Source organism: Mycobacterium sp., assembly GCF_046091765.1.
In the GTDB taxonomy this organism is placed as follows: domain Bacteria; phylum Actinomycetota; class Actinomycetes; order Mycobacteriales; family Mycobacteriaceae; genus Mycobacterium.
The window spans coordinates 1-54465 of sequence record NZ_JBJTCF010000052.1; the positions used below are offsets into that span (position 1 = coordinate 1).

At 68.8% G+C, this 54465-nt stretch carries 60 protein-coding genes and 4 pseudogenes (1 of these 64 only partly in view); 30 read left to right on the forward strand and 34 right to left on the reverse strand.

Features of this window, described 5'->3' with window-relative positions; translation table 11 throughout:
* On the forward strand, positions 1 to 396 hold a 396-nt coding region (locus tag ACKOB8_RS04740), incomplete at its 5' end, for a hypothetical protein (RefSeq protein ID WP_526376067.1).
* Positions 396 to 2408, forward strand: a complete 2013-nt coding sequence (locus tag ACKOB8_RS04745) for an ATP-binding protein (RefSeq protein WP_526376068.1) — start codon at positions 396 to 398, stop codon at positions 2406 to 2408. The genes ACKOB8_RS04740 and ACKOB8_RS04745, both read left to right, overlap by 1 nt.
* Here the strand turns inward: ACKOB8_RS04745 and ACKOB8_RS04750 are convergent.
* Positions 2401 to 3003, reverse strand: coding sequence for an ABC transporter permease (locus ACKOB8_RS04750; RefSeq protein ID WP_526376069.1), 603 nt, complete (start codon positions 3001 to 3003; stop codon positions 2401 to 2403). The two genes, ACKOB8_RS04745 and ACKOB8_RS04750, sit on opposite strands and share 8 nt — an antisense overlap.
* 248 nt (positions 3004 to 3251) lie before the next feature.
* Positions 3252 to 4439 (reverse strand): Fic family protein, encoded by a 1188-nt coding sequence (locus ACKOB8_RS04755; protein WP_526376070.1) that lies wholly within the window; start codon positions 4437 to 4439, stop codon positions 3252 to 3254.
* A gap of 224 nt (positions 4440 to 4663) precedes the next feature.
* Between ACKOB8_RS04755 and ACKOB8_RS04760 the strand changes: the two genes are divergently transcribed.
* Positions 4664 to 5233: a VOC family protein gene (locus tag ACKOB8_RS04760; protein ID WP_526376071.1), complete on the forward strand. Its 570-nt coding sequence runs from the start codon at positions 4664 to 4666 to the stop codon at positions 5231 to 5233.
* A gap of 99 nt (positions 5234 to 5332) precedes the next feature.
* Here the strand turns inward: ACKOB8_RS04760 and ACKOB8_RS04765 are convergent, their stop codons facing one another.
* The 4 genes from ACKOB8_RS04765 to ACKOB8_RS04780 form a co-directional block, all read right to left on the reverse strand.
* Positions 5333 to 6835: a tripartite tricarboxylate transporter permease gene (locus ACKOB8_RS04765; RefSeq protein ID WP_526376072.1), complete on the reverse strand. Its 1503-nt coding sequence runs from the start codon at positions 6833 to 6835 to the stop codon at positions 5333 to 5335.
* 2 nt (positions 6836 to 6837) lie between these two features.
* Positions 6838 to 7347 (reverse strand): tripartite tricarboxylate transporter TctB family protein, encoded by a 510-nt coding sequence (locus ACKOB8_RS04770; protein ID WP_526376073.1) that lies wholly within the window; start codon positions 7345 to 7347, stop codon positions 6838 to 6840.
* Positions 7344 to 8378: a tripartite tricarboxylate transporter substrate-binding protein gene (locus tag ACKOB8_RS04775; protein ID WP_526376074.1), complete on the reverse strand. Its 1035-nt coding sequence runs from the start codon at positions 8376 to 8378 to the stop codon at positions 7344 to 7346. The genes ACKOB8_RS04770 and ACKOB8_RS04775 overlap by 4 nt, the downstream gene beginning before the upstream one ends.
* 449 nt (positions 8379 to 8827) lie before the next feature.
* A complete protein-coding gene (locus ACKOB8_RS04780) occupies positions 8828 to 9544 on the reverse strand; it encodes a DJ-1/PfpI family protein (RefSeq protein ID WP_526376075.1) in 717 nt (238 codons plus the stop codon).
* A gap of 233 nt (positions 9545 to 9777) precedes the next feature.
* On the opposite strand from ACKOB8_RS04780, the pseudogene ACKOB8_RS04785 reads away from it, so the two are divergent.
* Positions 9778 to 9962 (forward strand): annotated as a pseudogene (locus ACKOB8_RS04785) (type II toxin-antitoxin system RelE/ParE family toxin); the annotation flags it as partial.
* A gap of 34 nt (positions 9963 to 9996) precedes the next feature.
* On the opposite strand, the gene ACKOB8_RS04790 reads toward ACKOB8_RS04785, so the two are convergent.
* Together ACKOB8_RS04790 and ACKOB8_RS04795 are read right to left on the reverse strand one after the other, a co-directional pair.
* On the reverse strand, positions 9997 to 10365 hold the full coding sequence (locus ACKOB8_RS04790) for a hypothetical protein (protein ID WP_526376076.1): 369 nt from the start codon (positions 10363 to 10365) through the stop codon (positions 9997 to 9999).
* Between the two features lie 140 nt (positions 10366 to 10505).
* Positions 10506 to 11009 carry a nitroreductase/quinone reductase family protein gene (locus ACKOB8_RS04795; RefSeq protein WP_526376077.1) on the reverse strand — a complete coding sequence of 168 codons (504 nt, stop codon included), beginning with the start codon at positions 11007 to 11009 and terminating at the stop codon, positions 10506 to 10508.
* Between the two features lie 77 nt (positions 11010 to 11086).
* Here ACKOB8_RS04795 and ACKOB8_RS04800 point away from each other — a divergent pair, with 77 nt between their 5' ends.
* The 8 genes and pseudogenes from ACKOB8_RS04800 (at position 11087) to ACKOB8_RS04835 (ending at position 15732) form a co-directional block, all read left to right on the forward strand.
* Positions 11087 to 11407, forward strand: a complete 321-nt coding sequence (locus tag ACKOB8_RS04800) for a hypothetical protein (RefSeq protein WP_526376078.1) — start codon at positions 11087 to 11089, stop codon at positions 11405 to 11407.
* 209 nt (positions 11408 to 11616) lie between these two features.
* On the forward strand, positions 11617 to 11760 hold the full coding sequence (locus ACKOB8_RS04805) for a hypothetical protein (protein WP_526376079.1): 144 nt from the start codon (positions 11617 to 11619) through the stop codon (positions 11758 to 11760).
* A gap of 29 nt (positions 11761 to 11789) precedes the next feature.
* A complete protein-coding gene (locus tag ACKOB8_RS04810) occupies positions 11790 to 12953 on the forward strand; it encodes an amino acid permease (RefSeq protein WP_526376080.1) in 1164 nt (387 codons plus the stop codon).
* Between the two features lie 30 nt (positions 12954 to 12983).
* Positions 12984 to 13604, forward strand: coding sequence for a CIA30 family protein (locus tag ACKOB8_RS04815; protein ID WP_526376081.1), 621 nt, complete (start codon positions 12984 to 12986; stop codon positions 13602 to 13604).
* 9 nt (positions 13605 to 13613) lie between these two features.
* Complete coding sequence (locus tag ACKOB8_RS04820; RefSeq protein ID WP_526376082.1) at positions 13614 to 14054, forward strand: pyridoxamine 5'-phosphate oxidase family protein; 441 nt, start codon at positions 13614 to 13616, stop codon at positions 14052 to 14054.
* 14 nt (positions 14055 to 14068) lie between these two features.
* Positions 14069 to 14236 (forward strand): annotated as a pseudogene (gene vapB, locus ACKOB8_RS04825) (type II toxin-antitoxin system VapB family antitoxin); the annotation flags it as partial.
* A 54-nt stretch (positions 14237 to 14290) separates the two neighbouring features.
* Positions 14291 to 14443 (forward strand): annotated as a pseudogene (locus ACKOB8_RS04830) (VapC toxin family PIN domain ribonuclease); the annotation flags it as partial.
* A 26-nt stretch (positions 14444 to 14469) separates the two neighbouring features.
* The gene (locus tag ACKOB8_RS04835; RefSeq protein ID WP_526376083.1) at positions 14470 to 15732 is read left to right on the forward strand and encodes an MFS transporter; all 1263 of its coding nucleotides are present in this window, start codon (positions 14470 to 14472) and stop codon (positions 15730 to 15732) included.
* A gap of 134 nt (positions 15733 to 15866) precedes the next feature.
* Here the strand turns inward: ACKOB8_RS04835 and ACKOB8_RS04840 are convergent, their stop codons facing one another.
* Genes ACKOB8_RS04840 through ACKOB8_RS04850 form a run of 3 tightly spaced genes read right to left on the reverse strand, consistent with a single transcriptional unit; the run spans position 15867 to position 18537 of the window.
* Positions 15867 to 16430 (reverse strand): carboxymuconolactone decarboxylase family protein, encoded by a 564-nt coding sequence (locus ACKOB8_RS04840; protein ID WP_526376084.1) that lies wholly within the window; start codon positions 16428 to 16430, stop codon positions 15867 to 15869.
* A 20-nt stretch (positions 16431 to 16450) separates the two neighbouring features.
* Complete coding sequence (locus ACKOB8_RS04845) at positions 16451 to 17050, reverse strand: TetR/AcrR family transcriptional regulator (protein WP_526376085.1); 600 nt, start codon at positions 17048 to 17050, stop codon at positions 16451 to 16453.
* Complete coding sequence (locus ACKOB8_RS04850) at positions 17047 to 18537, reverse strand: flavin-containing monooxygenase (protein WP_526376086.1); 1491 nt, start codon at positions 18535 to 18537, stop codon at positions 17047 to 17049. Before ACKOB8_RS04850 ends, ACKOB8_RS04845 begins: the two co-directional genes overlap by 4 nt.
* Positions 18538 to 18615: 78 nt before the next feature.
* Between ACKOB8_RS04850 and ACKOB8_RS04855 the strand changes: the two genes are divergently transcribed.
* Positions 18616 to 19467, forward strand: a complete 852-nt coding sequence (locus tag ACKOB8_RS04855) for an SDR family oxidoreductase (protein WP_526376087.1) — start codon at positions 18616 to 18618, stop codon at positions 19465 to 19467.
* A gap of 9 nt (positions 19468 to 19476) precedes the next feature.
* Here ACKOB8_RS04855 and ACKOB8_RS04860 read toward each other — a convergent pair whose 3' ends face one another.
* Positions 19477 to 20016: a TetR family transcriptional regulator gene (locus tag ACKOB8_RS04860; RefSeq protein ID WP_526376088.1), complete on the reverse strand. Its 540-nt coding sequence runs from the start codon at positions 20014 to 20016 to the stop codon at positions 19477 to 19479.
* Positions 20017 to 20084: 68 nt separating this feature from the next.
* Between ACKOB8_RS04860 and ACKOB8_RS04865 the strand changes: the two genes are divergently transcribed.
* The 8 genes and pseudogenes from ACKOB8_RS04865 to ACKOB8_RS04900 form a co-directional block, all read left to right on the forward strand.
* Positions 20085 to 20495, forward strand: coding sequence for a hypothetical protein (locus tag ACKOB8_RS04865; protein ID WP_526376089.1), 411 nt, complete (start codon positions 20085 to 20087; stop codon positions 20493 to 20495).
* Positions 20492 to 20908, forward strand: a complete 417-nt coding sequence (locus tag ACKOB8_RS04870; protein ID WP_526376090.1) for a hypothetical protein — start codon at positions 20492 to 20494, stop codon at positions 20906 to 20908. Before ACKOB8_RS04865 ends, ACKOB8_RS04870 begins: the two co-directional genes overlap by 4 nt.
* Positions 20905 to 21243, forward strand: coding sequence for a DUF4345 family protein (locus ACKOB8_RS04875; protein ID WP_526376091.1), 339 nt, complete (start codon positions 20905 to 20907; stop codon positions 21241 to 21243). Before ACKOB8_RS04870 ends, ACKOB8_RS04875 begins: the two co-directional genes overlap by 4 nt.
* A 139-nt stretch (positions 21244 to 21382) precedes the next feature.
* Complete coding sequence (locus tag ACKOB8_RS04880) at positions 21383 to 21607, forward strand: antitoxin MazE-like protein (protein ID WP_526376092.1); 225 nt, start codon at positions 21383 to 21385, stop codon at positions 21605 to 21607.
* Positions 21607 to 21936, forward strand: a complete 330-nt coding sequence (locus ACKOB8_RS04885; RefSeq protein WP_526376093.1) for a type II toxin-antitoxin system PemK/MazF family toxin — start codon at positions 21607 to 21609, stop codon at positions 21934 to 21936. The genes ACKOB8_RS04880 and ACKOB8_RS04885 overlap by 1 nt, the downstream gene beginning before the upstream one ends.
* A gap of 49 nt (positions 21937 to 21985) precedes the next feature.
* Entirely contained in the window at positions 21986 to 23017 is a 1032-nt protein-coding gene (locus ACKOB8_RS04890; protein WP_526376094.1) for a zinc-dependent alcohol dehydrogenase, read from the forward strand.
* A gap of 26 nt (positions 23018 to 23043) precedes the next feature.
* Complete coding sequence (locus ACKOB8_RS04895; protein WP_526376095.1) at positions 23044 to 23286, forward strand: type II toxin-antitoxin system Phd/YefM family antitoxin; 243 nt, start codon at positions 23044 to 23046, stop codon at positions 23284 to 23286.
* Positions 23283 to 23594 (forward strand): annotated as a pseudogene (locus ACKOB8_RS04900) (PIN domain-containing protein); the annotation flags it as partial. The gene ACKOB8_RS04895 and the pseudogene ACKOB8_RS04900, both read left to right, overlap by 4 nt.
* Positions 23595 to 23690: 96 nt before the next feature.
* Here ACKOB8_RS04900 and ACKOB8_RS04905 read toward each other — a convergent pair.
* From ACKOB8_RS04905 to ACKOB8_RS04935, 7 genes are all read right to left on the reverse strand, one after another.
* Positions 23691 to 24392 (reverse strand): nitroreductase family protein, encoded by a 702-nt coding sequence (locus ACKOB8_RS04905; RefSeq protein WP_526376096.1) that lies wholly within the window; start codon positions 24390 to 24392, stop codon positions 23691 to 23693.
* Positions 24393 to 24447: 55 nt separating this feature from the next.
* Entirely contained in the window at positions 24448 to 25233 is a 786-nt protein-coding gene (locus ACKOB8_RS04910) for an SDR family NAD(P)-dependent oxidoreductase (RefSeq protein ID WP_526376097.1), read from the reverse strand.
* Positions 25233 to 25943: a nitroreductase family protein gene (locus ACKOB8_RS04915; protein ID WP_526376098.1), complete on the reverse strand. Its 711-nt coding sequence runs from the start codon at positions 25941 to 25943 to the stop codon at positions 25233 to 25235. Before ACKOB8_RS04915 ends, ACKOB8_RS04910 begins: the two co-directional genes overlap by 1 nt.
* Before the next feature lie 18 nt (positions 25944 to 25961).
* Positions 25962 to 26696, reverse strand: a complete 735-nt coding sequence (locus ACKOB8_RS04920) for an alpha/beta fold hydrolase (protein WP_526376099.1) — start codon at positions 26694 to 26696, stop codon at positions 25962 to 25964.
* Positions 26697 to 26782: 86 nt separating this feature from the next.
* Positions 26783 to 28135: a carotenoid oxygenase family protein gene (locus ACKOB8_RS04925; protein ID WP_526376100.1), complete on the reverse strand. Its 1353-nt coding sequence runs from the start codon at positions 28133 to 28135 to the stop codon at positions 26783 to 26785.
* An 86-nt stretch (positions 28136 to 28221) separates the two neighbouring features.
* The gene (locus tag ACKOB8_RS04930; protein WP_526376101.1) at positions 28222 to 28671 is read right to left on the reverse strand and encodes a MarR family winged helix-turn-helix transcriptional regulator; all 450 of its coding nucleotides are present in this window, start codon (positions 28669 to 28671) and stop codon (positions 28222 to 28224) included.
* Complete coding sequence (locus tag ACKOB8_RS04935; RefSeq protein WP_526376102.1) at positions 28668 to 29417, reverse strand: alpha/beta fold hydrolase; 750 nt, start codon at positions 29415 to 29417, stop codon at positions 28668 to 28670. The genes ACKOB8_RS04930 and ACKOB8_RS04935 overlap by 4 nt, the downstream gene beginning before the upstream one ends.
* Positions 29418 to 29562: 145 nt before the next feature.
* Between ACKOB8_RS04935 and ACKOB8_RS04940 the strand changes: the two genes are divergently transcribed.
* A complete protein-coding gene (locus ACKOB8_RS04940) occupies positions 29563 to 30204 on the forward strand; it encodes a TetR/AcrR family transcriptional regulator (protein WP_526376103.1) in 642 nt (213 codons plus the stop codon).
* Here the strand turns inward: ACKOB8_RS04940 and ACKOB8_RS04945 are convergent.
* Together ACKOB8_RS04945 and ACKOB8_RS04950 are read right to left on the reverse strand one after the other, a co-directional pair.
* Positions 30201 to 31610 (reverse strand): SCP2 sterol-binding domain-containing protein, encoded by a 1410-nt coding sequence (locus tag ACKOB8_RS04945; RefSeq protein ID WP_526376104.1) that lies wholly within the window; start codon positions 31608 to 31610, stop codon positions 30201 to 30203. The two genes, ACKOB8_RS04940 and ACKOB8_RS04945, sit on opposite strands and share 4 nt — an antisense overlap.
* Positions 31600 to 32970, reverse strand: a complete 1371-nt coding sequence (locus ACKOB8_RS04950; RefSeq protein ID WP_526376154.1) for a cytochrome P450 — start codon at positions 32968 to 32970, stop codon at positions 31600 to 31602. Before ACKOB8_RS04950 ends, ACKOB8_RS04945 begins: the two co-directional genes overlap by 11 nt.
* 78 nt (positions 32971 to 33048) lie before the next feature.
* On the opposite strand from ACKOB8_RS04950, the gene ACKOB8_RS04955 reads away from it, so the two are divergent.
* The gene (locus ACKOB8_RS04955; protein WP_526376105.1) at positions 33049 to 33729 is read left to right on the forward strand and encodes a TetR/AcrR family transcriptional regulator; all 681 of its coding nucleotides are present in this window, start codon (positions 33049 to 33051) and stop codon (positions 33727 to 33729) included.
* Here ACKOB8_RS04955 and ACKOB8_RS04960 read toward each other — a convergent pair.
* Positions 33628 to 34404, reverse strand: a complete 777-nt coding sequence (locus tag ACKOB8_RS04960) for a maleate cis-trans isomerase family protein (protein ID WP_526376106.1) — start codon at positions 34402 to 34404, stop codon at positions 33628 to 33630. The genes ACKOB8_RS04955 and ACKOB8_RS04960 overlap by 102 nt on opposite strands.
* A 79-nt stretch (positions 34405 to 34483) precedes the next feature.
* Between ACKOB8_RS04960 and ACKOB8_RS04965 the strand changes: the two genes are divergently transcribed.
* Genes ACKOB8_RS04965 through ACKOB8_RS04985 form a run of 5 tightly spaced genes read left to right on the forward strand, consistent with a single transcriptional unit; the run spans position 34484 to position 38947 of the window.
* The gene (locus ACKOB8_RS04965) at positions 34484 to 35686 is read left to right on the forward strand and encodes an FAD-dependent oxidoreductase (protein ID WP_526376107.1); all 1203 of its coding nucleotides are present in this window, start codon (positions 34484 to 34486) and stop codon (positions 35684 to 35686) included.
* The gene (locus ACKOB8_RS04970) at positions 35683 to 36495 is read left to right on the forward strand and encodes an aspartate/glutamate racemase family protein (protein ID WP_526376108.1); all 813 of its coding nucleotides are present in this window, start codon (positions 35683 to 35685) and stop codon (positions 36493 to 36495) included. Before ACKOB8_RS04965 ends, ACKOB8_RS04970 begins: the two co-directional genes overlap by 4 nt.
* A complete protein-coding gene (hemB, locus tag ACKOB8_RS04975) occupies positions 36492 to 37481 on the forward strand; it encodes a porphobilinogen synthase (protein ID WP_526376109.1) in 990 nt (329 codons plus the stop codon). The genes ACKOB8_RS04970 and hemB overlap by 4 nt, the downstream gene beginning before the upstream one ends.
* Positions 37482 to 37532: 51 nt before the next feature.
* The gene (locus ACKOB8_RS04980; protein ID WP_526376110.1) at positions 37533 to 38321 is read left to right on the forward strand and encodes an alpha/beta fold hydrolase; all 789 of its coding nucleotides are present in this window, start codon (positions 37533 to 37535) and stop codon (positions 38319 to 38321) included.
* Positions 38318 to 38947: a TetR/AcrR family transcriptional regulator gene (locus ACKOB8_RS04985; RefSeq protein ID WP_526376111.1), complete on the forward strand. Its 630-nt coding sequence runs from the start codon at positions 38318 to 38320 to the stop codon at positions 38945 to 38947. The genes ACKOB8_RS04980 and ACKOB8_RS04985 overlap by 4 nt, the downstream gene beginning before the upstream one ends.
* Here the strand turns inward: ACKOB8_RS04985 and ACKOB8_RS04990 are convergent.
* Positions 38909 to 39316: a PIN domain-containing protein gene (locus tag ACKOB8_RS04990; RefSeq protein ID WP_526376112.1), complete on the reverse strand. Its 408-nt coding sequence runs from the start codon at positions 39314 to 39316 to the stop codon at positions 38909 to 38911. The genes ACKOB8_RS04985 and ACKOB8_RS04990 overlap by 39 nt on opposite strands.
* Positions 39313 to 39552 (reverse strand): type II toxin-antitoxin system Phd/YefM family antitoxin, encoded by a 240-nt coding sequence (locus ACKOB8_RS04995; protein WP_526376113.1) that lies wholly within the window; start codon positions 39550 to 39552, stop codon positions 39313 to 39315. Before ACKOB8_RS04995 ends, ACKOB8_RS04990 begins: the two co-directional genes overlap by 4 nt.
* Before the next feature lie 229 nt (positions 39553 to 39781).
* Here ACKOB8_RS04995 and ACKOB8_RS05000 point away from each other — a divergent pair, with 229 nt between their 5' ends.
* Positions 39782 to 40690 carry a VldE C-terminal domain-containing protein gene (locus tag ACKOB8_RS05000; RefSeq protein ID WP_526376114.1) on the forward strand — a complete coding sequence of 303 codons (909 nt, stop codon included), beginning with the start codon at positions 39782 to 39784 and terminating at the stop codon, positions 40688 to 40690.
* On the opposite strand, the gene ACKOB8_RS05005 is transcribed toward ACKOB8_RS05000, so the two are convergent.
* The 9 genes from ACKOB8_RS05005 to ACKOB8_RS05045 form a co-directional block, all read right to left on the reverse strand.
* Positions 40677 to 41240, reverse strand: a complete 564-nt coding sequence (locus ACKOB8_RS05005; protein WP_526376115.1) for an ATP/GTP-binding protein — start codon at positions 41238 to 41240, stop codon at positions 40677 to 40679. The two genes, ACKOB8_RS05000 and ACKOB8_RS05005, sit on opposite strands and share 14 nt — an antisense overlap.
* Complete coding sequence (gene pnuC / locus ACKOB8_RS05010; protein ID WP_526376116.1) at positions 41233 to 41838, reverse strand: nicotinamide riboside transporter PnuC; 606 nt, start codon at positions 41836 to 41838, stop codon at positions 41233 to 41235. The genes ACKOB8_RS05005 and pnuC overlap by 8 nt, the downstream gene beginning before the upstream one ends.
* Before the next feature lie 140 nt (positions 41839 to 41978).
* Positions 41979 to 42719 (reverse strand): carbonic anhydrase, encoded by a 741-nt coding sequence (locus ACKOB8_RS05015; RefSeq protein WP_526376117.1) that lies wholly within the window; start codon positions 42717 to 42719, stop codon positions 41979 to 41981.
* 23 nt (positions 42720 to 42742) lie between these two features.
* On the reverse strand, positions 42743 to 44920 hold the full coding sequence (locus tag ACKOB8_RS05020) for a glycoside hydrolase family 3 protein (RefSeq protein WP_526376118.1): 2178 nt from the start codon (positions 44918 to 44920) through the stop codon (positions 42743 to 42745).
* Complete coding sequence (locus ACKOB8_RS05025; RefSeq protein ID WP_526376119.1) at positions 44920 to 46827, reverse strand: zinc ribbon domain-containing protein; 1908 nt, start codon at positions 46825 to 46827, stop codon at positions 44920 to 44922. The genes ACKOB8_RS05020 and ACKOB8_RS05025 overlap by 1 nt, the downstream gene beginning before the upstream one ends.
* Entirely contained in the window at positions 46824 to 48419 is a 1596-nt protein-coding gene (locus tag ACKOB8_RS05030; RefSeq protein WP_526376120.1) for a S53 family peptidase, read from the reverse strand. The genes ACKOB8_RS05025 and ACKOB8_RS05030 overlap by 4 nt, the downstream gene beginning before the upstream one ends.
* A 50-nt stretch (positions 48420 to 48469) precedes the next feature.
* A complete protein-coding gene (locus tag ACKOB8_RS05035) occupies positions 48470 to 49714 on the reverse strand; it encodes an FAD-binding domain-containing protein (RefSeq protein WP_526376121.1) in 1245 nt (414 codons plus the stop codon).
* A gap of 4 nt (positions 49715 to 49718) precedes the next feature.
* Positions 49719 to 50420 carry a TVP38/TMEM64 family protein gene (locus ACKOB8_RS05040; protein WP_526376122.1) on the reverse strand — a complete coding sequence of 234 codons (702 nt, stop codon included), beginning with the start codon at positions 50418 to 50420 and terminating at the stop codon, positions 49719 to 49721.
* On the reverse strand, positions 50417 to 51445 hold the full coding sequence (locus tag ACKOB8_RS05045; RefSeq protein WP_526376123.1) for a fused (3R)-hydroxyacyl-ACP dehydratase subunits HadA/HadB: 1029 nt from the start codon (positions 51443 to 51445) through the stop codon (positions 50417 to 50419). Before ACKOB8_RS05045 ends, ACKOB8_RS05040 begins: the two co-directional genes overlap by 4 nt.
* A 211-nt stretch (positions 51446 to 51656) precedes the next feature.
* On the opposite strand from ACKOB8_RS05045, the gene ACKOB8_RS05050 reads away from it, so the two are divergent.
* Positions 51657 to 53396 (forward strand): hypothetical protein, encoded by a 1740-nt coding sequence (locus ACKOB8_RS05050; protein WP_526376124.1) that lies wholly within the window; start codon positions 51657 to 51659, stop codon positions 53394 to 53396.
* A gap of 22 nt (positions 53397 to 53418) precedes the next feature.
* On the opposite strand, the gene ACKOB8_RS05055 is transcribed toward ACKOB8_RS05050, so the two are convergent.
* Positions 53419 to 54465, reverse strand: partial view of an MFS transporter gene (locus ACKOB8_RS05055; RefSeq protein WP_526376125.1) — the 3' portion only. It continues 183 nt past the right edge of the window; the window shows 1047 of its 1230 coding nt (coding positions 184–1230); its start codon lies beyond the right edge, outside the window — the gene reads right to left on this strand; its stop codon occupies positions 53419 to 53421.

Sequence of the window (54465 nt, forward strand, 5' to 3'; positions counted from 1 at the left end):
GAGACCGAGATCGGTCTCGACCAGCGGGGACGTCTGACCATCGACCGCGGATCGACGCGGGTCTTCCTCGAGTTCTTCCCTATACCAGAGAGGAAGCTCGTCTACGTCACGCTCACGGCGCCCATCGCCTTCTACGCGCCCATCACCCCGGAGCTGCTGGAGCACCTGGCACGCAATGCCGACAAGTGGTACTTCGGCCACCTGTCGATGAATCCATACGCTGACGACTCCGAACACAAGGGCAAGGCTTACATCTACATCAGTGACACGCTGATCGCCGAATACATCGATCCAGAGGAACTGCGCATCCGCACATTCGCAGTGGTCGACACCGCCAATGCCCTCGACGAGGAATTCACCCAGCAGTTCGGTGGGACCCGCTACGAGGACTCGTAGTGGCTGACGAGTCGCTGCTGCTCGACGACGCCACGGCAGAGGCCAAGAGGCGCGGCCATCGCATCGTGGTGCCGGCGCACCTAGCCATCGTCTTCGCCACCCGGCACGCCGAAGCCGTGACTACCTGGACCGACGTACTCACCGAGGCTGACCGCACGCTGTCGCTGCTGCCGGTGACCTATGACACCCCCACGGTGGACATGCCGACCAGCGCCCTGGCGCCGGTCCTGAAGGCGGGCGACCTTGCCGTTGCTGCGTCCGCGATCGCCGATGCCGTGCGGGCCAATGCGCCGGTCGAACTACCCGACGTGCCCGGCGACTTCACGCCATCCATGGCCATACCCGACGCTCATGCCCAATGGGCTGCCGCGGTGACGCCACGCAGCGACGTGCTCGGTCGCGCCGACGTGCTCGACCAGATGCTCGACGCCCTCGAGCGCAAGGAGCCCGTGCCGGTCCTGCTTGTCGGCGACGAGGGAGCGGGCCGGACGGCGATGGCTGGCGCACTCGCCGCATCGCTCGAGAAGCGCGGCATGTCGGTCGTTCGCATCGACAACGCCGCAGCCGCATCCGACAAGCAGCTCGCTGCGCTCACCGAGATGCTGCGGCTGGCCAGCGACACATCGGTCCTGTTCATCGACGACATCGAGATCCCACTCGGCCTGGGCTATCCCTCGGGAGTCAACGGTCCCTACCTGGCGGCACTGCGGCCGGCCATGGAACGCGGAGCCCTGCGGCTCGTCGCCGTGGTCGCCACCCCCTATCTCGCCAGGTTGCAGGGCACCGACCGCGAACTCGTCGAGGAGTTCGCTGTCGTCCAGCTCCCCGCACTCGATGCGACCACCCTGCGCGAGGTCGTCGCCCAGCAGAGCACGGGCATCGCCGACTACCACCGCGTGGTCATCCCACCCGAGGTCATCGACGCAGCCCTCGCGCCGGCGCAGGATGGCGAGGTGGGCGCGCATCCCGCCCTTGCCCTGCGACGACTCGACATCGCGGCGACACGCGCAGCACGCCGGAGCCGAGAGGTGGAGGCGTCCGAGCCGGCGGCCGTGTCGATCGACGACCTGCCTCTCACCAAGCCGGTCGAGCGGCGCGTCGACCCCGTCGCCTTGGCGGCGGCGCTGAATGAGCAGATCATCGGCCAGGAAGCGGCCGTCCAGGCCGTGTCGGCACGCCTGGCCATCACGGTCGCCCAACTCGATCTCAATCCCCACCGCCCCGACGGCGTCTTCCTCTTCGCGGGACCCACCGGTGTCGGCAAGACGGCGCTGGCGATCGCCATGGCGGAGGGCCTCTTCGGATCCCGCGACGCGCTGGTGCGCATTGACATGAGCGAACTGCACAGCGAGCACACCGCCGCCAAGCTCGTCGGATCGCCCCCCGGATATGTCGGCCATGACAATCCCGAGGGATGGCTCACCACGCGCATACGCCAGAACCCGCGCTGCGTGCTCCTGCTCGATGAGATCGAGAAGGCCGATCCACAGGTGTGGAACACGTTCCTCCAGGTCTTCGACGCCGGTCGCCTCACTGACATGCGTGGGGCCACCGCGGACTTCCGCGAGGTTGTGATCGTCATGACCACCAACCTCGGCGCCGAGGTCTTCAGCTCCACCGGCTCGGTGGGCTTCGTCGACAACCCCACGTCGGCCGTCGCCGACATCTCCTCCGTGCGCGAGGTGCTCCGGCGCACGATGCGCCCCGAGCTCCTCAACCGCATCGACGAGATCCTCGTCTTCTCGCCCCTCACTCCCGCGGCTGCCGCATCCATTGCTCGCATGCGCGCAGACGCCGCGCTCGAGCTCCTGGGATCGCGCGGCTACGCGATCGAGGCGACGCCGGAGCTGTACGCCGTGATCGAGCGCGTCGGCTTCAGCAGGGAGTACGGCGCACGCGAGGTGCTGCGCACTGTCGAGCGGCTGATCCTGCAGCCCCTGGCCGCTCTGCCGGCGGGTGCCTACCGGCCCATCGTCGAGGGCGACTCGGTGCGCTGGGAGGCCGCTACATAAGCCCGCCGCCGCGCTCGTCAGCGCTGGAGAATCGCTGCACGATGTAGATCGGCAGGATCGACACGATGACGAGGAACGCGGCGACGACATTGACGATCGGCGCCTGGTTGGGGCGGAAGAGGTTTTGGTAGATCCAGATCGGCAGGGTCGTGATGCCGGGGCCTGCGGTGAACGTCGTGACGATGATCTCGTCGAAGGAAAGGCCGAAGGCCAGCACGCCACCGGCGATGAGCGCTGAACGCATAAGCGGGAAGGTCACGTGGCGGAAGGTCTGCCAGCCGTGGGCGCCCAGATCCGCCGAGCCCTCCTCGACATTGCCGCCCAAGCGGCGGATTCGCGCGAGGGCGTTGTTGTAGACCACGACGATGCAGAAGGTGGCGTGGCCGATGACGAGGGTGAGGAACGTCAGGCCGCCGAGGAAGGTCGTGAATACGTTGTTGAGCGCGATGCCAGTGACGATGCCCGGCAGGGCGATCGGCAGGATGATGAGCAGGCTGACCGTGTCGCGGCCGAAGAAGTTGTAGCGGCCCAGGGCCAGGGCGGCGAGCGTGCCGAGCACGAGGGCTATCGCCGTCGCGCACAGGCCCAGGATCACGCTCGTCACGAGGGCCCCGAGTTGGAGCCCACGCCGGCACAAGGGAGCGCCGCCGAATGCGCGGTGGCAGCAATCGAGACCGTGATCAGGGCATACACCCACACCGCGCTCGATGATCAGGACCGCCGAGCGATCGAAACGATCACGGACGCTGCGGCCCAACAAATCACCCCGTGACTCAAGGAGTCGCCTAGGGAGTGTGCAGGTCCAGGCGGCGACCGACCGGAAAATGGTGTCCCGCTCTCTGCCTACAACTTTCGACTACCGGGCTCTTGAGTGGAATCTGAGGCATTGACGGCAAACGGGTCCGACTCGTCGCGGGGATCGCGGTCCTTGATCACACGTTCGCGGATGGCGGCGAGTTCGGGGCCTGCCGTGTAATAGCGTCCGCGGCGTTCGCCGTGTGCGACCAGGAGGCCGTGGCTGGTGAGATTCTGCAGATCGCGGGTCGCTGTCTGTTCACTGACCGCATTGTCGCCTTGGTTTTCGAGAATGGCGCGGTAGACGGCCCGCCGGACTCTGAGCCCGGAAGAAGCGTCGAAAAGCGCTTCGAGAGTGCGTTCGGGCAGCCGGTAGCGGGCGACGAGGCGTTCGAGTTCCAAGTACACCGTTTCGCTCTCTTTGGTCCGTCGCAGAACGGTTTTCGCTTGACGTAGGTGTGCCGTGAGGACGAAGCGGATCCAGGGTCTGGTGTCGTTTCCGGGCTGCCAGGACCCGGCTCCGACCGTTGCGAGGACGTCATAGTAAGACTGAGTGTTACGGCCTAGGTACTCCTCGATGCTGGAGAACACCGGGGAAACGATTCCTTCCCGAGCGAGCACCAGCGTTTGGAGGCACCGCGCCATGCGACCGTTTCCGTCCCGGAAGGGATGGATGAGCACGAGGTTGAGGTGGGCCATCGCGGCCTTGACGACGATCGGGATGTCCCCATCGGATTCCAGGTATGTGGCGAGTTCGCGCACGAGCGAATCGATGGAGTCGACGTCCACGCCCTCGTAGACGATGTCGCCGGTCTCTACCTTCTGCACGTAGGTCGGCCCGGCCCTCCACCGGCCGGGGCGGCTCTTCAAGTCGTAATTCGTCATCATGAAGTGAAGGCTCTTGATGAGCTGTTCTTCGAATCGGAACCGGGGCTCCTCTGCAAGCTGGAGCACGTAGGTCATCGCATCGCGGTAGCCCTTGATAGCCAGGGCGGTTTCATCGCTCGCGTCGAGGGCTTCTTCGCCCATCTCGATGGCGAGCGCATCGTCGAGTTTGGCTTCATAGCCCTCGATGCTGTTGGAGCCCTGCACTGCGCGCGCGAATTGCACTCGGCGCAGGGAGCCGGTCCAACGGCGCGGTTCGTACAGGCGTGAACGCAGGCGTCGGCGGAGTTCGTCGATTTCGGCGATCACTTCGAGTTCGCGAGCGTCCAGGGCCGGAGGCTCGAACAGCATGACGCAAACCTCCTTGCAAACAGTCATTGTAACTGATAATAAGTATCATAGCTGATGTTTGTAATCATCAAAACGCACCGACGCCCCCGGGCAGGCTGGGGAACAGCGTTGGCTTCCTGACCTTCGAGCTGCGCCGAGTGGATGCGGCCCCGCGCATCGTTTCGGAACTCTGAGGTTGTGAACGGCGGCGGCGCTGACCCGACGCCCCTGCCACGATGGTGCCCATGTCCACTCTCACGTGGTTAGGCGTGCCCGGCGACGAGCGGGCATGGACGGCGATCGGGTTCCTCGTCGACGGGGGCGGGTTCACCGTAGGCCGGGTCCGTTGCAGCATCGGCGGCAGCGGTTGGGGATTCGACGAAATCCATGCGGATCCCTCCGTTCTCGGCGTGCGGACCGTCACGTGTCCCGCGGCCACCCCGGCCACGCACCCCTGTGGGGTGACCTCAGCCGACCACATCGTCTACACCGTGCCGAACCTGGACTCGGCGGTCGAGGCACTCAACGCGGTGCTGGGCTCAGCGCCGCGCAGGCGCTTTCACCCGCGAGGGCCCGAGGGTCCGGAGATGGCCTTCTACCGTGTCGGGGAAGCTTTCATCGAGGTCGTCGCGACCGGTCGAGAACCCGCGCTCATCGGCTTGGCACTGAAAACCCCGGACCTGGACGCCACCGTGGCACAGATCCGCCTCGCTGGTGGACCGGTATCCGACCCCAAGCCGGCGGTGCAGGGCGGGCGGATCGCATCGGTCTGGAGCGAACATCTCAACTGGGGCCTGGCATTTATGGGCGCTTAGTCGCGACGAAGCGTCGCAGGTGTCAGCGGTTAGGCGGCCGCGCTGCGTCGTAGTCACGAAGAGCCTTGCTCAGCCCGGCGCGGCGGATCACGACCCCGTTCACTCGTCGCTGAAGACGGCTTCGCGCTTACGTCGTACTGCCGGCAGGATCGCGATGACCAGCGCGACCACGGCGAGGGACAGCAACACAGCCGAGATCGGTCTGGTCACGAACACGCTCAGGTCGCCCCGGGAAATGATCAACGCGCGCCGCAGGTTCTCCTCCAATAACGGGGCGAGGACGAAGCCGAACAGCAGCGGCACGGCCTCGCATCCCCAGCGGATCAGAAAGTAGCCGACCACACCGATGATCGCGACCACGTAGACGTCCCAGGGGTTAAGACCGAGCGAGAAGCAACCGATGGCGGCGAAGGCGATGATCGCCGGGAACAGCACTTCGGTCGGAACCGAAATCAGCCGGACCCAGAGGCCGATGAGCGGCAGGTTCAGCAGCACCAACAGCAGGTTGCCCACCCAGAACGACGCGATCAGTCCCCAGAACAGCGCCGGCTCATCGGTGATGACGTTGGGTCCGGGCGTGATCCCCTGGATGATGAACGCCCCGACGAGCAGCGCCATCACCGGGTGCACCGGCAGTCCCAACGTGAGCAGCGGAATGAAGGAGGTCTGCGCCGCGGCGTTGTTCGCCGACTCGGGCGCGGCAACGCCCTCGATGGCTCCCCGGCCGAACTTCTCGGGGTTCTTCGACACCCGCTTCTCCACCGAGTACGAGGTGAAAGAGGCCAGGATGTGCCCACCGCCGGGCAGTACGCCGAGCGCCGAGCCGATCGCGGTGCCACGTAGCACCGGCATCCGGATCCGGCGGAAGTCGTCGCGGCTGAGCCACAGTCCCTGCACCTTCGTGCTCATCACGCTGTGGGTCTGACGGCGTTCCAGGTTGCGGATGATCTCGGCCAGGCCGAACAGGCCGACCGCGATCGAGACGAAGTCGAGTCCCTGGTAGAGCTCGCGGATGCCGAACGTGAACCGAGGAACTCCGGTGGAGAAGAGGTCTTGGCCGACGGTGCCGAGCAGCAGCCCGAGCACGATCATCGCCAGCGCCTTCGCCGTCGAGCCGCTGGCGAGCGCGATGGAAATGACCAGGCCCAGAACGACGAGTGAGAAGTAGTCGGCCGGGCCGAACTTGAGCGCCACGGAGGCCATCGGCGGAGCGAACAGCGCGACGACGACGGTCGCGACGGTCCCGGCGAAGAAGGAGCCCAGCGCCGCAGTGGCGAGCGCCGGGCCGGCTCTGCCCTGTCGCGCCATCTGGTAGCCGTCCAGCGCGGTGACCGCGGCCGAGGACTCGCCGGGAAGGTTGATCAGAATTGCGGTAGTCGAGCCGCCGTACTGCGCGCCGTAGTAGATGCCGGCGAGCATGATCAGCGACGCGATCGGGTTGAAGGTGAAGGTGATCGGGAGCAGCAGCGCGACGGTGGCGGTTGGCCCGATGCCCGGGAGCACGCCCACCATGGTGCCGAGCGTGACGCCGAGCAGACAGATCAGGATGTTGCTCGGCTGGAGGGCCGTCTCGAGCCCCAGTACCAGTCCGGAAAGATCCAAACTCAGCCCCCGAGCCAGTCGCCCAACAGCGGCAGGCGCAACTGAAGCAACCCGATGAAGATGCCGAGACAGATCAACGTCAGGCCGCCCGAGATGGCCAGTGCCTTCAGCACACTCACGCCGCGGCATGCCAGCGCGGCGACGAACGTCGTCACCAACAGCGCCGGCGCGAGCCCGAGTCCCTCGACAGTCGCACCGAAGAACAGGATCCCGGCGACGAGCATGCCTCCGCGCGCCCAGGGCACCGGTCCACGCTCGTCCGCTGCCGCGCGGTCATGCGGGTTGCCTCCGCGGACGCCCTGGAGGGTGACGAACGCGCCCAGGATGGTGAGGATGACGCCGAGCACGACCGGCAGATAGCCGGGGCCCATCGCCTGCGCCGACCCCATTCCGTACGTCCTGCCCCCGAGTGCGAAGGCAAGGCCGAGTGCGACGAAGGTGCCGCCTGCCAGCACGTCGGGAACGCCCGGCCGGCGGCCCGCCGTCCCCGACGACGCCGGGTCCTCGCTCATCCGCCCTTGACCCCGGCACCCTTGATGATCGGCGTCCACAGTTCGATCTGCTCGGCGAGTTTGGTCCTGTGGGCCTCAGGGGTCACCTGGTCCCTGGCAACCGGGGTGGTGCCGAGCTCGGCCATCTTGTCGATGACGTTGGGGTCCGCCAGGGCGACCTGTAGGGCCTCGGTGAGCTTCGCGACGACTCCGTCGGGGGTCTCCGCCGGCGCGTAGAGCCCGTGCCAGACGGCGACCTGGACCTCCGGAAGACCCGCCTCGGCCGTTGTCGGCAGGTCCGGAAGCGCCGCGACCCGCTGCGGGGTGGTCACCGCGTAGGCCTTGATCGCCCCGGACCGGATCTGCCCCGCGGTGTTGGTCGTCTGGTCGCACATGAAGTCGACCTGGCCGCCGACCAGATCCGTGAGCGCGGGCCCGGTGCCGTCATACGGGACCTCGGTCAGGTCGACGCCGATCGCCTGCTCGATCAGCAACCCGCACAACTGGGACCCTCCCCCGGCGTGGGCGAGGGTGAGGGTGTCAGCGTTGCTCTTGACGTAGGCGACCAGGTCCTCCAGCGTCGTCGGTGGGAGGTCCTTGCGGGCGACGATCGTCATCGGGACATCGGTGACCAGGCCTATCGTCTTGAAATCCACCAGCGGGTCGTAGGGCAGGTCGGGGTAGAGCGCGGGTGCCGTCGACATGGCGATGTTGTGGACGAGCACCTCGTAGCCGTCGGCCTTGGCGTCGGCAACCTGCCCGGCCGCGACAGTGCCACCCGCGCCCGTGACGTTCTTGACCACGATCTGCTGGCCGAGCTTATCGCCCATGGGCTTCGCGATCAGACGGGTGATGGTGTCGGTCGGTCCACCGGCCGTGTAGGGCACCACGAAGGTGATCTCGTGATCGGGGTACGCCGCCGGTTCGGAGTCTCGCCCCCCGCATGCGGCGAGACTGGTGACGGCCAGGGCGGCAACCCCGACGACAGCCCAGCCCGGCGTGCGAAGGCGTGATCGCCGGCTTCGGCCCGAACCGGCGACAGAGGTGGTCATGGAAGCTCCTTCATCGGCTATCAGGCAGGATCGCAGTGAGCCCTGGGTGACACTCGTGACCGTAGGACGATCCTAGGTACGACCGGCTAGTGCTGCTCGGCAACTCAAGACGAACGAATTTGAGTGTCGGTCCTAGCACGTTGCGGGCACTCCGGCAGCCCGGTCTAACGGAGCTAGAGCTGACCCAGCGGCCGGCACACATTGGACAACGGGTTCCAGTACTCTCCGGGCCCACAGTCCTGCGCCGGCTGGGGCGTCTGGCAGGTGTTGGTAATCGGATCCCAGAACTGTCCATTGATGCAGTTCAGCGGATCCGCCGCACTGATCCCGGCGCTGAACAGCGACAAGGCTGTCAGGGGAGTGGCCGCAAGAATGGCGATGGCTAGGCGCCGTGACAGATTTGGCATGGGCTGATTCTGCCACCGCGGTGTGTGTTATCGGTGGAGCAGTCAGGCGCGTCGCTCTCTCACTCGCTGCAGTGCTGCGCTCCACAGCAGCTTCGCCGAATGGCTCAACTGGTGGTTGGTGAAAGTCTCTTTGCTCAGTTGCGCCGTCGCCATGGCCCGGGTCGCCGCTGACACCTTCGAGATGTGCCCGGAGTCAAAGGGCGGTTGCGGGTCGTACTCGAGCCCGAATTGGATCGCCTTGGCCCGTGCCTCGCCGGCCATCTCAGCGGCCAGCCACAGCGCGAAGTCGAGTCCCGCCGACACCCCGGCGGCCGTGACGATTTTTCCCTCGCGGACGTAGCGGGCGTCACTCACCGGCGTGACACCGAAGGTGCGCAGCATCGGCACCACCATCCAGTGCGACGTCGCGCGCTTGCCTGTCAACAGTCCAGCGGCCGCCAGGATCACCGACCCGGAGCACACCGATGTCGTCCACGCCGATGTTTCGTGCGCGCGGCGAACCCACGCGAGGAGCTTCTCGTCCCGGGCGTACTCGAAGGAGGTCATGCCACCGGGAACGACGATGACGTCCGGCGAGGGTGTCTCGTCGAACGAGTGCGTCGCACCGACCACGAGGACACCGGAGTCGGCGACGACCGGCCCGGCTTCGTGCCACAGGAGGCGTACCTCGGCGTCGGGCACGCTGCGCAGTACCTCGTAGGGGCCGATGAAATCCAGCGCGGTGAACCCGGGGTACAGGACGATGGCGATCTGAGGCATCGGCTTTCCTTCCTGAGGCGAATGGTGCGTCCGATCCGCGCCAGCGCGGCCGGGTCTCGTCGCGCGGCCCGACGAGGTCCAAGGCCTGCGCCCCGGTAAAGCCTACGACCACGACGGAGCGAGTCACTGCGCCAGTCCGCGGTGCTCCAGTGGTGGCGTCCATGCCCTGCACCCGACGATGCCCTCCGGGTTGGCGCTGAGCACGGCTTGAATGGCGGCAGCCAGCCTCTCAGCGGTGGGATGACGATCAGGCCGAGGAGTACCTGCGCGAAATCCAGCGTGCGATCGAACGCGTGGTGTCCAATCCGACGATCGGACGGGCCTGCGATGACGTTCGGTCTGGATTGGCAGCGACGATGTGATCGATGTGGTGCGAGTACTCCACCAACGGATGGATGTTGAGCGGCATCTCGTCTGAGGGGGCCGAGTTCGCAGTGCCGCGGCGGGCGCGACTACGACTGACCCAGACTCGGCCGGTATTCCGCCGCCTCGGCCTCAGCATCAAGCAAGGCGCCCAACTCACCCTCCTGCTGGGCAACAAACACGCCGACCACCTGCCGGCACACCTCGGGCACGCTCACCCCACGAAGGTCAGCAATACGTTTCAACCCGAGCAGCATTGAGGTGGACACGTGAAACTGCACGGCGAACTGACCGCACGAACCATCCTCGGGCGCCGACCCCGGACCAACCACCACAGGATCATCCGCCCCGAATTCGTCCATCTCAGCACCGCGAGCCCTCTCAACGACCCCACCACCAGCGCCGCCGGCATCGCCGTCGGCCGGGTCCTGGAACTCCGCATGGCTGAACAAACCCACTCCGCCCACGCTAGACCTCTGACTGCATCTCCGAAACCGCCGGGTAAGCGGTGTCGTGTCGAACCGCCGTCGGCAGCAACGGTTGAGCGCGCTGTGTTCGGTGTGGCCGAGCAGCCTGGCGACAGGGAGGTTCTGGAGGCCTACTCGGCGGCCCTCAGGCGGAACAGAGGAATCCGGCGCCCGTGAGGAGCGGTCTTGGCCAAATAGTCGCCGTACCCGCCGTAGACCTGCTCGGCGAGCGCGTACAGGCGTGCGTGTTCGTCAGGATCGGTCACTTCGCTGGCGTGGAAATCCTCACCGCCGAAACGGCATTCGGGGTTCGCCTTGAGGTTGTGGTACCACCCCGGGTGCTTCTGTCCACCGAAGTTGGAGGCGATGAGAATCGGATCGGGACCGTCGTGGAAGTAGGTCAACTGCACCTCTCGCCGCTGACCCGATCTGGCGCCGGTCGACACCAGTGGGGCGTTGACAACGACGCCCATCGAGGTGGTGAGTCGTCCGCCTGTTGCTCGGTAAAGCACGGGGTCGAGACGCGTCGAGACCACGCGGGCGAACCACTGCCCGGCGGGAGAGCGTCCGAAGCTCTCGGCGGCCCGATAGCCGCGCCCACGCCTCCGGTGGGGGTCGACGTAGCGCAGGGGCATCGCCGAACCGTACCGCGCCCGAGCGACCAGCCGGTCCTGTACGGGCATGCCACGGTCGAGTGGAGCAGACTGAACGAATGAACCGCCCACCCACCCCGCCAGCCGGAACGACATGGACCGGCGAATGGGACACCGACCACGGGGACCGCATCTACGGCACCGATCCCGTAGCAATCGGCAACACAGCCGTACTGCTCACCGGCATCCAGCATCGCAGGGGAACCACCGTCAGCGGCGTCGCCCTACGCATCCAGGGCACCACGATTCCCGACCACCCCCACGGGGCGATCACCACCGACCTCACACCAACCCAAGCCCGCGAACTCGCCCACACGCTGACCAGACTCGCCGACCAGGCCGAAAAACTCGACGGGCTCGCGTGCCTGGACAGTGAGTGATGGCGATCTGCGAATGCTGGGCGGTGCCGCCCCCGGTGGCGTCGAGACGGGTTGGAAAGCTGCCGCCCTTAACGATTCATCGACTCCGGCGTCCGGGACGACAACGCGCCCTCCCCATTGGCGGGCGAGATACCCGGTCACGGTCTCATGGTGGACAATGGCCGACGGCTTGCGCACCCAAGAATCCATGAGAACGAGGACCCCACCGGATGGCCCCTGACGCTGACTCCCAAGTGGGATTGCGTCGCAGCCTCGGTCTTACCCCGCTGGTGCTCTTCGGCCTGGTGTACATCGGGCAGCTGGTGGTGTTCACCACCTACGGGGTGGTCACCCAGAGCACCGGCGGCGACTGACACTCGCCTACGTCATCACCCTGATCGTGGTGATCTTCACGGCGCTGTCCTACGCGCGGATGTCGGCTGCCTATCCCGTCGCCGGATCGTCCTATGCCTACACCCGGAAGGCCTTCGGCGCGCCGCTGGGATTTCTCACGGGCTGGTCGCTGCTGCTGGACTACCTGTGCCTCCCGATGCTGAGCTATCTGGTCATCGGGATCTACCTTCACGCCACGCTGCCGGCCGTACCCGCGTGGGTGTTCATCCCCACCGCCATCGCGATCGGGACCCTGCTCAACGTCATCGGGATCGTGTCGGTGGCCCGGGTGAATCTGCTCATCGTCGGGTTTCACGTCGTGTTCATCGTGACGTTCTTCGTCCTGGCCATTCATCGTCTTTCCGGAATGGAGGCGGTCAGCTTCACAGCGCCCCTGCACGGTGACGGGACCGTGAGCGGCGCCGGGGCCCTGTTCGCCGGAGCGGCAGTGCTGTGCCTGTCCTTTCTCGGGTTCGACGCGGTGTCGACCCTCGCGGAAGAAGCCACTCGGCCAACCCGAGACGTGCCGCGCGCGATCATGATCGCCACCCTCGGGTCGGGTCTGTTGTTCATTGCTCTCGCCTACGTGTCGCAGCTGGTCTTTCCGTCCAATAGGTTCACGGATGCGGATTCCGGAGCGCTGGACGTCATGCGCGCGGTGGGCGGAGGTTTTCTCGACGACTTCTTCACCGCTGTTTTTGTTCCGGGTGCCCTCGGTGCCGCGGTGACCTCGCAGGCGTCGGTCGCCCGGCTCCTCTACGCCATGGGGCGTGACGGCGTGTTGCCCGGGTCCTTCTTCGGCCGCTTGTCGAGGCGATTTCAGACTCCGGCCCCCGCCGTCGTACTCGCCGGTGGTGTTTCGCTGCTGGCCCTGGTTATCGACCTGGACACCGTGGCGTCCATCGTCAGCTTCGGAGCCCTGGTGGCGTTTTCTGCGGTCAACCTGTCGGTGATCAAGGAATACTTCATCAACCGGCGGCGCCGCCACGGATCAGCGGTGATCTGGAATCTGGTCTTGCCCCTGGTCGGTTTCGCCCTGACGGTGTGGTTGTGGACCAACCTCTCCACGCTGACTTTGCGCGTCGGGATGTGTTGGCTGGCGATCGGATTCGGATGGTTGCTCGTGCTCACGCGGGGACTGCGCAGGACCATGCCGGCGATGGACGCCGGTTGACACCGCGGCCCGCGCCCCTACATTGAGGGGGTGAGCAGCGACGATCGCCGACGACGGGCGCAGATGATTCCGGCGATCACCTGCGTGGCGGCGCTGATCGTGTCGTGCGGGCAGGTCGCCGGGGCAGACGAACCGACGGTCCCGCCGGCACCCGGGTCGGCAGTCCTCGTCGACCTCGGTGATCCGGCCGCGGTCACCCCCTGGACGACGGTCAACGATCCCGTCATGGGCGGCCGGTCGACCTCGACGGTCACCTTCGGTGAGGGCGGCCTGGTGTTCGCGGGCACCATCTCGCTGGACAACAACGGCGGATTCGCCTCGGCCCGCGGTCCGGTCGATCCGGAGATCGGGCGTCGGGCAGCCGGCGCGACATCGTTGAGCGTGCAGGCAACCGGCGACGGCAAGACCTACGTGGTGAGGGTGGACACGGGGCAGCCCTGGTCCTATGTCCAGCGCTTCGCCACCGATGCCGGCGTCCCCCGGAGCTACGACCTGCCGATCGGCGACTTCCAGCCGGTGGGCAGATTCCTCGATCCAATATCGGGGGTGCCGCCGCTGGACCCCTCGACGATCAACCGGGTCGCGTTCTACATCCTCGACAAACAGGAAGGCCCGTTCGAACTCATCGTCAGTGCCATCCGATCTGGTTAACCTCTGTTCATGCCGCGCAAACTCAGTGACGAACAGATTGAGGCCTACCTCGACAGCCGCCCATGCTGGGCGGTACTGAGCACCATCGACGGAGACGGTTTCCCGCACTCGGTTCCGCTGGGGTACTTCCGCCTGGACCGCGACATCATCATGGGCGTGCGGGACGGGACACGCAAAGTCGCCAACGTCGAACGCAATCCGAACGTGAGCGTGCTGCTCGAAGACGGCTCGAGCATGGCAGACATCCGGGGCGTGATGTTCCAAGGCCACGCCCGCATCGTTCGCGAACACCGCGAAGCCCTCGAGCTGGCGAGGGAGGGTGCCCGGGCGCGGGGCGTTCCGGAATCCGACTGGCCCACCGAACCCAGACCGGGCGCCGCCTACATCCGGATGACCCCCGCGAGGATCCTGTCGTGGGACTACGGAACCCCAGCGGAAGGCCAGGCGTAAAGCCGTTGAGCGATGTGCTGATCCGCGACATTCCCGACGACGTGCTCGCCGGGATCGACGCCCACGCCGAGACCTTGGGCGTGTCACGGGTCGAGTACGTCCGCCGCCGACTCGCTCAGGCCACCCGCACCGCACGTGTCCCTGTGTGCCGGGAAGATCTGCAGCGGTTCGGCTCGGTCGTCACCGGTCTTGCGGTGTGCACCGATCCCGCTCTGTGGAGCGACCGAATCCAGCACGGGCCGGAGCGCGGTGCATCGATCCCCGATCTGATCATCGCAGCCAGTGCCGAGCTCGCCGGACTGCACGTCTTGCACGTCGATAAAGACTTCGACGCCATCGCCGCGCTGACCGGTCAGCCGATTACCCGGCTGGACGACGTCGCGGATTGATAGTTCAGACGCCGCCTGAGTTCGCCGTGTCGATTCCCCCCGCGCGCACACGTATCCGCTGGACTCCCATCGTCCTGCTCGAAACCACCAACCTGCTCTCCGGCATGTCCAACGGCGTGGTCACCATCGCCATCCCGTGGCTGGTGCTTGCCCGCACCGGGTCGGTGGCGGCGGCGGGCCTCGTCGCCGCTCTGTCGTCGCTGCCCGGGATCATCGCCAGTCCGCTCGCCGGGTGGGCGGTGGATCATTTCGGCCGGCGGATCGTCAGCATCCTCTCCGACGTGCTGTCGGCCGTGTCCGTCGCCGCTCTCCCGCTCGTGGCGACGCTCACCGATCTCACCCTCGGGATCATCTTGGCGCTCGCGATGCTCGGGGCGGTTTTCGATCCCGCCGGGTACACCGCGCGACGCGCCCTCATCCCCGACGTCGCCGACGCGAGCAACATGGAGGTCACCCGCCTCAACGGCCTGCACGAGGGCATCTTCGGCATCGGCTGGATCGCCGGTCCGCTCGCCGGGTCGCTGCTCATCTCCGCACTCGGCGACACGGCCGCGTTCTGGGTGCCCTTCGCGCTCTTCGTTCTGGCAGCGATTCTCATCGGCCTGCTGCGCGTCGGCGATGCCGGCCAGGTGGCCAGGGCTGAGCGCGAGCAGGCCGGGATCGAACCGCTCAGCGCCTGGCAGAACGCGATCCTCGGGGCCACGCTCGTCTGGCGCGATCACACTCTGCGCGCGATCACGATCGCCGTCATGTTTCTCGCGGCGATCTACCTGCCGACTGAGACCGTGCTGCTGCCGGCCTACTTCACCGAGCTCGACTCACCCGAGAGTCTCGGCGTCATCCTGGCCGCGCTCGCGGCGGGGAGCGTCATCGGTTCCTTCTCCTACGGTTGGCTCGCCGAGCGCAGGAAACGCCTCACGATCGTCTACCTGAGCCTGATCGGCACGGCGCTGACCTACATCCCCATGGCGCTGCTGCCACCTATCGCAGTCTTCATCACCTTTGCCTTCTTCTGCGGTCTGACGTGGGGCCCGATGCAGCCCCTGCTCACGACGATCGTCCAGCTGCGCATCGAGCCCGACGCGCAAGGCCGGGTCCTGGGCATTCAGACGGCGACCTTCTACGTCGCTCCCCCCGCGGCGATGTTCCTCGCGGGGATTGCCGCCGAGAGCTTCGGCGTGAAGGCCATCATGTTGGTCATCGCCGGACTGCTGGTCCTCACCGCCCTCGGGGTGCTGCGCGTCAGGAGCCTGCGCGACATCGACTCCCCGGGCCCTCGGATCCCGTGATTTGCCGCCGATCCGTCGCGGTGCGACTGCATTCCGCGCACTGTTGACGGTGGCGGCGCAGACCTCGGTTTATCAGCGACGCCGGACTCGGATCCGACCGGGCCGGCCGTTCGGACCCGAGCGTTTCGGCGTCGCTAGTCGACGTCGCCGTCCGGCAACGGCGGGGTGGCCGCCGCGTAGCCGAGACCGACGATCAGCTGCCCGATCTCGGCGTAGTCGGAGCGATCCGGCGGGGTGATGGCCCCCAGACCGTCGACGTAGCGGTTGAACATGCAGAACGCCGCGGCGATCAGCACGGTGTCGTGGATCTCGGTGTCGGTGGCGCCGAGGTCCTTGGCCGCCTGTACCGATTCCTCGGTGACCGCCAGCCCGGACTGCGCGACCAGTGCCGCCAGCGCGAGCAGCGAGCGAAGTTTCGGGCTGACCGGTGCAGTGTCGGGGTCGGCGAGCACCGCCTCGACCAGGTCCCCGCCGTCGTCGAGTTGCAGGGCGGCGAAGGTGGCGTGGGCGTGGTGGCAGAACGTGCACTGGTTGAGCCGTGAGACATAGGCCGCGATGATCTCGCGTTCGCCGCGGCTCAGGGTGCTTTCCCCGCGCAGCAGCACCTCGGCGAGGTCGAACAGCGGGCCGGCGGTCTGCGGCCGGAACAGCATCGGACCCATGATTCCCGGCGCGTCAGGCATGTCGATGTGGGGCATGTTCACTCCTGGTGCTTCCGCTACCGACGGTACGCCGCGGTGCCGATGCCGGCGAAGATCACCGCCACGCTGCGGGCGAGCCGGGCGGTGAATTCGGCCGGCTTGGCGGTGGCCGGGTCCTCGCCCTTGGCGCCGAAGGCGCAGTCGTCGAGCACGCCCGCCAGCTGTGCCACCGTCAGCCCGGAGGCGCCTAGGTCGATCTCCCCGGCGGCGGTCGCACGGCGCAGCACGGCGGTGATGATCTTCTCCGCCTGACGGTGGGCACCCTGGGCGATGTCGCCGCACAACGCGCCATGGCGGTCGTAGAGCTCGCCGGCGTGCGGTGAGCTCGACGTCAGCTCCACGAACCGCAGAAACCGCGCCTGCAGCAGCCGGCTGATGCGGCTTTCGATGTCGAGGTCGGGTGCATCGGCGACTTCGCGCATCGCCGCCAGGTGTTCCTCGTGCAGCCCCGTCACCAGCGCGCGGAACAACTCGTCCTTGCCGCTGTAGTGCGCGTACACCGTCGCCCGCGACACGTGTGCACGGCGGGCGATGCTCTCGATCGAGGCCCGCCGGTAGCCGAACGCGGTGAATTCGGCGAGTGCCGCCGCGGCGATCGCCTCACCCGTCGTCATCATGACCGCGCCCCCGCCGGCGCGTGCAGCTCGTAGTCGGAAGCCGAAAGCCGACGCGCGCGGCGCTGATACTCGGCGGGCTGCCCGGGCCAGGTGATCGTCACGCGCCCGGCGTCGTTGCGATACCAGCTCCCGCAGCCCGAGGCCCAGACCGTGTCGGTCATCCGCTCGGCGATCTCCCGGCGGAACGCGTCGAACACCTCCTGACGAACCTCGAGACGTTCGGCGCGGCCGTCGGCGAGCATCCGCACCGCATCGGCGATGTGGCCGGCCTGGGCCTCGAGCATGTCGATCGCCGAGCCCGTGCCGTGGCCGGTGTTGGGTCCGTACACCATGAACAGGTTCGGAAACCCCGGGACCGACAGGCCCAGGTAGGCCTCCGCCCCGTCACGCCAGCGGTCGCGCAGACGCACTCCGTCGCGCCCCAGCACCTCCATCGGGGCCAGCAGGTCGGTCGCCGCATAGCCGGTCCCGAAGATGATCACGTCCGCGGGGTGTGTGCGGCCGCGTGAATCGACGACGCCCTCGCTGGTGACGCGCTCGACGCGGTCGGTGACCAGTTCGACGTTCGGTCGCCTCAGCGCCGGAAACCACTCGGAGGTCATCAGCACTCGCTTGCACCCCATCTCGTAGTCGGGCTGCACCCGCGCGCGCAGGTCGGGGTCGCCGCGCAGCGCGACGTCGCGCTGCCGGTCGGAGAGGCGCGTGACGAGGCGGCGTGCGCCCCGGGCCGCCCGCGGCGGCTGTCCGGTGAAGACCGGTGCGAGCAGCTCCAACGAGGCGCGCCACGCCGAGCGCGATGCTCGCTGGAGAACGGGGAAGCGCTCGAAGAGCCGCTGGGTTCGCCGCGAGTAGACGACGTCCATCTTGGGCAGCGTCCAGGGCGCCGAGCGCTGGAAGACGGTGAGCGCCCGGGTGCGCCCGGCGATGGCCGGCACGAACTGGATGGCGCTGGCACCGGTTCCCAGCACGGCGACCCGCAACCCGGTCAGGTCCAGCTCGTGGTCCCAGTTCGAGGAGTGAAACGCCGGTCCCGCGAAGTCGGCGAGCCCGGGCACCTGGGGGATCCGGGGGCGTGCGAGTTGCCCGCAGGCGGTGACCACCAGGTCGGCCTCGATGACCTCGCCGCCGTCCAGTTCGAGCCGCCACCGCCCGGCGTCGTCGTCCCAGGCGGCGGTGGTCACTTCGGTTCCCAGCCGCAGGTGCGGCTCGAGTCCGTGATCGCGCGCGACGTTCTCCAGGTAGGCGCGGATCTCCTCCCGCGGCGAGAAGCGCCTGCTCCACCGGGGATTCGGGGCGAACGAGAGCGAGTAGAGGTTCGAGGGCACGTCGCAGGCCAGCCCGGGATAGCTGTTGGCCTGCCAGACGCCGCCCACCCGCGTCTCGCGCTCGATGATGACCAGATCCCGCACACCGGCCTCGCGCGCCCGGACCGCGGCGGCGATCCCCCCGAACCCGGCACCGATGATGGCCATGGATACGTCCCGCATACCTGAGCCTTCCTGGTGCGCCCCTCAACATGATGAGCAGGATTGACACTTTTTGCAAACACTGTCTACCGTGTCGGCATGACTGAAGTCTCCAAGGCTGTGCTGATCACCGGCTGCTCCACCGGCATCGGGCACGCCACCGCACTGCGGCTGGTCAAGGCCGGCCACACCGTCTACGCCACCGCCCGCCGCGTCGAGTCCCTGGCCGACCTGCAGGCGGCCGGTGCGCACACCTTGGCCCTCGACGTCAACGACGAGGCCTCCATGACCGCCGCGGTCCGGCGCGTCGTCGACGAGCAGGGCGCGGTCGGCGTGCTGATCAACAACGCCGGCTACTCGCAGTCCGGAGCGCTGGAGACCCTGTCGATGGACGATCTGCGCCGGCAGTTCGAGACCAACGTCTTCGGCCTGGTGCGCATGTGCCAACTGGTGCTGCCCGGGATGCGGGCCCAGCACTGGGGGCGCATCGTCAACATCAGTTCGATGGGGGCGAACTTCACCTTCCCCGGCGGCGGCGCCTACCACGCGTCCAAGTACGCCGTCGAGGCGATCAGCGACGCGCTGCGCTTCGAGGTCAAGGGGTTCGGTGTGGACGTCGTCATCGTCCAGCCCGGACTCATCCGCACCGAATTCGCCGCCACCGCCCAGACCGCGCTGGGTAACGGCGATGGTCCCTATGCGGAGTTCAACGCCGCGGTTGGTGCGGCCACCGAGGACGCGTACGCCAAGGGCCCACTGGCCAAACTCGGCGGCGATGCCGACAGTGTCGCCAAGGCGGTGGAGAAAGCCATCACCGTCAGGCGCCCGCCGATCCGGATGCGCGTGACACCCTCGGCGCGCGTGCTCATCGGCGCCAACGGGTTGATGAGCGACGCCATGTGGGACCGGTTCTTGGGCGCCCAGTTCCCGCGGCCGGGTAAATCGGCCTGACCGGAGCTTTCAGCCGATCCCGATCGCGCGGGCGGCGGCGTTCGCCGTTCGCGCGCCCGACACCCGGCGCAGCAGCAGCAGGCCGTCGATGATCGCGATCGACGCCAGCGCACCCTGCCGGCGCCTGGCGGGGGTGGGTGCGGCGATCCGGGGCTCGATCCAATCCACCCAGCGGTCGATGATCACCGGAGCCAGGGAGGCGTACGGTTCGCGCCGGGCGCTGGCCAGCCCGATGATCTCGAAGTACACCGCGAAGATCGGGTCCGCCGCCGGTGAAGCCAGCACCGGCCATGCCCGGCGCTGCAGTTCCTCGGCCGGCAGTGCGGTGTCGCCGAAGGCGGCGGCGAGTGTGGCTTCCATCCGCTCGCCGAGGGCGCCGATCACCGCGGCGATCATGTCGTCCTTGGTCGGGAAGTAGTAGACGATGGTGCGGTCGCTGATGCCCAGGCTCTCGCCCACCGAACCGTAGGTGAGCGCACCGATGCCGGAGGTGGCCGCCAGCCGGGTGGCCGCGGCCAGCAGGTCCTCCCGGGAGTGCTTGTAGCCCACCGCTTGATGGTAGTGGTAGCGCGGACTACAGTAAGTGTAGTGATAGCTACAAATAGCGAGGAGCAGAGATGGCCGAGCGTGGTTCCGAGCCCGCGGTGACGGGTCTGGTGGTCGGAGCGCTGGTGGCTCTCGGGTTCGCTCTGTTGATCAGCCTGCTGCCGGAGTGGCTTTTCCTGCAGACACCGTGGCGCGTCGCGGTGTACGCGCTGTGCGCGGCGGCTGCCCCTCCGACGGTGCTCTTCCTGCAGTGGATCGCACGGATGCGGGGCCTCGACCAACGTCAGGTCTTCGCCTGGGGGGTCGCGGGCGCGATGATCTTCGACGGCCTGGCGATCGGCTTCGCGCCGCACCTCTACGGCCAGACCGGCCAAGCGCTGGCATGGACGGCCTCTGCGCTGATCTTCGCCTACGCCAGCCTGCTGATCGCCGGTCAGATCATGCTGGGGCGGACAGCCTCCCCGGCCGGCCTCCAGCGGTGACGATGTCACGGAGCACCTGGATCACGTGGCTTCAGGTCGTCCTCGCCGTGCTGCTGGCTTACGCACTTGTGCTCGTGTTCGCCGGTTCTGTTGCGGGACAGTTGTTCTCCGCTCTGGGGTTCGGCCCCTCGGAGTCGATCAACAGTGCCGCGGTTCGCGATTACCTTAAGCTCCCCTTCATGGTGCTCGGGGCGGTACTGGCCGGCTGGGCGGTCACGATGATCCAGATCGTGCGGGGACCGCTGCGCGACGGATCGCCTTGGGCGCGGACGATTCTCCTTCGAGCGGTCGCGGTGTGGTTCGTCCTCGACACCGGGATGTCTCTGGTGCTGGGATTTCCGACGCACGCAGTGTTCAACCTGATCTTCGTCACCGCCCTGGGGATTCCGCTGCTGGCGCTGAGGTCGCCGTGAGCACCGCTGCACAGATCGGCGCCACGATCTCGATCGTCGCCGGCTGCCTGGGTCTCATCTGGCCCAGGAGAGTCAGCGCCGTCATCGGGCTGCACCTCCCGGGCCCGCTCGGTGTCTCGGAGTTCCGGGCGACCTACGGGGGACTGTTCCTCGGGGCCGGGCTGGCCGTGTTGCTGATCGGAACCCGGCAGGCGGCACTGGTGCTCGGCGCGGCATGGGGCGGGGCGTTCATCGCCCGCGCCGTATCACTGGTCATCGACCGGTCCCGGTCGAAGGAGAACATCGCCGGACTGGCGGTCGAGGCCTTCGTCGCGGCACTGCTCGTCCTGCCGTGAACCCCGGCGGGGCAGCGATCCGGGTGACCGATGCCGAGCGTCACGATCCGTGTCGGTCCGGGGGCCGTGGCGCGATTCCCTGTTTTTCGCCCGCACCGATGGAGCAACGCGTCCGAGAGTTACATGTAACATTAGGCCCATGGCCAACCGTGACGTGGGGAAGCGAGTCGCTGAACACCGGGTTCGGCTGCGCGATCAGGGACTGCGCCCCCTGCAAATCTGGGTCCCCGACACCCGGGCCCCCGAATTCGCCGCAGAGGCGCATCGGCAATCGGCTCTGGCAGCTGCCAGCAGCAACGCAAGTGACGACCAGGCCTTCGTAGACGCCATCTCCCAATTCAGCGACGAAGACTTACCCGACTAGTGAGACGCGGCGAACTCTGGACCGCCTCGGCCGGCCAAGGTTACGCGGGCAAGCCACGCCCGGTCCTCATCGTCCAGGATGACCGATTCGACGCCACTGACTCAATAACTTTCTGCCCGCTCACCGCTAGCGCCGTCGACATCCCACTACTGCGAATCCCATTGCAGCCCAACAAAACCAACGGACTGACTGCCCCGAGCAGCATCATGATCGATAAGATCACCACGGCCCACAGGTCCAAGTTGGGGCAACACATCGGCAAGATAACGACGACTGAGATGCTGCAGCTGGAGCGCGGGCTATTGGTTTACCTCGGCATGACGGGCTGACCATCGCACAGTTTCGGCAACACTCCACCGAAGGAAACGAGAAGCCTCGATGAGACACCTCGTCTTCACCCAACCCGGCCACCTGGAGTGGCAGCAGGCGCCCGATCCCGAACCGGGACTCGGCCAGGCCGTCGTGCGCCCACTGGCGGTGTCGCGCTGCGACCTCGACGCCGCGATGGCCGGGTTCGGCCTCTTCCCGGGCCCGTACCCGGTCGGCCATGAGATCGCCGCCGAGGTCGTCGCCGTCGGGCCCGGCGTCACCCGCGTCAAGCCCGGCCAACGGGTCGCCGTGCCCTTCCAGGTGTCGTGCGGCACGTGCGCGCCCTGCAGCGAAAGGCATTACGCCGCGTGCCAACCCAACCAGGCCCGCGCCGGGGCAGCCTTCGGGTTCGGTGAAGCCGGCGGCGGACACGGCGGCGGTGTCGCTGATCTGCTTCTGGTTCCGGCCGCCGACCACATGCTCATGCCCGCGCCGGAGGGCATCGACGTGGTCGCCCTGGCCACCATCGGAGACAACGTCGTCGACGCCTACCGCACCGTCGTCGACGGACTGCGCGAGCGCCCGGGTGCCGACGTGCTGATCATCGGCGGCGATGCACCGTCGATCAGTCTCTATGCGATCGCCTGCGCACGCGCCCTCGGTGCGGGCCGCATCCGCTACGCCGACAGTGACCCGGCCCGGCTGGCCGCGGCGTCCGACCTGGGTGCTGACGTCACCGATCTGGCCGGTGCGTTCCCGCGTCGGCTGGACCGCGCGCCGATCGTGATCGCAGGGGCACTTGCCGTCGAGGGACTGCACTGCGCGATCCGCTCCACCGAGCCCTACGGACGGCTGACGTCGGTGGTGATCCACTTCGGCGACCAGGTCGGGCTGCCGCTGCTGGAGATGTACACCCGCGGCATCACCGTCCACACCTCCCGCGCGGACTCCCGGCGCTACCTGCCCGAGGTGCTCGATCTTGTCGCCGCCGGCCGGCTGGATCCGCTGGCGGTGCCGACCACCGTCGTCGACTGGGAGCAGGCCGACCGCCGGTGGCTGGAGCCGGCGATCAAGATGGTGGTCCGGCGGACCGGCGGTTGAACCCCATTTGTGCTACGCTGTCGCACATGGAGGTGGGGGTGCGTGACCTTCGCAATCGGACCAGCCACGTCATTGACGCGGTCAGGGCCGGGGAGCGGGTAATCCTCACGGTGCACGGCGAACCTGTCGCCGATATCGTGCCGCACCGGCGTCGCGCCCGATGGCTGTCCGGAGAGCGTCTCCGCGACGAACTCGCCGAACGCTCAGCAGACCCGGGCCTGAGCGACGAACTTGAGGACCTTGCCGGCCAAACCCTCGACGACCTGTGACCGAAGTCGGTCTGCTGGACACATCGGTGTTCATCGCACGCGAGAGTGGACGCACCATCGCGAAACTGCCGCAGCGAGTCGCGATTTCCGTCGTCACGATCGGCGAACTGCAGCTCGGTGTCTTCAACGCGGCCGATCCGGTGATCAGAGCACGACGTGCCGACACCCTCGCGCTGGCGCGCGCAGCCGATCCGATCCCCATTAGTGAGGCGGTGATGGTGTCGTGGGCTCGGCTCGTTGCGGACTGCCGGGGCGCCGGTGTGCATGGGGCAGTGAAACTGACCGACGCTCTCATTGCGGCAACCGCGATCGAGCATGGACTTCCCGTCGTCACCCAGGACGCCGGCTTCGACCGGATCGCCGGTGCATGTCCCTCTCTATCTGTGATCAGGGTGTGAGCGGGTTCAGGACCGGAATGGCTGATTGCCGTAGCGGTCGAGGTGCACCACCTCACCGATTTCAGGTCGCGTGGTCGGGCCGTAGCGGCCCCTTGCCCACCCGATCGGAATGATGCAGACCGGGACGATGCTGCGGGGCAGTCCGAGAATCCGCCGCACCGAGGGCACCCACCAGATCGGCAGGGTCTGCAGCGACGCCCCGAGGCCGACGGCCCGGCAGGCCAGCAGCAGGTTCTGCACCGCCGGATAGACCGATCCGTAGAACGACGACACCGCGATCTGCGGGCGGCCCACCGGCCGGTGCTGGGCGCTGCGCCGGTAACAGGGGATGACGAACACCGGCAGTTGCTCGAAGTGTTCGGCCTGCCACTGCCCGGGCCTTATCGCGCGCAGTTCCTTCTCGTCGCCCTTGGCCTGGCGCTCGGCCATCCGGTTGAAGACCCGAAAGAGCCGGCGGTAGAGCTTGGCCAGGCGCGCCTTCTGGTCGGGGCTCTCGACCACGATGTAGTGCCAGTCCTGGCTGTTGGAACTGGTGGGTGCCTTGAGCGACAACTCGAGCAGCGGCAGCAGCACCTCGTGCGGCACCGGGTCCAGATGCAGGCGCCGCACCGCCCGCTGGGTGCGCATCGCCTCGTCCATCGGCATGCCGAGGTGGGCAAGAGCGTCGGCGGGTGTGGGAGGGACGAACGGCGTGGACTGCTCGCTCACGATCCGATCCTACGATTCGGAGGACGCGACGGTCACCCGGTGAACCTCGCCCGCCTCAGTCATCAGCCCGCACCCTCGCCCCGGCGAAACGCGCCAACGCGGCGCGCGGGACGAACCGGTACCCGGTGGCTCCCAGTTTGTTCGCCACGCCGGGGATAACGGTGGGACCGCGTCCGTTGAAGAAGGCGCGCAGGCCGAATTCGGCGACGTGGTCAGGGGTTTGGCGGCCGCTGGTCAGGAACTCCTTGCCGGCGGCATCGAAGAACCCGGTCTCGGTGGCCCCGGGACACAGCGCCACCACCCGCACACCGGTGGTGCGGGTCTCGGCCCACAGTGCCTCGGTGAATGACAGCACGAACGCCTTGGTCGCCGCGTAGACGGCCATGCCCGCCAACGGCTGGAACGCCGCCGTGGATGCCACGTTCAGCACACCGCCCCGGTCGCGCCGGAGCATCGCGGGCAGCAACCGCGCAGTCAGGTCGACCAGCGACGAGCAGTTGAGCTGGATCTCGCGGGCGAGGTTGTCGGGGTCCTCCTCGGCCACCGGGTTGTGCGACCCGAAGCCGGCGTTGTTGATCAGGATGTCCACGTCGATGCCCCGTGCGGTGAGTTCGGTGGTGAGCGCGGCTGCAGTGCCCGGTTGGGCGAGGTCGGCGGCGATCACCTCCACGCCGATGCCGGGGTTCTCGGTGCGCAGCCGCCCAGCGAGTGCGCGCATCTTGTCTTCGCTGCGCGCGGTGAGCACAAGACTGTGACCTCGCCTGCCCAGTTGCAGCGCGAACTGCTCACCGATGCCGCTGCTGGCGCCGGTCACCAAAACGGTGTGCGTGGGTTGGGTCATCAGTCGGCCTTTCTGCGGGGCGGTCGCGATCCGTCGAGCGCAGGACCGTCGGCACGATCGACGGTCGCGAACGAGCTCACCGCCGCACGCCGCAACCGCCGCAGCCGATGGGCGGGACGGCCGAGGGCGATCACCGTGGCCAGCGCCCAGTGCGGCGGGGCGCCGAGCAAGTGCTTCACTTCCGGTTCCGTACGGACCAGCATCGTGGTCATCACCCCGCCGAGGCCTTCGGCGCGCGCGGCCAGCAGGATGCTCCACACGAACGGATACACTGAGGCGCCCCCGGCGATCGGGTAGCGCTCGAAGTCACGGTCCACCGCGGCCAGCGCCGGCAGATCGGCGAACACCGCCAGCAGCACCGGGACGCGGTCGAACTCGGCGGCGAACCCCTGGTCCGCCGCAGCGGCGAGCTCGGCGGGGATGTCCGCCAGCGCGGCCGCCTCGGCGGCGGGATCGTTGCCCGGCGCCCACGGCCGCAAGCCCGCGGCGCTCATCGCCAGATAGTCACGCCACCCGGGAAGGTAGAGGTCGCGCAGCCGGGTCCGGATCGCCGCGTCCTTGATCACCACCACGTGCCACGCCTGGGCGTTGCCGCCGCTTGGTGCGAACCGGGCGGTGTCGAGGATGCGCGCGACGACGTCGTCGTCGACCGGATCGTCGGTGAACTCGCGGACCGCCCCGGTGCTGCGCAGTGTCTCGATGAGGTCCATGGTGTGATCCTGGCGCGCTCAGCTCCGCGCGGCCAGCGAATCGAGCGCGGCGACAACGGCTTCGGGTGTCTCGATCGGGGCGAGGTGCCCGCAGTCCGGCACGACCTCGATGGTGGCGCCGGGCACCAGCCGGGCCAGGGGCATCGCCGCAGCGGGCGGGTACAGCGCGTCCTGGTCGCCCATCAGGATTGTGGTCGGCACCCGAAGCTGTGGCAGCACGTCAGCCAGACCGGGGGAGCGGGTCAGCACCGTGCGCACGGTGGCAGTCGCTGCCGCGCGGTCGAAGGACCCGAACGCCGAGACGAACTCGCCCACCCGTTCCGGGTGACTCCGCTTGGTGGGGGCGGCGATCATCGACCGGGCGACGCCCTTGCCCCAGAACGCGGTCGATCCCATCGCGCGGGTGCCCAGAACCTGCATGCGGTGCCCGCCCAGGCTGGGTTCCAACGGAGTGTTCATCATGAGCACCGCGCGAGTGCGCTCCGGTGCTTGCGCGCCGGTGTGCGCGGCGACCTGACCGCCCCACGAGCAGCCGGCCACGACCGCGGTGTCGATTCCCAGTTCGTCGAGCAGATCGACCACCGCTCCGGCATAGCGGTCGGGCTGGACCTCGCCGTCGGGCGGGGTGCTCTGCCCGAAGCCGGGCCCGTCGACGCAGATGCTCCGCCACTGTCGCCGAGCAGAGGGTGGGTCGAGCAGTGTGGTGACGTGACGGTACAAACGGTGGTCGCTGAACAGCGACGGCCACAGCACCACCGGAAGGCCATCGCCCCTGCCAGGGCCGCTGTCGGCGACGGCCAGTGTCCCCACGCGGGTCGGGACGCGTGTATTGATCCCGGTCACGTCGCGGTGCGCACGGCGTGGTCGCCGATCCAATTGCCGTGGAAACCGAACGGAATCCGCTGTGGCAGCCGCACTCTGGCGACCGGACCGGCTCTGACGTCCAGGGCGTCGAGGATGACGAACTCGCTGCTGTCGGTAGTCGCGTCGTAGACGTAGCTCATGAGCCAGCCGTCGTCCTCGCTGGCAGGGTGCTCGCGCGGCACGAAGTCGGTCTCACCCGAGCCGCGCCCGGCGCCCAGAGAGTGCACCTCGACGGTGTCCTTCTCCAGGTCGTGTTTGTAGATGTCGCCGGGTGCGAAGCCCTCGTCCACCCCGACCCCGTAGCCGAACCGGTGCCGGCCGGCCGACACTGACGGGGCCACGCGGGGGAATTCGCACGTGCGGTCGTCGAGTTGCTGCTGGCGCACGCTCCGGCGTACCGGGTCGACGGTCCAGCGGTACAGGCTGGGCAGGCAGTCCCCGGCCGGGCCGAGGATGTCGCGGGCGAACATCGTGTCGTAGCGGCAGATGTCGATGACGACGGTGCCGTCCTCGGCGTCGTAGGCGTTCATCGGGTGGTAGGCGTAGCAGGGATCCAGTGCGCACCAGATGATGTCAGCGGCGTCGCTGCTGGTGCGCGGCAGCAGGCCGACCCGCGGGGTGTAGTCCGGGTTCCAGCGGAACGGGAACCGGCCGGCGGTGACGAGGCCGAAGTCGACGGTCACCGGCAGGTCATAGACCACCGCGTAGCTTCGGGTGAGCGACATGTCGTGCACCATCACCATTGCGGGCAGCGGGATGTCGACGGTCTTGGACACCCGCCCGTCGGCGCCGACGACCACGTATTTGATGTGGTCGAACCACTGCGCCCAGGCGTGACACATCGCGTGCAGATCACCGGTGAGCGGATCGAACTTGGGGTGCGCGGTAAAGGCCCCGGGCAGGGTGCCGCCGAATGTGCCTGCCGCACCGGTGTCGAGTTCGTATCCCAACTGCACCGGCGGGCTGCCGCCCTCGACGATCGCCAGCGTCTCCCCGGCCCACGCCAGCACACTGGTGTTGGGGGAGCCCAGCGGGTCCTCGGTACCGATCGGCTCGCCCAGGGCCTCGCGCACCTCCCGGCTGCGCACGTAGCGGTTGCGGTACCACTCGGCGCGACCGCCGCGCAGCCGCACCCCGTGGACCATCCCCGACCCGGCGAACCAGTGGTGCTGCTCGGGTTTGTCGAGCTTCACCGGGTTGGGTCCGTTTCGCAGGTAGCGGCCCTCCAGTTCGGCCGGGATCTGGCCGATCACCTCCAGGTCGAAGGCCGTCACCTCGGTGTCGACCGGGGCGAAGTTGCCCTGCAGATACACATTCTGTGTTCGCATCACGCCACCTCCGAGCGAATGTTGGCATCGTGAACTTTACGCGATGTGTTCACACTGTCAACATCGAGTTTTCCGGTCGGTCCCGATCAGCCTCGCCGCCGCGACAACGCTTCGCCGGCCGGGAGGCCCTCCACAAAACTGCCGAGCACGGCTCGGCAGGCTCGCATCGTGGCGGGCGAAAATCGCTGTTCGATCCCGTTGTGCAGATCGTTCTCGATCCGCCGGACGGCCGGCAGGAGCTTTCGGGCGGCCGGGGTGAGCCGCAGGCAGCGCGCCCGGACATCGTCGGGCGAAGGCTGCGCCGTGAGCAGGCCGGCGGAGACCATTCGATTCACCAGGCGACTCGGATGGTCTCCCTCGCACACCAGCAAGTGCCCGAGGTCGCTGATCGTCAGCGGTTCCCGCTCAGCGAGCACGGTGATCGCTTCGGCCCATGCCGGTGTCAGCCCCAGGGGCTTGAGTTGGGCGGCGAAGATCCGGTTTCCCTCGCGTTGGGCCGCGAGTACCAGGTAACGGAGCTCCTCGCCGGGTCTCATCGGTCGTCAGCTTCGACCGGGCCGCCGCCCACGACACTGTCGACAAAGTCAGTGACCGTCCGCCCGTACAGATCGGGATGGGTGAAGCGGAACATATGCCCGGTGTTCGGCAGCAGCACTTCGCGGGCGTTGCGGATTCCGGCGAGCAGGTCCGCGGCGGCTTGCTCGCCGACGAGTTTGTCGTCGTCCGGGGTGATGAGCAGGGTCGGTACGTCGATCCGGTCCAGTCGGTCGCGGATGTCGAAGTTGATCACCGACGTGACCCGCGCGGTGTAACTGCGCCGCGGAGTGTTCTCGGAAAAGAGACGGCGGTAGTCGCCCTGGGCGTGGGGAATCTCGGCCGTCGCATCGAAGCGCGACGCCAGTTGCCAGGCGTGGAAGGCCAGGGTGCCCCGGTGGTAGAGCGGACCGTTGGCGAATCGCGACGCACGCGCCGCGATGCCCTTCCAGCGCGGCAGGGGATTGGCGGCGAAACCCCCGGACAACACCAGCCCGACGAGTCCCGCCGGGCGGCGGGTGGCCAGCGTGACGGCGATGACGGCGCCGAAGGAATCGCCGACCAGGACGTAGCGGTCGATGCCGGCCACCTGGTCCGCGACGTAGTCGGCGTAGTCCTCGACGCGGTCGAGATCTTCGGGCAGCCGAAGCCGCACCACCGGGCGACCGCGGAAAGGCTGGAGTTGGCGGTCATCCCAGGCCGCGCCTGAGAAGCACGGGATGGTGACGATGGTGGGCGATGCGGGCATGACGTCTCCCTGGTCGGAGCAACGCACAAGGGGAAATATATGTTATGTCATATATCGCCCACGTGGGCGTCGGGTGGGAGATCCGCCACGCCGCCGAGCACTGACGCAGCCCGCGAGCTTTACTCGGGGTGTTCACACTGTCAACATGGAGACCATGACGGCGGCCAAGAACACCTACCACCACGGGGACCTGCGCAATGCCCTGGTGCTCACCGCCGTGCGCCTGATCGAGACAGACGGACTCGACGAATTCAGCCTGCGGGCCACCGCCCGCGAGGTCGGAGTCTCGGCCAACGCCGCCTACCGGCACTTCGCCGACAAGTCCGACCTGCTGACTGCGGTCGCCCAGCACGGATTCGCCCAACTCGGCCGGCGGATGCGTCGGGCGATGAGCGCGACCCGAACCGGAAGGAACCCGGCGGAGTTGGCGGTCAACCGGTTCAAGGCCACCGGCCGGGCCTACGTCGAGTTCGCGCTGGCCCATCCCGAGCTGTTCGAGGTGATGTTCGGCAGCGGCGCGACGCACCCGCCCACGCCGAAGAACCCGGTCGATGACGACTCCGGCACCTACGCCCTGCTGGGCAGCGCACTCGACGAATTGGTCACTCACGGTGTGCTCGCCCCAACCCGCCGGCCCGGCGCGGAGTTCAAGGCGTGGGTCACCGTGCATGGGTTCGCCCGGCTGTGTCTGGACGGTGCAGCGCAACTCCAGTCCGCCGCAATGCGAAACGAAGAGCTGGAGCAACTACTCGACTTCGCCGTGACGGGGATCTGCGGAGCTCCTTAGACCGGGAAGCACCGCCGGAATGTCTGCAGGTGACGGACCGGTCCTTTGATCCGGACCTTGCCGGTGAGCGCCGCCCACACGGGGTTCTTCTCCCCGCGGGTGATCGCCAGCCAGGTGTCGGCGTCGGCGTCCACCGACAGATCGGGATCGCCGGCCCGGCCGGATTCGATCTGCAGTGTCCCGCGGTCGATGACGTAGGTGGCCTGCAGGGAACTGCTGCCGCGGAAGGCGAAGTGCACGCGCAGAGTCACGTCCTTGGCCGCTCTGGCGGCGAACACCAGAGGGGAACCGGCCACGAACGCCTCCACACTCGCCGGGGCGAGACCGTTGGTGATGTGCCGCACCTGCTTGTGCGGGAATCGGGCGCGAACGTGGGTTTCGGCGTCGCTACCGGCCACCACGTAGACCGGCTCGGTCTTCTCGGTCAGCGGTTTGACGACCTCGGCGACGTGCCGCTGGCGATCGGCGAGGTAAGTACCGATCACGTCCTCCCCGGCGGGACACACCGACATGCAATAGGCGGCTTTGTAATTGGATCCGAATGACAGGCTCTGCCAGACGCTCGCCGTTTCCGACGCGGTCACCTTCTGCTGATACTCCGAGCGGTTCGCGCTGTCGGCGACCTGACCCACCCAGTCGGCGAAACCGCCGAGGAACTCCCGGTAGTTGTGCGTCGTGCAGGCGGCGAAGTCGAAACTGCCGTCGGTCTTGACCGCACCGACCGGACAGGCCGCCACGCACAGTTTGCAGCCGAGGCACGGGTTCCAGTCGATCGGGTGGGCCTGCTGGTCGTCGGCGACGTCGGCGTCGGTGAGCACCACCCCGATGAGGATGAAGTTCCCGAATCGGGGATGGATGACATTGCGGTGGATGCCCATCTGACCGAGGCCGGCGGCGACCGCGATGGGTTTCATCGAGATGGTCCAGATCTTGCCGGGGAAGCGGTCGACCTCCATGGGGAACCCGCCGGGCGGGCACACCGCGCGGTATCCCTTCGTCTCCAATTCGCGGGTGATGCGCCGCGCCACCTCGTTGGTCTCGTCGATGCTGTGGTGGAACTCGCCGTTGGCCACTGAGCGGGCCGGTGCGCGGACGTTGCCGCGATTCATCTTGACCACGAAGGCGATCGCGGTGCGCGCTCCCGGCAGCAGTTCCTCGATGTCGGCCCGCTGGGCGGTCATATCGTCGCGATTCACCGCCACCAGCCCGACGTCGTCGGCACCCGAACGCAGGGCCAGTGACCGGAGCTCTTCGGCCCCGACGGGAACCGGCTGCGGCCGCGCGGCCCGATCCTGGTACGCCGTCAGGGTCAGTTTGGATGGAGTCGGCCTGTGCTGCGGCTGCTTAGTGCCGTCGAAGATCGGAAGTTGAGGAAGTTCGCCGGCACCGGCCTCGTCAGCGGTCATGTTTGATCCTGTGCGCAACAGCCCAGACCGGGCCGGCGGCAACCGCGGTGAAGGGGGTTGCTACCGGGAAATCATCGGCGCTGGAGCGTATTTCGACATCGCGGATGATCGTCGCCAGGGCCAGGGTCGCTTCGAGCATGGCGAAGTGGTCGCCGATGCAGGACCGCGGCCCGCCCCCGAAGGGCAGGTACTGCCACCGATCGCGGCCCGCGGAGTTCTCCGGGTTGAACCGCTCGGGGTTGAAGTCCAGTGGCCGGTCCCAGAGGGTGGGGTCGCGATGCAGGGCGCTGATCCCGACCACCAACTCCGTGCCGGCCTGCACCCGGTAACCGGCGATGTCGATGTCGCTCGTCGCGGTCCGGGTGACCACGGGTGCCGGCGGGCACAGTCGCAGCGCCTCGTGCAGCACCGCGACGGCGTAGCTCAGGCGGGGGACATCGGCCGGCGCCAACCGAGACCCGCCGAGATCCGCGGCCTCGGCGCGCACCCGCTCCTGGATGTCGCGGTGGTGCCCCAGCGCCCAGAGTGCGTACGCCAGCGTCGTCGACGTGGTGTCGTGGCCGGCGAGCATGAAGATGACCAGTTCGCAACGGATCTCGGCGTCGGAGAGTTCACGTCCGGTAGCGGGATCCCTGGCCGCGATGAGAGCCCGGACCAGGGGGGCGTCGCGCTCCGGGTCGGTCCGGCATGCTTGCAGGATCTCCCCGGCGAGTCGGTGCAGCGCGGCACTGGCCGCACGGGCGCGCCGACGGGCCGGCGTCGGCAGCCAGCGCGGCGCACGGAAGGGGTTTGCGCCGCGGTCGGCGATGTAGTTCGCCGCCGTGCGCACCGGGTCGGCCACCGCCTCGGTGCGCGACTCCAGGTCCAGCCCGAGCACCGAACGGCCGAGTGCCCCCAGTGTCACCCGGCGGGACTCGGTGTCGAGATCGATGCGCGCACCGTCGGTCCAGCGGTGTGCAACCGTCTCGGCGACCTCGGCCATGTGACCGCCGAATCGGTGGACGTGCTGCTTGGTGAAGACCGGTTGCAGCGCGCGCCGCCGCGGCAGCCAGCCGCGGTACCGCATGTCGAACAGATTCGGCCCGAGCAGGTGGCGCATCTCGTCGTGCACGCGGTTGCGCTCCATCTCCGCGGGGCTGGGGCTGAGGATGTCGCGCGCGGCACGCGGCGAGGTGGCGACGACCACCGGTGGCACCAGCCACCGCGGGCCGAGACGAAGCCGGGTCACCGGCCCGCCGGCGTCCCGCAGAGCCTCCGGACCGGAGTTGAACGCCCGGATCACCGCCAGTTGGCGGCGCAGCGGCAGGGGGTTGCGCGGCGGCGCGGGGTTCGCGTCCAGGGTCGCGGCGCTGCGCTGCATCACCCTCCCGTCGGCGTTCTTGGTCACAAGTCAAGAAGATTCTTGATGGAAAGTCAAGAAGGGCTCTAGCCTTGTGGAATGCCGCCCAACCGCCGCAACATCCCGCGCGAGGAGCGCCTCGAGGCGGTCGTCGCGGCGGCGCGGCGTCGCCTGGAGACTCGGGGGTACAAGGGCACCAGCGTGGCCGACATCGCCGGGGACGTCGGCGTCAACGCCGGCTCGATCCACTGGTACTTCCCGACCAAGGACGACCTGTTCGCTGCCGTCCTCGATCAGGTGGCCGAGGAGTCCCGGGAGTCGGCACACGCCGCCCTGGCCGCGGGCGCCAGCCCGAGGGAGGCTCTGGCCGCGGTTCTGGCGTCCGCCGAGCGGTATCGCGGGATGCATATCGACGCCCACGACCGGGTCGGTGAGAGCGTTGCCGTCGCCCGGGTGCACGAGCGGTTTCACGCCTGGCTCGACGATCTGCTGCTGGCCGTGGTGCGGCCTCATCTCCGTGCTGGCACCGACGTCGATCTCATCGCCGACACCGCGCACATCATGTTCGAGGGACTGCTGGGCAGCACCATTCCCCGCGATCGGCCGTTCGAGCAGATCGTGCAGTTCCTCGTCGAGATGCTTGTCGCGGCCGCTCCCCAGGCCGCGCGGCGCACGGGATCAGGGAGCAGGAACGTTGTGCGAGATGACCCGGCGGTAGAGATCGCTGCCGGGCAGGCCGCCGCACTCCCGCAGGATCCACCACGCGCCGCACAGGTTTGACGACAGGATCGGAGCGCGCACACCGTAGCCGGTGCGGTAGATGCTGGCGATGCTCACCAGACCGGTGCCCGACAAGAGCACGGCCGTGCCCGGTGCGGGCGTCACGCCCCGCAGGTGTCCGGAAACTTCGGCTGAAGTCGTCTCGTAGGCGCTGAACTGCTCGCCCTCACCGAGTAGATGCTCGACCTCGACGACATTGATTCCCGCACCCGACCAGTACGCCACGGTCTCATCGGTGAGCCAGTCGGGATACGGCGACATCAGGTGGATCCGGTCGATTCCCGTCGCCTCCAGAAAGTCATAGATCGCCAGGCTCGCGGTGCGAACCGGTGCGCCGAACCGCGCGGACAAGTCGGCGCACATGTCCCGGTCTCCGTCGAGGCCGAACTGGTAGTTCGGACCGGTCATCGCCACCAGCGCGCACTCGACGTCCAGTCCGACCAGACCGTCGAGTGCCTCGGCGTAGGCGGGCGTGTAGAGCCGGTTGCGTTCCTCGAGGGTGAGCCCGACGTATCGCGGCAGCCGGGCGCTGTAGATCAGAATGTCGTCTCCCACCAGGGCGTCGAACTCAGGCTCGACGGTCGGGTTCGACGGCGGCACCACCACCCCGACGCGCAGACAGTGATCAGCCAGCCAGGCCAACTCGGGATACTCGTCGTCGTCCGCGGGGTTCATCGCCCTCCTTCAGGATCGTGCGCCGGAGATAAGCTCTGCCCACCAGCAGGCAACCTACAACGTCAAGGAGCGGTCCGAGGTGACTCCGCACGCGGTCGTCGTCGGCGCGGGACCGGTCGGAGCGCTCTGCGCGCTGCTGCTCGCCGCGCGAGGTGTTGCGGTGACGCTGGTGGAACAGGGCGGTACGTGGACGACGAAATCGCACGCGTCGACCTTTCACCCCGCGACGCTGGACCTGCTCAGCGCGACCGGGATCGACCTGGTCGCCGACCCCGACGCGGTCCGGGTGAGCGCCGTGCAGTGGCGCGACAGCCGGGGGAAGGTGACGGCCGAGATCGACTACCGCCTCCTCGAGGGGCTGACCGCCCATCCCTTCCGGATTCATCTCGATCAGCAAGCCCTGCTGGACCGGTGTGCCGCGCTGATCGCCGCGCAGCCGCTGATCACCCTCGAGTTCGGTGCGACCGTGGTGGGCCTCGACGCGCGTCGGCCCGCCGTGACGGTCACGGTCACCGACGGGTCGCGCCGCGACCTCGCCGCGGACATCGTCATCGGGTGTGACGGTGCGAACTCGGCCGTGCGGGCCATCTCCGGCATCGGCTTCCCCGCGGCCGACTATCCGACCGGCGCCGTCCGGGCGTTCGTCTCAACCGATCTCGCCGTCCTGACTGATGCGGCGGATTCAGGCCCGGCGCTGTCGGGACTGTGCTACTTCCGCGGTGCAGACGACGGCGTCAGCGTGCTGCGGATGAGTACCCACACCCGGCTGATCGTGCGGACGGCCGCTGAGAGCGACGACGTCGCGCGGTTGCGTGAGGCGCTGGGCCACGCCACCCCCTTCGCTCTGGAGGATCTCGACGTCGACCGGATCGACAGTTACCGGCTTCGGCGCGGGGTGGCGGACACCTATCTGTCCGACACCGGACCGGTGCTGATCCTCGGCGACGCGGCGCACGTCACCTCGACTGCGGGCGGGCTGAACATGAATGCCGGCATCCACGACGCGTTCGCCGTGATGCCGGTCGTGGCAGACTGGCTGCACGGCCGGGCAGAGAGGCATTCCGTTGCGAGGATCGCGGGCGTGAGGCGCCGCCACCTGCTCGATGATGTGATCCCGCGCAGCGAGAGACGGGTCCGCGGATTGCAGGACGCCGATCCCGGCGCGCTGCGCCGGCACCTCGACGACATCGCCATACTCGCCGCCGACCCCGCCGCGGCGCGCCAGTTCCTCATCGAGGCGTCGCTTCTGGACGCACCGCTGATCGCGACGGGTTCCCCGTGAGAATCTGGCTGCAGAAGCACGTCGTCGAAGGCCGTATGCCTGCCCTGGACCAGTGGTACCGGGCCCATATCGCCGCCGTCGTCGACCCCGGCACTGAGGTCGCCATTCATTCCCTGCCCCGGCGCACCTACGACACCGACATCCCCAACGACTACGTAGGTTTTGGTGCGCTGGCGGTGCACTTCAACCACTACTTCGCCCAGACCGCGGTCCGAGCTGAGCGTGACGGATTCGACGCCTGGGTGGTCGCCGCCGGTCAGGATCCCGGCCTGGCTGCTGCGCGCACGCTGGCGACGATTCCCACCCTCGGATACGGAAGCGTGACATTCCATCACTGCGCCAGGGAGGAGATGCGTTTCGGCATCATCGGATTCGAGCCGGCACTGCGCGAACCGATTGCCGACAACGTCCGCCGCTACCGCGCCGACCATCTTGCGACCGGCCATGCCGTGATTCCCGGCGGGAAGGCGGCGGTGTCCGCGGCGATCGCCGGGGAACCGGAAGCCTTCGTCAGCGACTTCACCGCCGCCGCCGAACGGGCCGCCACCGAGGGCGCCCAGGTGATCATCCCGGCCGAGGGCTTACCGACGGAAATACTGTGGCACTACGGGATTCATTCCCTCAGTGGGCTGCCGGTGCTTGATCCGCTGGGTCTGCTGTTGAAAGCCGCCGAAACTGAGGTCCGCCTTCGTGCGCGGGGGTGCACGGGGCGGCCGACGACCGGATTCCACTACGCGCGGCCTTCCGACGCTCTGGTCGAGCACATCGAATCGGTGTTCGCGACCAACGAGATCGAGGGCACCCTATGACCGCGGGACGGCATCGTCCGCGACGACTGCGCAGGACCGCGGCCCTGCGCCGACTCACCGCCGAGGTGACGTCGTCGCCTTCCGGTCTGGTCCAGCCGATCTTCGTACACGAGGGTATCGAGCGGCCGCGGGAGATCCCCTCGATGCCAGGCCAGTACCACCACTCGGTGGGCTCGGTGGGGGCTGCGGTGGCCGAGGCGGCCGATGCCGGCGTCGGTGGCGTCATGCTGTTCGGCGTCCCGTCGTCCAAGGACGAGATGGGCTCCCAGGCGTGGGATCCGGATGGCATCATGCAGCGCGCACTGCGAGCGGTTCGCGACGAAGTCGGCGACACCACGGTCGTGATCGGCGATGTCAATCTCGACGAGTACACGACACACGGCCACAGCGGCGTCCTGGCACCCGACGGCGACGTGGACAACGATCGCAGTATCGCCAGCTTCGCCGACGTCGCCGTGGCCCAGGCGGATGCCGGGGCGCAGATGGTCGCCCCCAGCGGCATGATGGACGGCCAGGTGGCCGCGATCCGTGACGCCCTCGACGCTGCCGGCCACGCCTCGGTGGGAATCATGGCCTACGCGGCGAAGTTCGCCTCCAGTTTCTACGGACCGTTTCGTGACGCCGTCGAATCCTCGCTCATCGGCAACCGTCGCACCTATCAACAGTTCCCGGGTAACAGGCGCGAGGCGCTGCGTGAGGTGCTGCTCGATGTCGAACAAGGCGCGGACATCGTCATGGTCAAGCCCGCGCTGCCCTACCTCGATGTGATCGCCGACGTCAGCGCGGTCACTGATCTGCCGGTGGCTGCCTATCAGGTGTCCGGTGAGTACGTGATGGTTGAGGCGGCAGCCGCCCAGGGCGGACTCGACCGAGCGGCGGCAATCCGGGAATGTCTGCTGTCGATCCGCCGGGCCGGCGCAACGGTGATCATCACCTACTGGGCGACCGAGGCCGCGGGTTCGCTGCTGGACGGCCTCGAGTTCTGAGTCCGGCCCAACGGGTAAATAGATGACCACTCGGTCAGGTACGGTGAGACCGTGAGCACCGGCATCTACGCGCAGACTCTCGGCACCGGACCGTCGCTGGTTTTGCTGCATGCCAACGGTGGTGACCACCGCGACTTCGCGGCGATCGCGCCGCGCCTGGCAGAGTCCGGCTGGCGGGTCAGCGCGCTGGACTGGCCGGGCCACGGCCGAAGCCCGCGATCGGGTCCGGAGACCGCGGTCGGATTCGGTGACCGACTCATCGATGTGCTCGAAGAGCTCGGCGGCCGCCACGTGCTGCTGGGGAACTCGGTGGGCGGCTTCGCCGCGCTGCGCGCCGCCGCGCACGCCCCCGACCTGGTGTCCGGTCTGGTGCTCGTCTCGCCGGGGGGTTTCACGCCGCACTGGCCCGGCATGGCACTCGCCTGCCGCGTGATCGGTTCGGCCGCTGTCGCGCCCCGGGCCTACCGCGGGCTTCCCCGGTGGTACCTGCGCGAGCGCAATCCCGCTGTCACCGCGGCGATCACGCGCGCCGAGGAGGCCTCCCGGTCGGCCGAGCGGGTGGCGGTGTTCGCCAGCGTCTGGCGCAGCTTCGCCGATCCCGAACACGACACCCGCCCGCTGGCCGCGGGGGTGTGCTGCCCGGTGCTGCTGGCGTGGGGAACCCGGGATCCGATCCTGCCCTGGCGCATCGACGGCCGACGGGCCCGGGCGGCGCTGACCGACGCCGAGGTCGTCACCTTCGACGGCGCCGGGCATCAGCCGTTCCTCGAGCGGCCCGACGAATTCCTCGATCGCACCGGGTCGTTCCTGGCGCGGCTGCGCGTCGCGAACTCGGCGTGACCACGACGACGTCCGGGATCGGCTCACCGCCCCGCCGCCGCGGGCCGGGCAGCCGGGCTGACGCCGACCACCCGACCCGGCGTGAACTTCTGGACGCGGCGGTGGAACTCGCCGAGCACGACGGCCTCACCGGCCTGTCGGTCGCGCGGATCACCGCCGCCGCCGGGCACGCCAAGGGCACCTTCTATATCCACTTTCCCGATCGGGCCGCATTCCTGGTGGCGCTGCACCGACGTTTTCACAACACCCTCTTCGCTCAGATCCTCGCCGAAACCTCCGGTGACCCTCCCGGCCCCGCCCGGGCAGCCCAGCGCCTGCTGGCCTTCCTCGACGGCTGCCGCGCCCTGCCGGGTGTTCGCGCGCTGCTGGTCGAGGCCCGCACCGAACCGGCGGTGGCCGCCGAGGCCACTCGGCGCAACCATCAGGCGGCGACGGTCCTGTCCGCCGACCTGGGTGGGTGCTGCGCACACCCGCGGGAAACCGCACGCCTTCTCGTCCTGGCCGCCGCCGACGTCGCCGCCCGCGAGTCGGATCGCCGACGGCAGCTGCGGTCGGCCCGCCGCGCGCTGCTGGCGCTCATCCCGGCGTCAGACGCGGATGACCTCAACCCCGGCCACACCGTCTAGCGGATCGAAACCGTCGTCGCGCGTCACGACCGGCAGTTCGCGGGCGGCCGCGACGGCGGCGATCCACTGGTCGTGGACGCGCACGCGCCGGCCGGCCTCGGCCAGGTGTAGGTGCAACCGCGCCCACACCCGTGCCGCGTCCTCGTCCACCGGGAGAACCACCATGTCGGCGATCGCGTCGAGCGTGGCCAGGCGCCGGGCGCGAACATCGGCCGAGCCCGCCGCGAGAACGCCGAGGTTGAGTTCGGCCAACGTGACGACAGTCGTCGCGACCTGGTCGGGGATCCGCGCGCCGTCAAGGGGGCGGCCGCCCTCGTCGGCGACGAACACCGAGGTGGCGAGCACGCCCTGCGGGGCCGGAGCAGTCATCGGGCGTCCCCGGCCGGCGTCGCCAGGTCCTGGCGCAGGCCCGGATCCGCCTCGGCCCGCCGCAGCCGGAGCAGGAGTTCGTCGCGACTCAGCCACCTGCGCCGGGAGGGCTGCAGCGGGACCAGCCGCGCGACCGGCTTGCCCTTGACCGTGACGGTGATGTCTTCACCGGCCCCGACTCGCCGCAGCAGCCCGGCGGTGTCATTGCGCAGATCGCGGGACGCCACCTCGGTCATGCTACGAGCGTAGCGCAAACGTAGAAGCCAGCCGTTGGACAAGCCCCAGCGGTTTCCGTAACCTAACCGTGACCTAAGGGGCGACCCCGGGCGCAAGACCGGCAGTTTGACGAAGAACACGGCGGACCCCACGCCGACGGCAGTCAAAGGACGCGACGTCTTGAATCCTCACCGTTCGGCCGACCGTTCGGCCGACCGTTTTTCGCGAACCGGAGCGATCGCTGTACTCGTGTCCGCACTCGCGGTCACGGTGTGCCGACCGGTCGCCTACGCCGAACCGGCGAACGACAGCGCGCCGAACCTCACCGAACTCTCCGCGCAGGCGCAGCAACTGACCGATTCGATGCGAGTGACCCAGCAGGACTTCGACACCAAGATGCGACTGCTGAGCGAGGCCGACCGCAAGCACGACGCCGATCTGGCCGCGCTGAACGCGGCGAAGGCCCACCTGGCCGGCTATCGCGGGGCCGTCGACCGTTTCGTCGCCGCGATCTACCGGGGTGGACGAACCGAAGGGCTCAACGCGCTGCTGACCGCGGGCTCGCCGAAGGTATTGATCGACAAGCTCGCGATGCAGCGCATGGTGGCCGACGAGATCTCCGGGCAGCTGGAGAACTTCCGCAGTGCGAGCCTGGAAGCCCAGACCGTTGAGTCTGTCTCGGCCGCATCCGCCGCCGCGGCCAAGGCGGCCGTCGACGAGGCGGTTGCCACGCGCGCCGAACTGCAGCGCCAGCAGTCCGAACTGCGCACGCAGATCCGCACGGTGCAGGCGCGCTACGCGATTCTGGCGCCCTCGGAGCGGACCGCGATGGCGGTGCCGCCTCCGGTCGCTGCGGCGTTGGGCCTCACCGCACCGGTGCCCACGGTCGGGATGGGCGGCCTGGTGCCCAACGCGAAGATGCTGGCCGCCTACATCATTTCCACTTATCCCGGCGTGCAGTCCATCGGCGGCGTGCGCGCCGATCCGCTTCCCGACCACCCCAGTGGTCGGGCCATCGACATCATGATCGGCTCTGATATGGCACTCGGCGATGCCATCAATGCCGACATACTGAACCAGGCCGCGAGATTCGGGGTGTCCTACACGATGTGGCGGGTCGCCAATCACTACAACCACGTGCACATCACGGTGAACTGAGCCCGACGGAGCCCTCCCCGCCGAGGAGACGGACCACGGTCTGGACACGCTCCTGCAGCGGGCCCTCGACCGCCAGCACCCGCAGGTTCGGGTGCGCCGCGAAGACGTCGGCGAGGATCTGCTGAGACGCGGCGCGGGCCTGCGAACCGTCGCGCTGCTCGTCGGGCTGCCACGGGAAGTCGGCCTGGCACCACACCACCGCGGTGCTGTGGGCCGCCCACTGCACCGCCAGCGGCAGCAGGGAGGCGTCCTGGTAGTACTGGATGCTGTAGACGGCGGTCATCAGCGGACCGCTGTCCGAGACCACCCAGGGCGACCCGGCGCGGCCGGCCTGGTGCAGCGCGGCCAGTTCGGCCTCGCGGTGTGCGGCCAGCACGGCCGCCTGTTCGTCCGGCCGGGGCACGCGTCCGCGCTGATCGACCCAGGAGCGCAGGAACTCCGGGACGACGACCGCCGGCAGTCGGGCCCCCAGAGCCGCGGCGAGCGTCGACTTGCCGGTGGACTCCCCGCCCACCACGCAGATAAGGCCGCCGCGCTGCGGTTCAGCCACGGGCCGCCGTCGGCGCGGGAAGCGGCTCGCCGGCGCGCGCCGACCAGGCCCGCCAGCCCGCGACGGCCATCACGATCAGGACCGCGTAGAACAGCGCGGTGAAGTACAGGCCCTGGCTGGCGTAGAGCACCGCGCCGACGGTGTTCACCGCGACCCACACCGGCCACGTCTCGATCTTCTGCCGCACCATCAGCAGCTGACCGGCCAGCGACCCCACCAACATGAAGGCGTCACCCCAAGTCGCCGCACCGCCGATGCTCTGCAGCAGCGGCGCGAGCAGCGCCCACAGGACCACGACGCCGACGGCTCCCCGCAGACGCAGCGCCGGGGTCAGCCGGCCGGGTGCCGCGACCCCTTCGGCACCCCAGGAGAACCAGCCCCAGACCGCGGCGACCATGAAGATCAGCTGCATGGCGGCGGAGGCGAACAGATGGAACTCCACGAACAGCCAGCCGTAGAGCAGGCTGGACAGGAAGTAGAACGGCCACGTCCAGCGGGTACCCCGGATCCCGAGGCCGATGGCGAGAAAGGCCAGGATCACCGACGCCAACTCGATGGCGGTGACGTCGTAGCCCCAGACGGTGAACAGCACGCGCATGATGGACGCTCCCTGCCCGGCATTACCCGGACGGTTGGGCGGTCGGCGACGCCGTATGTCGCCTTCTCAGACCGGTTGCCCCGGACTCCCGCGGTTTACTACTCCTGCGCTACCAGGCTAGCGCGTGACTCCAGACACCTCTAGACAAGGCTGACGGTGGCCGCCGCGATGTCGTAGACGCCTCCCACGATGGCGAACTGCCCGGACTGCTCGGCTGCGGCGAGCAGCGGACTGCCCCGCCGCACCGATTCCTTGACCGCCCTCACGTTGCGGATGATCGCGTCGTCGAGGTTCGTCGCGCCGGTGATGTTGGGCTTGATGTGGTCCACGATCGCCTGGATGTTGGTGCCGGGGGTGGCGTTGTCGTAGGCGGCTTTGACCGCGCCGCATCCTGAATGGCCGAGCACCATCAGCGCTTTGGCCTTCAGCACGGCGTGACCGAACTCGAGGCTGCCCAGGTTGGTCGCGGAATCGGCGATGTTGCCCGCGTCGCGGACCACGAAGATGTCGCCGACGAATTGATCGAAGAGGACCTCGGGCGCCAGCCGGCTGTCCGCGCAGCCGAGCACCATGGCGAAGGGCTCCTGGCCGGTCACGACCCTGGTCCACAGCTCGTCGATGTCTTCGACGCTGCGCAGCTGCGGGGTACGCGCGGCGAAGCGGGCATTGCCCTCCATCAACGTGTCGATCGCCTGCTGCGGGTTGGCGGGCTGCGGCGGTGCGGTGTCTTTGGTGTCTGCGGTGTCTTTGGTGTCTTTGGCATCCGTCGCGTCCCTGGCGCAGGCCGCCGCCAGCGCCACCGCCGGCAGCGCCGCCAGGGCGAAGCGGCGCGAACGGGGGAAGCCTCGGGGATGTGCGCGGGGATGTATGTCGTCGCTCATGGCGTCTCTTTCAGGTGTCGGTCTCACGCCGTTTCGCTGAGCATGCCATCCAGTGCGGCGGGGTCTCCGGCGAACGAAGCCGCTCGAATCGGGATATCCGAGTGGGCCGGGGCGAAACGACCGTCGCGCCACGTCTGGATCGGACGGGTCGAGCAGTCGACGACGATGCGTGCGCTCTTGCGCGACTCCAGGTGCACCGACTGAAAGCCCACGAGGTGATGCACGGGACGACCGGTGTCGGCGGTCAGCACGGCGTAGATCTGGACGACGTGGCGTCCGGGGCGGGATCCGGTGTTGGCCACCGTCACCGAAGCGCTGAACCGCTCCCCGCGCAGCGCCCCGACGTGAAGGCCTGTCAGCTCGAATGTCGTGTAGCCCAAACCGAACCCGAGCGGATAGGCGGCCGGGACCCCGTCGCGGTCGAGCTTGCGCTGACCCCACCACCGGTCGTAGGTGACCGTGGTGGCATCCCAGTCCACCTGCGGCAGGTCGGCTTTGCGGTGCGGCAACGCCAACGGCAGCCGTCCTGCCGGTTCGGCGTCGCCGAGCAGGACATCGGCGATCGCGTGACCGCCCTCCATGCCCGGATACCAGGCAAGCAGCACCGCGGCGACCTCGGTGTCCCACGGGTCGAGAACGATCGTCCCCCCGCCGATCACCACCACGACGGTGCGGGCGTTGACCTCTGCCACCGCCCGGATGAGTGCGACGTCCTCGGGGTGCAGTCCCAGGTCACGACGGTCACCGCCGAAGTTCTTGCGCTTGGCCACCCGCGCCGCCATGGTGACCAGGGCTTGCGCGATCGGCCGGAAGCGGGTGATTCCACCGAGCAGTTGCATCGTCGCGACGTCCACGCCGATCATCGACTCGCCCTCGTCCACCGACGACAACCCCACCACGACCACCGCGGCGTCCGCATCGCGCGCCGCCGCGACCGCCGCCGCCACATCGGATCCGGCGACGTGAACGAGCCTGTCGCCCAACCGCTCCCGCAGCCCGTCGAGGAGGGTGACCGACGCCGGGGGGCTGACCATCGACGAGCCCACATCACCCTGGTTGCGGCGGTCGGCGAGCGGGCCGAGGAGCGCGAGCCGGGCCAGCGCGGTCTCCGCGAAGGGCAGCGCGGGCGAACCATCACTCATCTGATTGCGCACCAGGACCGCGCCCCGGCGCGCCGCCTCACGCGCGAGGAGCCGGTGCTCGGCCGAGGCGACCACGTCGAGTGATGGCGTGGGACGGGCGCGCAGGGCCAGCCGGATCTGGGCGGCCAGCTGGCGGTGCGCGGCGCGCTGCACCTCGGCCTGTGTCAGCTGACCGTCGGCCAGCGCGGCGGGCAGGGTGGACGCGCGCTGCTGACGGAACGGCATCTCCAGATCCTGGCCGGCGGACACCGAGGAGACGGGGTCGCGAAGTCCCCAGATGAAGTCGGTCATCACGAAGCCGGCGAATCCCCACAACTCGCGCAGGATGTCGGTGAGCAGAGGGCGGTTCTGACCCGCCCAGGTTCCGTTGACCGAGTTGTAGGCGCTCATCACGCAGTCCGCCCCGGCCTCCACGACGGTGCGGAAGTGCGGCAGGTACACCTCGTGCAGCACGTCCTCGGCGACTCGGACGTCGACCCGAAACCGGGCCTCCTCCATCGAGTTGAGGGCGAAGTGCTTCACGCACGACAGCACCCACGGGTTGACTCCCGCGACCGCCGCCGCCCCCATCGCCCCCAGCAGCAGCGGGTCCTCGCCGTAGGCCTCCTGCGTCCGCCCCCAGCCGGGCGCGTAGGCGAGGTTGACGCAGATCCCGGCCCACAGGTTGGCGCCCTGCGCCCGGGCCTCCGCCCCGATGGCATCGGCGATCCGCCGCTCGAGGTCGGGGTCCCAGGTGGCGGCGCGGGCGATGGCCACCGGAAACGCGGTCGACGCCCCCAGCGCGACACCGCGCGGGCCGTCGGTGAACCGGATGCCGGGAATACCGAGCCGGTCGATGCGGCCCCCGCCGAACGGCACCTTGTTGTAGCGGTCGGACATCTCGACCACCCCGCGCCGGATCGTGAGGTCGCCGTCGAGCAGCCACAGCAGTTCATTCTCGGTCAACTGCGCGATCAGGTCCGCGACGGCGGCATCGAGATCCTGTCGGCCGCCGGCAACGGCCGACACGGCCGCCGCGAAGGCGGTGTCCGGCGGGCAGACCGGATCGGTGAGTCTCATCACCGCGCCGGGTCGTCCCAGCGAAAGCTGTTGACGTACTTGCCCAAATCCTCGGCGATCTGCAGGTTGGCACCCGAGGGCAGTCCCGGGCCGGAGTTGGGCGCGAAGGCCCGGTAGGGCCCGGTCGCGTAGGCGATCAGCGCGAGGTCGTTCTTGACCGCAGCCATCACCAGAATGCGCTGGCGGGTGTAGCTGGAGCTCGGGTTCTGCGGCCAGTCGTCGGCGATCACCCCGTAGCCGGGCTCGTACCCGACCATGGCGTTGGGAATCTCGTAGGCAACCTGTGCGTCGGGGAATCGTTTGGTCAGTGTCGCCCGCACGATGTCCCGCGCGGAACGGCCGCCGGCCGGCTGGGAGAACAGTTGCATGACGCCGGTGTCACCGCCGACGAACTTGGCGACCACCCCGTTGTCGTAGGTGGTGATCTCGTAGGCCGATCCCGGTGCGGGGTAGGCGACCGAGAATCCCGGGCCGGTGAAGCGCGGCAGCGCCGACACCGGCGCGCCGGCCGGCGGGCGACCGCACTCCGGGGGGCACATGTAGTGGGCGATCTTCGGTGTCAGTGCCAGCGCCACCGACGCCAGGGCGACCGCCAGGGCGGTCACCCCGGCACCCCACCGGCCGAACAGCCACCCGAAGCGAGGCCTGCGGATCGCGGGGGCGCGGTAGTCCCCGGCAGGCAAGGCGTAGCCGGGATAGTCCCGGTCGTCGTCCTGGGCTGACGGTGTCGCGGCGCCATCGTCGGCGGGCTGCGGCCGCACGTCGCGGCGCTGACTGCGCGAGGTGCGGGTGGATGCGCGGGTGGCGGCGCCGCAGGCCGGGCAGAACGCCATGTCGGGCACCACCATTTCGCAGTGGATGCACAGCAGCGGCTCGCTCTGGCGGAGCGGATCGTGGGCTTCGTGCAGCAACGCCAGCTGCAGCGCCAGTCGCAACGCGATCAGCGCCAGCACCGCTGCGCCCAGGTGGATGGCGAGCATGATCAGCTGGGGCAGCCCGACGATGTCGACGACCCCGACGCCGGTGTGGATGATCAGGACCGCCGCGGCCAGCACTCCGAGGACCAGCCGTACCTTGCGGTCATGATCGGAGGAGGGGTGAAACCACAGCAGCACACCGAGAATTCCACCCGCCGCGGCCGCCGTCACCGGGATCGTCACCCCGGTCATCACGATTTCCACGATCAAGCCTTCCAGCGGGCGTACATGCGCGAACAGCCCGGTGGTGAACTGCGGGGACAGCCGCACCAGGGTGGCCGCGGCGGTGAACACCAGCGCTCCCAGCGCGCCGATCGTGAAGCCGTCCAACGACTCTCGCGTCGTCGGACGGGTCAGGCGCACCAGCACCGCCGTGACGAGCATCAGCAGCATCCCGGCAGCCGGGATCGCGACACCCGTTCCGATCAGATGGTGCACGGCCAGCCCGACGCCGAGTGAGACGTTGTAGCTGCGCGCTACCATCCCGCCGGCCAAGAATGCCCATGCGGCGCCGAGTGCCGCACCGACGATCCCGGCCAGGATGAGTGATCCCTGCGCGATGTCGCGGTCCAGACTGGTCGCCCGCAGGTAGAGCACGAACAGCAGCGGCAGCCCGAGTGCGGACACCGCGATCCCGACGGCGGGAATCTTCAGCAGCACAGCCGCAGCGAGCACGATCGCCGCGACCAGCAGAGTCACCATGAACGGGGTACGCGAACGCTTGGGCAGGTGCGGGAAGACGGAGCTGGCGAAGTAGGGCAGCAGCACCGTCTCGGAGGGCGCGGCGCCGAAGGTGCCGGGGCGCAGCCACCGCAGCAGTCCTGTTCGGGGCGCCGTCGTCAGATCAGATCCGCAGGCCCCGCAGAAGTGGCCGTCCGGCACCTCGGACTGACAGCATTCGCACCATGTGCTCGGCACCGCCGCGGTCACGGCGATATCCGCTGGGTCACGGCGAGGACCTTCGCCAGATTGTCGACGTTGGGTGTGCCCAAGCCGGTGACGAGGTCAAAACCCGGTCCGGCGTTGTCAATTGCGTTGCCGCCCCGGACGATGTCCTGGAACGCGGGAAGCCGTGCGCCCCTCGCGACGCGGTACAGCAGCGGGTTGAGATTGCCCAGCAGCGTGCCGCCGCGCTGCATCAGATACTGGTTGATCACCGCGGCGATACCGGCCCACAGCGGCGCCGACAGCGACGTACCCCCGCCGACGACCACTTGCTGGTTGAACACGATCTTCACCCCGGTGAACGGGTCGGCGACCGCCGAGACGTCCGGCGCCAGCCGCTGGCCCTCTCCGCGTGCGACGCTGAGGTCGGCCTGCCACGTCGGGCGCTCGTAGAGCGCCGACACACCGCCGGCCGTGCCCTGCGACAGCGGGGCGTCGAACCAGGCTTGCTCGTCCTGCCAGCCGCCGGCTTCGTCGGTGGACAGCGTGGTCCCGCCGACGTTGGTCATCTCCGGGATCGAGGCCACCGCATCCAGACCGATGTTGCTGGTGCTCGGTGGCGCCGACCACTCGCTGCCGCCCTTGCATTCCAGGCCGGCCAGGTCTCCGCTGGCATCGAACGCGGAGGTGCCGCGCTTCTGCGCGGCGGCCAGGGCGGCGCGCACCGGAACCAGATCGGCCGCGGTGATCAACTGGTCGCACCCCCAGCCGATGGAGAAACTCCACACCGCGCCCGGGTAGCGGCGGTCGGCGTCCTCCATCATCGTGGCGATCTTCTCGTAGGAACCGTCGCCCTCGACGGTGGGTCGCGCGTTGACCAAGACCTTCTTGGCGTCCGGGGCGACGGCGTGGATGGCCTGCAGGTCCATGTTGGCCTCGCCGCGCCGCGCCGGCGGTTGGCCGCCCACCACGTCGGGGGTGAACCGGGGCAGGTTGAACGTGTCGGCGAAGGTGTCCAGGTCGGCCTGGTCGAAACCGTCGAACGCGAACACGATCGCGGTGACGCCCTTGCCGGTGAACCCGGCGTCGCGAAGCGGGGCGATGTTGTAGGCGCGCATCAACGTCTGCGGCGTCAGGCCCTGATCGGGGACCTCCAGGGGAAACTGCCACCGGTTGGCCTCGCGGTAGGGCGTGTAGCCCAGGATGCGGCCCAACCCCTCGACCTCGTCGCCCAATTCCGCGGGTATCCGCGGCTGCTGCGGGGAGGCGTAGAACACCTCGCCGCGCCGGCTGCGGTAGTCGCGGATGTCGACCTGCAGCGCGCCGGCCAGTGCCTGCGGTGAGCCCTCCAGGATCGCCCAGGAGTCACCCGCGCGCCAGCGCAGGTTCAGGCCGCGCTGGTGCGCCCAGGCGGTGAGTCGTTCGGGCCGGGAGGTGTCGTGCAGCGCGGCGGTCAGCTGGACGTCGGCCTCGCGGGCCGGACCCAGATCAGCCGAGTCGGCCAGCAGCTCCGCGTACGGCCCACCGATGCGCTGCGGTGACTGCGGCCGCGGCGGCTCGCCGGCGACGACCACGGCCGCGGCGCAGACGCCGGCCAGGGCGGCTGCCGGGACCCGCACGCGTTTGCCGACACTCACCGCGGTCTCCTCTCTGGGCCGGTTTCTGTTCCGACTGTAGAGGCCCGGTGTCATCGGCTCTTGGACCACGCGGAGAAGGAGGTGATCGGCCCTGCTCTGGGCCGCTCCAGCCACGGCCAGGGATGCAGCGCGACGACATCGAGTTTCGCGGCGCGTGACCGCCACCCGGGCACCGGGGCGAAGGTGGCCGCCAACCGCGTACCCCGCAACACCTCGATCGGGTCGCCCCGCCAGAGTTGGACCTCGCGGCGGGCTGCCAGGTCGGCCAATGACTGGGCGAGGAAGACCAACCGGTGGGCCGAGAGCCGCAAGCGGCGCAGCAGCGGCTCGTCGAACACGAACACCACCGGCAGGTCCGGATGCGCCGAGCACGCCGGGTCACGATCGCTGAGGCTTTCGGCGGTGAGCCAGACGGCAGCGGGCTCACCCGACATCCGAGGTGTCACCGGCCCGGCGGTGGTCTCGAGGTCGTCGTCGCGGCGCAGCCGCGGGTCGCTCACGGTCCGCGGATCCCGTTCCGCGGCAGGCCAGTCGGCGATGGGGCAGCGGCGCTCCAGCGGACACTGTGCGCACAGCCCGGGGGCGCGTTTCTCCACCTGCCAGCGGGAGAACCCGTAGGCCTTGCCGGTGAGCGCGCCCACCGTCCACTGCCAGCCGAGTCGGTTGGCCGCGCGCGACCCGTCGAGCAGGTTGCGGTACATCAGGTCTTCGCCGTCGCGCCAGCCGAGCCCTTCGCGCACGTTCCAGTGCGAGGCCAGCCACATCCGCGTCTGGTTGGTGAGCCAGCCGGTCGTCACCAGTTCGGTCCAGGCGAAATCCAGGCACCGCGCCTGCGTCGACCACGGATTGCCGGTGTCGGCGGCGTGTTCGGCGACCTCGAAGCGCAGCGAGGTCCGCGTCGCTGTGCCCAACCGCGCGTAGAGATGGCGTGCGTATTCCTGCCAGCGCAGTTCGTCGCGGAACTTCGTCACGTCCTCGGGTGGGCCGCCGGCCACGTGATCCCAGACCTCGCGCAGCGTGAGCAGCCCGTGCCGGATGTAGGGCGACAACCGCGAGGAGCCGCGTCGCTGGGGCGGCCAGACGGTGTTGCGCTTGCGGGCGTAGCCCCGCACGTCGTAGGACCGCAGGGCGCCGTCGGCCGCTTGCTGCCCACCGCACAGCGGCGCTGCCGCGCCGGCGGGGCTCGCCGGCGGAGTGACCAGATCACCGAGGTGACGCATCACCCAGCCGAGGTCCGCCTCGGCCAACGGCGGCGCGGTCAGACGCCGCGGTGCTGCGGGCGGGGTGTCGTCCACGGCACTAGTGTCCGCTCGAGGTCCGGCGGTGCGCACGCCACGCCCGATATCCGCGGTGCGCCGCGAAGGCCCCGATGATCGCGGTCACACACCAGACGCCGATCGCCACGTAGGCCAGCGGCGAGGTGAGGTCTGAGATCGACGCGCCCAGCGCGGTGTAGACGAACGCCCGCGGCGCCGAGCCGATGAAGGCGCCCAGTGCCATCTGCCACAGCGGCACGCCGAACGCGCCGAAGGTGTAGGACGCCAGGGCGTCGGAGATCCCGGGGATGAACCGTTGACCGACCACCGCCCACAACCCGTGCCGGCGGATCTGGGAGTCGATGCGCTCCGCCAATTCCGCACCGATCAGGGATCGGGCGCTGTCGCGTCCGGCACGTCTGCCCACCAGGGCCGCGATCACCGCGGTCGTCGCCGTCGAGGTCAGGGTGACGACGAGGCCCAGGGCCGGCCCGAAGAGCAGACCACTGCCGGCTGCCAGGAGCGGACCGGGAACGAAGATCGCGGCCAGTAGGGCGGACACCGCGATGTAGGCCAGCGGAGCGAGCGGACCGCTTCGGGCGATGGCGCTGCGCACCGCCTCGATGTCGATGACCCGCTGCACGGCGACCAGATAGAACACGACCAGCAGCACCGCGACGAACAGAGCCAGCCGCAGCGCGTGCCTGCGCTGGCTGCCCGCCGGTGAAACCCCGCTGGTGGTCAAGTAAAGCGGATGTCCATGGTCGCCAGACCGAAGATCTTGCGGCCGTCGGACTTCGCGGCGACCAGGACCACACCGGTGCGGGTCTCGGGATCCAGCGACTTGATCCGTCCGCTGAACTCGATGTCCGCACCCTCGGCGGCCGACACGACCGTGGGCGCGGACAGCCGCACGGCGTAACGGGTGACCGCACCCGGGTCACCCGACCACGCCGAGACGAATCCGGCGCCCAGCCCCATGGTGAGCATGCCGTGCGCGATCACGTCGGGCAGCCCGGCCAGCTTCGCGAGGTCTTCGTCCCAGTGGATCGGGTTGGCGTCGCCGGCCACCCCCGCGTAGTTGACCAGATCACCGCGGGACAGCCGGGTGTGATGCACCGGCAGTTCGTCGCCGACCCTCACGTCGTCGAATGACGGAGTTCCCAGCGTCCGTTCGCTGTCCTCGGCGATCCGGACCTCACCCGCGGGTCGCGCGGTCTTCTGGTAGGCGGCGTCGGATCCGTCGATGCTCATGATGTCGACGTCGTGCATCATCGCCTTCTGCACGGCCGCCTTGACGCCGGGGTTGATGTCCTCAGCGGTGACGCCGACGACGGTGGTGTGCAGGGTGTGCACCCGTTCACCGGCCGAATCGGTGAAGGTGTTGGTCACCGTGATCAGATCGCGGCCCGCGATGCGGCGCACCGAGGTCAGTTCGACGTCGATGTGGAGTTCGTCGCCCGCCACGATCGGCCGGTGCTGCTCGAAGACCTCCTCGGTCTGCACGTAGGTGTCGTATCCGACGACCACCGACTCGAACATGCGGCGGTTGCAGGACATCCCCGGGGTGGAGGTGAAGGTGATCGGCGCGATCAGACCCGCGTAACCCAGTTCCGCGGCGGCGGCGACGTCCCAGTGCGCGGGGTGATAATCCTGTACGGCGCGGGCGTACTCACGCACCTTCTCGCGGCCGACGAGGTAGGTGCCGTCCATTTGGTAGTAATGGCCGACCCGGGGCTCGAGCGCCGGCGCTTCGGGTGCTGCGGTCATGTGTTCGCCCAACTCCTCGGGTCGGCTTGTTCGGCGCCGTGATCGCCGAAACCGACCACATCACCCTAATGCCCGCACTCGCTGACGCCGGTGCGCATAATGGCGTAGCTGGTACCGCACGCGTCGTCGGTGCCTCTGGCGGAAAAGTGGGGGTCGTGTGATCCGGTCCGGTTCTGGCGCGGTCCCGGTTTCCGCAGGGCCACTGGCCGCGTTGGCGATCGCACTGGGTGTCGGTGCGGCGCTGGCATCCGCGTCAGCGGTGGCCCACGCCGACACCGCCGAGTCCGCCGGGACGGGCTCGGTGAGCGCACCGAACTCCGAGGCCGCGCGACCCGCGCGCTCGGCGGTGCGCCACGACCTCCGCGGTCCGCGCGCGACGGGGCCCGGACGGTCGGCACCCGCGGTCCGCGGCGCGGCCAGGGCGGTGGCGCCGACGGCGCCGGCCCAGACCGCGGCGGGGGGGAGATCGATCCTGTCCGTCCTGATCGGGGACGGCACCGCCCAGCAGCCCGACGGCGGCATCTTCGGCGGCAACGGTTTCAGCTACGACGCCGACACCTGCCCGGGTGACACCGCCTGCAACGGCGGCACCGGCGGCCTGCTGTGGGGTAGCGGCGGGAACGGCTGGAACGGCGGTACCGGCGGATCAGCCGGCTGGTTCGGACGCGGGGGCGCGGGGGGTCCGGGAGTCATCGGCGCCCGGGGCGGCAACGGCGGCACCGGCGGACTGTTCGGGGGCGACGGCGGCCAGGGCGGCGCGGGCGGACCCGCCGCAACCGCGGGCGGTGTGGGAGGCGGGGGCGGTGACGGCGGCAACGCCGGACCGCTGTCGCTGTTCGGTGCGGGCGGCGACGGCGGCAGCGGCGGCCCCGGCAGTGACGGCGGGGACGGGGGTAACGGAAGCTACCTCTTCGGCGTCGGAGGCGACGGCGGTGCCACCGGGACCGGAGGGGTGGCCGGCAGCGCCGGCAAGGCCAGGCTCCTGCTGGTGTTCAACCGCGACGGGGTCGACGGTCTGGACGACTCGCTGGTCTACTTCCTCGGCGACACGTCCCAAACCGCGCACACCCCGGCCGGCTACGGCGTGATCGGCGAATTCAGTCCCGGTGATCGCGCCACGCTCACCGCGGGAGGCCGGATCATCGGCCAGTCGGTGGCGCTGCAGAACAACGACGGCACCGACGGGTACAGCCTCTGGTCGCTGATCGACGACCTCTTCGCATCGTCGGCGCCGGTGCCCGACAGCGACAAAACGACACTCGCGCAGACGATCCTTTCCCGAGTGATGCTCTACCCGGGTGAGTTCCCCACTCCCGCCGAGGGCACGCCGACCGCCGCGGGCGGCTACGTCTTCTGGGGGCAGGATTTCGAGTTCACGCCGGGTAAGACCTCGACCGACGGGGCCTACGCGGGCGTCTTGGCCGTCATGTGGGCGGGCAAACAGATTCTCGGTGACGCGGTGAAAATCTACCCGGTTCCGGCCAGCAGCATCTTCAAAACACTCGGCAGCGACACCCAGGGGGCCTACAACTCCGCTCACATCATCAGCGGCGACGGGACGACGCCCTACCTGACCTCGCTGGGTCTGACGGGCCTGCCGGTGAACCCGTCAACCGATTCCGGCGGTGAGTGGAACTTCCTGTCGCTGGCCTACGCCAACAACCTCATCGACGGATTCATCGGCCAGCAATACAACTCGTCGTCCACCGGGACCGTCACCGACGACACCAGGCCGTTCTACTCGGCCGCCCTGCCCTACTCCCTGATGTCGGCCTACGCCAATCCCGCGCAGGTGGCGACGGGCGGTCCGTGGAACTCCGACTACTACGGCAACATTCCCTTCCACGCCGGCGTCTACTGGGACGACGCCGCGGTGATTCCGTCCTGGGGCCAGCCCCCGTCCACCAACCAAAGACTGAAGCCGACACCCAAGCCGCTGCCGACCACGTAATCACGGTGTCGGTTCACGGTGCTCATCGGCTCGCGTCGCTGGTCGCCCGGCGGGCGTCCCGAAGGCCGATGCCGGCCAGGATCACCAACGCCGCCAGGGGCGCGATGATGGTGATGCTCAGCGCCGCGGCCCCGGGCACGCCCTCGCCGCGGACGTGGGCGAGCACACCGATCAGCGGCTGGAAGACCACACCGCCGATGCCCATGATCAGCATGTTGGTCATCCCCATCGCCACCCCGGAGAGTTCCGGCGGCGCCTTGTCCTTGGTCATGGTGAACGTCAGGGCGTAGAACGAGTTGAACACTCCCAGAGCGAACATGGCCGCCGCCAGGGCGAGCTGCCCGTGCAGGACGAACAGGATCAGTCCCATCGAGGCGGCCGTTCCCACGGCGCCGAGTGCCAGCAGCAGCGCGGGCCTGCCCCACCGCGCACACAGCCAGGCCGATCCGAGCATCCCGGGCAAACACCCCCAGAAGTAGAACGACGCGCACACCGAGGCCGCGGACAGGCTCAGCTGGTGATAGGCCTGGAAGTAGGAGACGCCCCAGAGCATCCCGAAGGCCACCCCCGTGCAGGCGACCAGCCCGCCGGCGGTGGCACGCGCGAGGATCGGTGGTGACATCAGCAGTCGCCCGATCGCGGAGGCGTTGGGCCAGTCCTCGCCGGTGCCCGCGCCGGGGCTGCTGCGGTTCCTGACGAACAGCACGATCAGCAGCAGCAGAAACACGGAGAACACCCCGCAGGTGAGCATGCCCGTTCGCCACCCGGCGCGTTCGACGATGAATCCTAGGGTCTCCTGGCCGACCGCCGCTCCCGACATCCCGGCCATCTCGGTCAGCGCGGCCAGCAGCGGGAACAGGCGAGCGGGAAACCACTGCGCGGCCAGGGTCATCGTGCACACCACCATCGGTGCGGCACCCAGGCCCATCAGGATGCGGGTCACCTCGGCGAACTCCGCGGTCCGCGACACGGCGAAGAGGAAGGAGGCGGCGGTGCACAGGGTTGCCCCGGTGATGAGCACGGCGCGCACCCCGAAGCGCGCGACCAGGATTCCGGCGGGCACCTGCAG

Coding starts and splice junctions, on each gene's coding strand:
- ACKOB8_RS05045 (WP_526376123.1), bottom strand. CDS start 51,445: ATGACCGCAGCACCCGAAGCGCCGGCGCTCGAGCCCCGGGTCGGCCAT.
- ACKOB8_RS04850 (WP_526376086.1), bottom strand. CDS start 18,537: ATGCGGGACGTATCCATGGCCATCATCGGTGCCGGGTTCGGGGGGATC.
- ACKOB8_RS04840 (WP_526376084.1), bottom strand. CDS start 16,430: ATGCCCCACATCGACATGCCTGACGCGCCGGGAATCATGGGTCCGATG.
- ACKOB8_RS04855 (WP_526376087.1), top strand. CDS start 18,616: ATGACTGAAGTCTCCAAGGCTGTGCTGATCACCGGCTGCTCCACCGGC.
- ACKOB8_RS04845 (WP_526376085.1), bottom strand. CDS start 17,050: ATGATGACGACGGGTGAGGCGATCGCCGCGGCGGCACTCGCCGAATTC.
- ACKOB8_RS04955 (WP_526376105.1), top strand. CDS start 33,049: ATGCCGCCCAACCGCCGCAACATCCCGCGCGAGGAGCGCCTCGAGGCG.
- ACKOB8_RS04755 (WP_526376070.1), bottom strand. CDS start 4,439: ATGCTGTTCGAGCCTCCGGCCCTGGACGCTCGCGAACTCGAAGTGATC.
- ACKOB8_RS04935 (WP_526376102.1), bottom strand. CDS start 29,417: ATGCCCGCATCGCCCACCATCGTCACCATCCCGTGCTTCTCAGGCGCG.
- ACKOB8_RS04945 (WP_526376104.1), bottom strand. CDS start 31,610: ATGACCGCTGACGAGGCCGGTGCCGGCGAACTTCCTCAACTTCCGATC.
- ACKOB8_RS04820 (WP_526376082.1), top strand. CDS start 13,614: ATGCCGCGCAAACTCAGTGACGAACAGATTGAGGCCTACCTCGACAGC.
- ACKOB8_RS05020 (WP_526376118.1), bottom strand. CDS start 44,920: ATGAGACTCACCGATCCGGTCTGCCCGCCGGACACCGCCTTCGCGGCG.
- ACKOB8_RS04930 (WP_526376101.1), bottom strand. CDS start 28,671: ATGAGACCCGGCGAGGAGCTCCGTTACCTGGTACTCGCGGCCCAACGC.
- ACKOB8_RS04895 (WP_526376095.1), top strand. CDS start 23,044: ATGGAGGTGGGGGTGCGTGACCTTCGCAATCGGACCAGCCACGTCATT.
- ACKOB8_RS04775 (WP_526376074.1), bottom strand. CDS start 8,378: ATGACCACCTCTGTCGCCGGTTCGGGCCGAAGCCGGCGATCACGCCTT.
- ACKOB8_RS04880 (WP_526376092.1), top strand. CDS start 21,383: ATGGCCAACCGTGACGTGGGGAAGCGAGTCGCTGAACACCGGGTTCGG.
- hemB (WP_526376109.1), top strand. CDS start 36,492: ATGACCGCGGGACGGCATCGTCCGCGACGACTGCGCAGGACCGCGGCC.
- ACKOB8_RS04805 (WP_526376079.1), top strand. CDS start 11,617: ATGGCCCCTGACGCTGACTCCCAAGTGGGATTGCGTCGCAGCCTCGGT.
- ACKOB8_RS04780 (WP_526376075.1), bottom strand. CDS start 9,544: ATGCCTCAGATCGCCATCGTCCTGTACCCCGGGTTCACCGCGCTGGAT.
- ACKOB8_RS05015 (WP_526376117.1), bottom strand. CDS start 42,719: ATGAGCGACGACATACATCCCCGCGCACATCCCCGAGGCTTCCCCCGT.
- ACKOB8_RS04950 (WP_526376154.1), bottom strand. CDS start 32,970: ATGCAGCGCAGCGCCGCGACCCTGGACGCGAACCCCGCGCCGCCGCGC.
- ACKOB8_RS04995 (WP_526376113.1), bottom strand. CDS start 39,552: ATGACCGAGGTGGCGTCCCGCGATCTGCGCAATGACACCGCCGGGCTG.
- ACKOB8_RS04915 (WP_526376098.1), bottom strand. CDS start 25,943: ATGGACCTCATCGAGACACTGCGCAGCACCGGGGCGGTCCGCGAGTTC.
- ACKOB8_RS04960 (WP_526376106.1), bottom strand. CDS start 34,404: ATGAACCCCGCGGACGACGACGAGTATCCCGAGTTGGCCTGGCTGGCT.
- ACKOB8_RS04940 (WP_526376103.1), top strand. CDS start 29,563: ATGGAGACCATGACGGCGGCCAAGAACACCTACCACCACGGGGACCTG.
- ACKOB8_RS04795 (WP_526376077.1), bottom strand. CDS start 11,009: ATGCCCCTGCGCTACGTCGACCCCCACCGGAGGCGTGGGCGCGGCTAT.
- ACKOB8_RS04910 (WP_526376097.1), bottom strand. CDS start 25,233: ATGACCCAACCCACGCACACCGTTTTGGTGACCGGCGCCAGCAGCGGC.
- ACKOB8_RS04800 (WP_526376078.1), top strand. CDS start 11,087: ATGAACCGCCCACCCACCCCGCCAGCCGGAACGACATGGACCGGCGAA.
- ACKOB8_RS04925 (WP_526376100.1), bottom strand. CDS start 28,135: ATGCGAACACAGAATGTGTATCTGCAGGGCAACTTCGCCCCGGTCGAC.
- ACKOB8_RS04990 (WP_526376112.1), bottom strand. CDS start 39,316: ATGACTGCTCCGGCCCCGCAGGGCGTGCTCGCCACCTCGGTGTTCGTC.
- ACKOB8_RS04770 (WP_526376073.1), bottom strand. CDS start 7,347: ATGAGCGAGGACCCGGCGTCGTCGGGGACGGCGGGCCGCCGGCCGGGC.
- pnuC (WP_526376116.1), bottom strand. CDS start 41,838: ATGCGCGTGCTGTTCACCGTCTGGGGCTACGACGTCACCGCCATCGAG.
- ACKOB8_RS04865 (WP_526376089.1), top strand. CDS start 20,085: ATGGCCGAGCGTGGTTCCGAGCCCGCGGTGACGGGTCTGGTGGTCGGA.
- ACKOB8_RS04760 (WP_526376071.1), top strand. CDS start 4,664: ATGTCCACTCTCACGTGGTTAGGCGTGCCCGGCGACGAGCGGGCATGG.
- ACKOB8_RS04890 (WP_526376094.1), top strand. CDS start 21,986: ATGAGACACCTCGTCTTCACCCAACCCGGCCACCTGGAGTGGCAGCAG.